We start from the raw sequence: 43,850 nt of genomic DNA, 5'->3' as shown, positions 1-43,850 counted from the left end.
GGCCGCACCGAGACCACCACACACCCCTGGTCTTCATCGAACTCGACCGCTTCTACGACCGTCTTTTCGACACCGAGAATCCGGCCCCATATCCTGTTGTTGCGCACGCCGTTTGTCCATATCTGTAGCGGACTTGCCCTTCACAAGCCAGAACGCTACGGGGACAACGGCGTGCGCCTCGCTACAGTCCCTCAACCACCCACAGATCAGTCAGTAGAGCCCTATGTCCGGAGTCCTGAACACAAAACAACGAATCCCCAGCCCAACTGGAGATTCGCTCATCTCTACCGCCGTAACTTCGGGCTCGGTGGGCGGGTGTGTCCACGTCGAGTGCGGGTCGGGGTCGGAGGTTGAGTTTGTCTTGAATGTCTTCGAGGTCGGCTTCAGACCCGACCCGGGCGGCCAGTTCGGGGTGGATCCGCCGCCATTGGGCCATTTCGCTGCCGCGGTCCCAGGTGATGCTGCGCCGCAGATGCTCGGTAGTTCAACCATGGCTTCGATCATCGCGGTGGCAACGGTGGCTGCGGCGCGATCGCCGGACAGGTGCAGCAGCACGGTGAAACGGGTGCTGCGTTCGACCGGGGTGCCGATCGCGCTGTTGTGGGGTCCGATGATCAGATCGAGTTCGCCCTGACAACCGACGATCGGATCGCATCGAGTTGCTGACGGACTAATTGCGAAGGGAAGGGTTTATTGGTGACTGCAACTATCGGTGCGTGGAACGCATAATGGCTCGGCATTGCGACTTCATTGCCTGTTCAGAAATTGGTGTGGACAAATGTGGCGCCGCCCGTCGGCCATACGGATAACATGCTGCAGGCAGTGCCACGTTTTGCGGAACGAACCGCAGGATGACGAAACCCGATTCGCTGCGTTCTGTGCTGCAAATTAATGCACGGAACTCGAGCTGCGATATTCGCACTTACATTTCCCATAGCCGCAATATTTCCTGATCAAGGTGCGACGATTCGCACATGGATCGGCCGGACACACTCATCGAGCTTCATCGCGAAAGAGTTCAGGTTCAGGCGGCTGCCATTTACAACGGCGGCCACTACGAGCAGCCGGTCATCATCACCGACCCGGTCAGGGTGAATGGCACCGCAACGCTCAACTTAACGCTGAGCCGGGTATGGTTCCTATTCGATTCTCACGCCCGGTTGTGGCAGGAAGAGCTCGGTGGACTATCGCGGGATCCGCTACGTCACTTCGCATTCGACCTCTCCCTGAGTGATTCGAAGATCGTAATCCAGTCGATCGCCGGCATTCCGTTGGTTCCGTTGCCGCCCGGCACCGTCACGGTTCCCAACGGTCCACGAGGCGGCGAATCGAAGCAGATCGCGTACAACGAGATCCCGCTCTTCGGACGCCTCACCCTTCATGACCAACTCGAGCGGCGTCAGATCGGTCCTGGCACGGACACGATCTCGCTCGACTTCCACCGCCAGGACGCGCCGGTGCTCGTCGCGGATCCGCCTGTCGACGAATTCGTCTCGCATTTGTTTGGGCGCAACGCTGAACACCGGGCAAGCGGTGCGACCGCTTTCCCGGATCAAGACCCGCGACTGACATGGGACATGGACTACGCCGAGGTGTTTTGGACAACACATTCGTTGGCAGGTGAACTCCTCGTCGCCCAGGCCAGGTTGAAGTGTCCGACGGTATCCGACGCAGAAGCGCGTATCGCGGTGCTCGATTCCATTGCGGCCAAGATCGCCGACGCGGTCGGCGGCATCACGGCAACCTTGGGAGCCGGCGGAGTCGTCGACCTCCTACCCACGCCGATGGCTGTCGATCCAGCGTCGGATGACGACAGCACCACGAAGGAGATCGACGCGGTGGTGCAACGCTTCCAGGCCGCCGGAGCCACCGGGGAGTCAATGGTCGTGCAGGTGCGCAGAGTACGCGACCTGCCGATTGGCGAGGAACTGCCTCGATCGGTGCTAGCCGAGAATCCCGTCGAACAGACGGTATTGGCAACATCCGGCTTCGGCATCCTGCGCGGTGTGCGCGAAACGATCATGCACAGTTTTTGCCTCGCCGAGAGCGACTTCACGGATGCACCCTGCAAGCTGGACGGGTCCAAGAGCGTGAACATCGGCGGGGAGAACCGCAACCTCGACGCCTTCGAGGGGCACATCGAGCCGGCGACCGACACCGAGCCGGGTCGTCTGATCGTCGAGGGCGCGGTCAGCGATTCGACGACGTTGTATGACTTCGACGCCACCTTCACCATCACCTACGAGTTCGACCTCGATGACATTCCGCGCGAGGTCGCTTCCGGCGAGATCGGAACCTCGACGGGGGAGACCAAGGCCCAACTAGACGCGAGCGTTCGGGAGGCCGGCGAGGCGAGATGCCGAGGCGACATCAGCGCGACGGAGTACGAGGCAGAGGTCAAACGCGTCAGCGAGCTGGTGAAGGAACTGCCGCGAACCGTTGGCGTCCGGCCGACGCTGCGCCCCGCGGAGCCGGACGTCCACCCCGACTTCAGTCTGACGGCGGCCGGCTACGCCCTGGCGGCTCTGGGCGTCATTCTCCTCGTCATAGCCGTGTCACTGCCGGTGACGGCTCCCGCTGCGGCCGCGGGCGGAATAGCTGCGCTGTCCGCCGAGGCAGTAATCGGGCTGCTGATTCTGGCCATCGTCGAGTACGTGGTCATCTTGATCACCATCGACTGGGTTGGCACTGGAATCGTCAGCAGCGAAGTGGAGGACGCCCTTGGCGACCGACCAGGAGGCACCCTGCTGCCGACGGTCGGCGTGCCGATCGAGGCGACGTTGACAACCCATCTTGCCGTCTTCTTCCGGCAACTGCCGCCACGACTCGGCATCAGCTGCGTCAAGAAGGACACCGTCGAGGACATCGACGAGATCATCCAACTCGTCGGGGGCCGGTGGCCGACCGACGGCAAGCCCTGGCGCATCTCCGACAACGACGGTGCGCTGTTGATCGACGAGGGCAAGTTGGAACTGTTCATCGACGCAGGCGCCGGCGTCGAACAACCCATTCACGTCTCGACGAGTTCCCGGGGGCGACGCTTCCTGCGCACGAATCCGAACGAGGGACCCGTCGACAATCTCGGCAAGCTGTCGGACTGTTCGACGCCCTGAACCCCCAAAGCGGCTTCAGAGCTACCGCGAGCCCTACCGGCGAAGGCAGTCAGTGCGGCGGCCCGCGGGCTGATCACGTGCGGCAGTTGCGCGAATTGGGCTGGCGCACCATGCGAAGGCGCAGTCTCGACTGCAGGACGCGGTGGGACGGGCCGTCAGGTTTCCCACCCAATCTGATCACCGCAACCAAGCCCGCTCAGCCGGCAACCCTCTGAATCCGGGACCAGCGGTATCGGCTAGCCTGACCTTCACTCAACACGCGTCGAACAACAGGAGTGTGCCAATGGAGGGCTTCGCCGGGAAAGTCGCCGTCGTCACGGGAGCCGGATCCGGGATCGGGCAGGCACTGGCCGTCGAACTGGCACGCTCGGGTGCGAAGGTCGCCATCAGCGACGTCGACACCGAAGGACTCGCCGACACCGAGGCGCGCCTGAAGGCCATCGGCGCGCCGGTCAAGGCCGATCGACTGGACGTCACCGAGCGCGAGGCGTTCGAGCTCTACGCCGACGCGGTCAAGGCTCACTTCGGCAAGGTCAACCAGATCTACAACAACGCGGGCATCGCGTACACGGGTGACATCGAGGTCAGCTCCTACAAGGACATCGAACGTGTGATGGACGTCGACTTCTGGGGCGTCGTCAATGGCACCAAGGCGTTCCTCCCGCACCTCATCGAGTCCGGCGATGGCCACGTCGTCAACATCTCCAGCGTGTTCGGACTGTTCTCCGTCCCGGGCCAGGCCGCCTACAACGCGGCCAAGTTCGCGGTGCGCGGGTTCACCGAGGCCCTCCGGCAGGAGATGGCGGCGGCCAAGCGCCCGATCAAGGTCACGACGGTGCACCCTGGCGGCATCAAGACCGCGATCGCGCGCAACATGACCGCGGCGGAGGGCATCGACAAGACTGAGCTGGCCCAGACGTTCGACAAGAAGCTGGCCAACACGTCCCCCGAGAAGGCGGCGAAGATCATTCTCGAGGCCGTCCGCAAGAACAAGGCCCGCGTGCTCGTCGGACCCGACGCGAAGGCCCTCGATCTCATCGTCCGGATCACCGGATCGGGTTACCAGCGGCTGTTCTCGTCGGTCATCGCACGGGCGATGCCGGGAACGCGCTGAGTTTCAGCCCGCGCGAGCGTGCGTGGACTCCCGTTTTCCAACGGCGTGTCGCCCGCAGACACGCACGCTCGCGGCAAGGGGGGTGCGGCAAGTGGGGGTGCGGCAAGTGGGTTATTTGCCGAGCGGGTGAGCCGCCAGCCACTCGTCGGCCACGGCGCCGGGGTCGGTCCCCGAGGCCACCTTGCCGAGCATGTCGGCCAGTGACCCGGTGTCCAGTTCGCCCGCGATCTCGTTGAGCGCCAACATCTCACGCTCGTTCAACTCGTTGCGGCGGTACAGCGGCACGGCGTTCTCCGCACGGATGGCCGAGGTCCGATCACTGAGTACGACGACGTCGTCGGGCGTCTCGGGGACGGCGGTCGACGTCCACGCCGCATCCACCCGGCCCGACCGCAGTGCGCCCACCAGCGTCGCGGCGTCCGGGAATTCGACGGCCGCGGGAAGTCGGCACGTCGCGACGGCCGCCGGTGAGCGCTCGCCGACGACCTTGCCCACCGTCAGCCCGGGGCAGTGCTGCACCAGCGCCGCCACGTCGCGCCGGCCCCACTTCTGGGCCGTCGCCTCCGTCACGGCCAGCGCTGGCTTGTCCTCCGCGGACTGCGCGTAGTCACCCGCACCGATGCCCTCCGGCAACGCCGAGATCATCGACCGATAGACCTGCTCGGCCGCGCGAGCCGTCGCGTCGGGATCGAAGCGGACGAGCAGTCGCCCCGTGAACCCGGGCACCACCTCAACGTCGCCGATATCGAGGTCGGCCAGCGGATCGGGGCTCTGCTCGACGTGCGCAGGACTCCCGTAGGACCGCAGCGCCGCCGCGTACACGTGGGCCAGCAGCGTCGACTCGGCGTCCGGACCGGCGCCGACGGCGATGGACGGCGCCGGGGGCGCACCACCGCAGCCGGACATCAGCAGGACGGCAAGGAGCACCGCCAGCCGCCGGAGGGCCACTGCGCGGCTCAGAGCTTCGACGCCGCCGCCACCGCCGCAGCCACGGCCGGGGCCACCCGCGGGTCGAGCGCGCTCGGCACGATGTGGTCGATGGCCAGTTCGTCACCGACGACGGAGAAGATCGCCTCGGCGGCGGCTACCTTCATCGCCTCGGTGATACGGCGGGCACCCGCGTCGAGAGCGCCGCGGAACACCCCCGGAAACGCCAGCACGTTGTTGATCTGGTTGGGGAAGTCGCTGCGGCCGGTGGCCACGACGGCCGCGTACTTGCGCGCCGCGTCGGGGTGGATCTCGGGGTCGGGATTGGACAGCGCGAAGACGATGCCGCCCGGGGCCATCGTCGCGATGATCTCCTCGGGCACGACGCCCGCCGACAGTCCGAGGAACATGTCCGCGCCGTCGATCGCCTCGGCGGTGCCGCCCGTGCGGCCGCCCGGGTTGGTCTTCGCCGCCAGTTCGGCCTTGAACGGGTTGAGGTCGTCGCGGCCGGTGTGCACGATGCCCTTGCTGTCCAGCAGCGTGATGTCGCGAATGCCCGCGGCAACCAGGATGTTGGCGCAGGCGACGCCGGCGGCACCGGAGCCCGAGATGACGACCCGCAGCGTTTGCATGTCGCGATCGAGCACGGTGGTGGCGCCCCGCAGCGCAGCGAGCACGACGATCGCCGTACCGTGCTGGTCGTCGTGCATGACGGGGCAGTCCAGCGCCTCGATGACGCGGCGCTCGATCTCGAAGCAGCGCGGTGCCGAGATGTCCTCGAGGTTCACCGCGCCGAAGGTCGGGCGCAGCCGAATGATCGTCTCGACGATCTCGTCGGGATCGTTGGTGTCCAGCACGATCGGAATCGAGTCGAGGCCGCCGAAGGTCTTGAACAGGGCGCTCTTGCCCTCCATCACGGGAAGCGACGCCACGGGGCCGATGTCGCCGAGGCCGAGGACGGCGCTGCCGTCGCTGATGACCGCGACCAGACGGTTTGCCCAGGTGTACTTCGCCGCAAGGGTGTGGTCGGAGGCGATGGCCCGACTGACCTGCGCCACGCCCGGCGTGTAGGCGATCGACAGGGCGCGCTGGCTGTCCAGCGGCGACTTCAACGCGACCGAAAGCTTGCCCCCCTCGTGAGCGTCGAAGATTGCGGCGTCATCAATGACGACCTGGGGCGTGCGCACCGCTTCAGTCATCGCGCCAGGTTACTTCACGGAGAGGTCTCGCTTGGCCGGGTTCACCCTCGCGTGCCGAGCACTCCCAGGCTTTGGGCGTAGCATCTGCAACGGTCGTTTCGGGGCCAAAGGGGCTGCTCTGCCCGCTGAGGGGAGGTCGATGTGCCGTCATTCCGCGCCTTGCAGCCGTCGATGCTGCGGCCGGCGAACCGTCGCCTGCCCGGGCCGGATGCCCATTCGATCCACGTGCCCGTCGCCAGGGCGATGGTCGACTGCGGCGTCTACGCCGACGGCAAACGACTGCCTGGCAAGTACACCCACGCCGCCGCGCTGGCCAAGGTCCGCGAGCTCGAACTCGACGGCGTCTCGGCATTCGTCTGGATCGGCCTGCACGAACCCGACGAGCATCAGATGCAGGCCGTCGCCGACGTCTTCGGCCTGCACGAGTTGGCCGTCGAGGACGCGGTGCACGCTCATCAGCGACCGAAGCTGGAGCGCTACGACAACACCCTGTTCCTGGTGCTCAAGACGATCACCTACGTCGAGCACGAGTCGGTCGCCAAGCCCCGTGAAATCGTCGAGACCGGCGAGATCATGATCTTCGTCGGGCCGAACTTCGTGGTCACGGTTCGGCACGGCGATCATGGCGGGCTAGCCGGGGTGCGTCGCCGGATGGACAACGCGCCCGCCCACTGCGCGCTCGGCCCGTACGCCGTGATGCACGCGATCTCCGACCACGTCGTCGACTCCTACCTCGAGGTCACCGATCTCGTCGAGAACGACATCGACGCGATGGAGGAGAACGTGTTCTCCCCGAACAGCTCCACCGACATCGAGCACATTTACCTGCTCAAGCGGGAGGTCGTCGAGATGCGCCGGGCAGTCAGCCCGCTGACGTTGGCGCTGCAGCGGATCGGTTCAGACCACAACGACCTGATCTCAAAGGAGGTCCGGCGGTACATGCGTGACGTCCTGGACCACAACACGCAGGCTTCCGACCGGATCGCCAGCTACGACGAGGTGCTGAGCTCGCTGGTTCAGGCCGCGGTGGGCAAGGTGTCGATGCAGCAGAACATCGACATGCGCAAGATCTCGGCGTGGGTCGCCATCGCGGCGGTGCCGACGGCGCTGGCCGGCATCTACGGAATGAACTTCGACCACATGCCCGAACTGCATCAGGTGTGGGGTTACCCGGCGGTGCTGACGGTGATGGCGATGGTCTGTACGGCGCTGTACGTGACCTTCCGCCGCAACCATTGGTTGTAGTCACCGCGGCTGTTGCGACCGCCAAGCCCCGGGCGAACTGCCGTGACGGCGCCGAAACGCCCGACTGAAAGCCTCCTCGGATTCGTACCCCACGCGCCGAGAGACCGCAGCGACACTCAGATCGGTGGTGCGCAGCAAGTCGTCCGCGAGGTGCATTCGCCACTCGGCCAGGTACCTGATGGGCGAACGGCCGAGAACGTCGCGGAAGCGTTGGTCGAGAACTGATCTGGAAACCGTTGCGACGCCGGCGAGTTCGGCGACGGTCCACTTGCGTTCCGGCTCGGCGTGCAACGCCGCCATCGCCGGCGCCAGCACACGGTCGTGCAGCGCAGCGATCCAGCCATGTTCGGCCATCGGAGCCGTTGCGAGGTGAATGCGGAGCACTTCGGTGAGCAGTAGCTCGGGAAGTCGCGTCGACGCCGGCGGTGCAGGCAACGACTCCGTCGTGACGGCCAGCGCGTAGGTGATGCTCGAGGCGACCCAGCGCGCGGCGGGCCCCTCCGGCACGCGCACGACGAAGACCGGCGGAAACGCGCGCATGGCCGGGTCGAATAGCGGTTCGTCGCAATACATGTGGCCACAGACGATGTCGGTGCGACTGCCACCTGCACCGTGTTCGAGCACCGGCATGGAAAGCCAAGGCGGTCCGCTCATCAGGTTGAGTATCGGGACGACGGTGGCGTCCTCCTCCCCGCCCATCAGGTAGTCGCTTCCGTAGGGCAACACGATCACGTCGCCCGCATTCGCCCAGTGCCTTTCGCCGCCGGAAATCGAGATCCAGCATCGCCCCGCCGCGACGATGTGGAACAGGATCATGCTTCTCGCCCCGGGGCGCAGCGCCTGCGTGAGGTCCTTCAACGGCGACTCGAATGCCCAGTTCTCGGTGAACTCGGCGCGGAAGAAGATGGCGCCGTCCAGCCGAAGCTTCTCCAACGCGACGCGAAGTGGGCTAGGGGTCGGCGGTTCCAAGTCGGTCACGGAGCCGGGCCGACAGAACTCGGTGTTTCGGCAAGGAGCGGCGGTTGCCCGGTCATTGGCGGCGCCCCCTTCCTCCGTGAGGCTGATGGTGTCACACATCAAGTCCCCGTCAACGACGGAGCCAAGAGAAAGTCGCCAACTCACTGCCCGGGTGAACCGCATACGGACGCGAGCCGTATCACTCACCGGGTGGGTGAACTACCAAAACGAAAGGGCACGAACCCATGTCGAAGTATGTCATCGAGCGCACCATGCCAGGGGCGGGCAAACTGTCCGCAGACGAGCTCCGCGCGGCGTCGGCCATGTCGAACGAAGTCATCGCCGCGATGTCACCCCGGGTGACGTGGCAGCAGAGCTACGTGACCGACGACAAGATCTTCTGCGTCTACATCGCCGAGGACGTCGAGGCCGTCCGAGAACACGCGCGGCTAGCCGGCCTGCCCGCCGATGCGATACACGCGGTCGGTGCCGTCATCGATCCGTCCACCGGTCAAGCGTAGGCCGCTACCCACCGAAGACGTTGCGCGCGTTGCCCCGTCATCGGCTCTCGAGGACGTCGCGCCCTGATTCGCATTCCCCTTTCGAACACCACACGAGGAACACCATCATGTCCAGAAACGCCCGCATGTCCAGACGCTTGGCGATTGCCGCCGCGACGGGCGTCCTACTTTCGGGCCCCGTCGTCATCGGCTCGGTGCTGGTGCCCGCCACAGCAAGCGCCGCAGTGGATTCCGACGGTGACGGGCTCACCGACGAGTTCGAGCTGCGCGGCCTCACCGACCCGCAGAACCCCGACTCCGACCGCGACTTCCTCAACGACGGTGACGAGCTACATAAGTACTACACGGGTCCGACGAACCAGGCCCAACGCCAAGCCGTCGGCCCCCGCGCCGGCCCCCGCGCCGCCAGCAGAGAAGCCCAAGCCGGTCGACACCGACGGTGACGGACTGTCCGAGGACGACGAGAAGAACACCTACCGCACCGATCCCGACCGCAAGGACACCGATCACGACGGACGCGACGACGGCACCGAGGTCAAGAACGGGACCAACCCGCGCATTCCGATCATCTGAGCGAATCGTCCGCTTCGCACTCCATCAAGACGAAGGAACACCCATGTCGAACACATCCATGACGGCCACCGCTGCCGTCGCCGCGCTAGCCCTCGGCGTTGGCACCATCCTGGCAGCGTCGCCTGCCGAGGCGGAGCCTGCGTACCTGTCGATGTCGACCTCGATCCGCATGGCCGTGAGCGACTCGTCACGTTCTCCAGGCGGCAATTTCATGGAGCAGGTGATCTACGTCGACGGCCTGGTCTCGATGTCCCAGGCCGCCGCGCAGGACACGATCAACCACCACGACGACCTCTTCGCGCTGCGGTACTGGGGTGACGACACCAACGACGACGACCTGCTCCTCGGGCCCCTCACTCCCACCACCACCTTCGCCGCGCCCGACGGCCTGCACTTCGAACGCGCTACCGCGCTGACACATGCACAGCTGGACGAGGACAGCGGGACGTTGGAGAACATCGGCGACGCCGGCCACGACGAGATCTACGTCGGTGCACGCTTCCTCGACCGCAACGGCAGCACCATCTCGAAGGTGGAAAGCAACCGCATCAACGGCGACTTCTGACCGTCGACTCCCGCCGGTCAGGTTGGGCTGGCGGCCGGCCGCCGCGGATCGCGCACGTCGACGCCGTCTGTGCGCCAGGCTTCCCGCATTGCCTCGGCACCCTTGAGCCGCACCCAGGCCGCCTCGGTCGGGGTGATCGGCGTCGCCGACAACAGCGTGACCGGATCGTATGGCGCGGGAAGCACGACGTCGTCGATGTCGCTGGGCCCCAACAACATCGCAGTGAACGGCGCCGCCTCCCACAGTGGCGTCTCGAGATCGACGAGAGCGTCGGGCGCGAGCACCAGACCCTCGACCGCAGGCGCTGCCGCCACCACCGCGATCGACCGTGCCAGACCCGTCGGCGTCGGCCCCCGCAGCGGTACCACGACCTCCGCTCGCGGACCACTCACCGAGTCGACCACCATCGCGGTCGGATCGAGCATCGGATACCGCGAACATCCCAGCGACACATGGTGATGAGTGTCGTTCGCGTCGGGCCCGAAGCGCAGCACGTCGATCGACTCGGCACCGAGGAACGTCACGCTGGCGACGGACGGCTCACCGGTGGCGCCGATCCGGTCGAAGTACTCGCGCAGTCGTGCGCGGACCTCGCCCAGAACGTCCGTCACTCGGCGGGTGGGATCGACAGGTTGGCACCCGTGTCCGCGTCGAAGAGCGTCAGCTTGGAGGTGTCGAAGGCCAACTCGGCCGTCTGCCCCGCCAGCGCCTTCGACTCGGCCGGAACCCTTGCCACGAACTGGTTCTCACGCGCTCCGGACTCAACGGCCAACTCGGCGAGCTGAGCCGCCTGGGCGCCCTCGCCCTCGGTGTGAAAGTGAATGTACTTGTCCGAGCCGAGTGACTCGACCAGGTCCACCGACACGGGGAAGGTCAACGCCCGGATCCGGGCGTAGGTGTCGATCAGCGCCGCATCCTGGAGCCGCTCCGGCCGAACCCCGACGATCACGTTGGTGGGCTTGGGATGTCGGGCCAACATCTCGTGGACCTCGGTCATCAGCGTGATGTCGCCGAACGGCAGCCGCACGCCGACGTCGGTCAATGTGGCGGGAAAGAAGTTCATCGACGGCGATCCGATGAAGCCGGCGACGAACAGGTTGGCCGGACGGTGGTAGAGCTCGTCGGGCGTGCCGATCTGTTGCGCCACACCGGCCAGCATGACGACGACGCGGTCCCCGAGCGTCATGGCCTCGGTCTGATCGTGCGTGACGTAGACGGTCGTGGTGCCGAGACGGTTCTGCAGCCACGCGATCTCGGCCCTCATCTGTACGCGGAGTTTCGCGTCCAGGTTGGACAGGGGCTCATCCATCAGGAAGGCCTTGGGCTTGCGGACGATTGCCCTACCCATCGCGACGCGCTGGCGCTGGCCACCGGACAGTTGGGCCGGCCTGCGGTCCAAGAGCTCCGTCAGATCGAGGATCTTGGCCGTCTCGTCGACCTTCGTGGCGATGTCCGCCTTGCCCATCTTCGCCAAGGTGAGCGGGAAGGCGATGTTCTGCCGGACGGTCATGTGCGGATAGAGCGCGTACGACTGGAACACCATGGCGATGTCGCGGTCCTTGGCCGCCTTCTCGTTGACCCGGTCCCCGCCGATCCGCAATTCGCCCGAGCTGATGTCCTCGAGGCCAGCGATCATGTTCAGCGTGGTCGACTTACCGCAGCCCGACGGCCCGACGAGGATGACGAACTCACCGTCGGCGATGGTGATCGACAGATCCTTCACCGCCGCCGCGCCTCCTGCGTAACTCTTCGTTACGTGGTCCAACACGATTTCGGCCATGAACTACCCCTTCACCGCACCGGACGTCAGACCGGCAACGATCCGTCGTTGGAAGATTAGTACGAAGACGACGATCGGCACCGTGATCACCATCGCGCCCGCCGCGATCGATCCGGTCGGCTCTTCGAATTGCGAACTGCCCGTGAAGTTTGCGATGGCTACGGGCGCCGTGATGGCCCGCTGGGTCGCCGTCAGGGACAGCGCGAGCAGCAGGTCGTTCCACGCGAAGATGAACACCAGGATGGCCGCGGTGACGATGCCGGGCGCCGCCAGTGGAGCGATCACCTTGCGGAACGCCTGCCCCGGCGTCGCACCATCCATCTTGGCCGCCTTCTCCAAATCCCAGGGGATCTCCTTGAAGAACGCCGACATGGTGTAGATCGCCAGCGGCAGCGCGAACGTGATGTAGGGAATGATGAGGCCGGGCCAGGTGTCGAACAGGCCGATCCTGCGCTCGATGTTGAAAAGTGGCGTCACGAGCGAGATCTGGGGGAACATGGCGATCAGCAACGCGACGCCCACCAGCGTACGCTTGCCGGGGAATGCCAGCCTGGCGATCGCGTAGGCGGCCATCCCTCCGACGACGACGGCGATCACCGTGGTGATCAGGCCGATGCCGATCGAGTTGACCAACGCCGAGGTGAAGATGTTGCCCCGAAAGATCGCCTTGTAGTTGTCGAACGTCACCTGCGACGGAATCAGCTTGCCGTCCTTGACCGTTGACGTCGGCTTCAGAGACAGCGACAGAATCCACAGCACGGGGAACACGGCGTAGAGCACCACCAGCACGTTGACGACGGTCCAGCCCGTAGCGCGGCCAGGACTCACCCGCTCGCTCATCTAGCGACCCTCCTCGTCCGCACCGGGTGCCGATGCGCCGAAGATCTTGATGTAGATGAACGCGATCACGGCGACGGTCAGGAAGATCAGGACGCTGATCGCCGAACCCAGGCCGAGGTTGAAGGCCTTGAACAGGTTGTCATAGCCCAAGATCGACACCGACCCGGTGTCGTTCGCACCGCCCGTCAACACGTAGATGTTGTCGAAGATGCGGAACGCGTCCAGCGTGCGGAACAAGAGCGCCACCAGGATCGCCGGCTTGATGAGCGGCAGGATGATCTTCGTCAACCGCTTCCACGCGCCGGCACCGTCGATCTGGGCCGCGTTCAGCAGATCCTGCGGTACGAGCGCCAGCCCCGCCAGGAGGAGCAGGGCCATGAACGGCGTCGTCTTCCACACCTCGGCGAGCACCACGACGGCCAACGACGGGAGCTGCTCCGTCAGCGGCGCAGTGCCCACGGGTAGCAGGTTGGCCAGATAGCCGGTGCCAGGCGTCCAGGCGTAGTACCAGCTGTACGATGCCGCCACGGTGACGATGCCGTACGGGATCAGGATGGCCGTGCGCACGACGCCCTTGCCGAAGATCGTCCGGTGCATGACGAGCGCGAGCGCCATCCCCAGGACGAACTCGATGGCGACCGACACGACGGTGATGCCGAGCGTCACGACGAAGGCCGTCCACCAGTAGCGGTCACCGAGAATGGTCGCGTAGTTGTCGAACCAGATGAACTTGGTGTCGTCGGGCGCCGCGAGGTTGTAGCGCTGCAGGCTGAGCCACACGGCGTAGACGATCGGATACGCAGTCACCGCCAGCATCAGGAGCACGGCGGGGCTGATCAGCCAGAACGCCAGACGGCGCTCCGACTTTCGGTCGTCGGTGGCGTCCGCGGCCGGTGCGGTCACGGGATGAGACCCTTGCCGTCGATGGCCTTCTGCACCTGATCGGCAAGCACGTCGGCGGTGCGCTCCGGATCGATGGCCGTGATCGGAGCCAGCGTCGCCGAGATCCGGGTTGAGACCGCCTGGTAGACCGGCGTTGCCGGGCGCACGGCGGCGTTGGTGAGCTGCTCGCGGATGATCGCGTACTGCGGGTACTTCTGCTGGAACGCCGGGTCGTCGTACAGCGACGCTCGGACCGCGGGCAGGCCGCCCTCGACGGAGGTGTAGCGCTGATTCTCGACGCTGCGCAAACAACGGATGGCCTCGAACGCCTCGGCCCGGTGCTGGCTGTTCTTGCCCACCGCGAGGTTGAGGCCGCCGATCGTCACCCTCGCCTGCTCACCGGGGACGACGCCCGGATAGTTCGCGAAACCGAAGACTTCCTTGCTGGCGTCGTAGGCCGAATCGAACTGCTCGTCCGTGGGTTTGAACGTCCCCAGGTCGTCGATGCTGCCCTTGAGATCCTCGCGTTCGTTGAGTGGCAGATAGGGCACACCACCCTTGACGGCGTTCTCCAGCATGGACGGCAACACGAACGGCCAGTTGACCTCCAGCGCGGCTTTGCCTTGTTCGAGCGCCAGTCGCGCGGTGCCCTCGTCGGTTTGGGTGATCGACGGATCCGCGCCCGGTGCGGTGGCCACCGACTTGATGATCTGCAAGGCCTTCACCGTCGCGGCGCGGTGCTCGGCCGTGTCGGTCAGCGTGACCGTCTTGCCGTCATCGGAGAGCACTTGGCCACCCGCACTGACCAGCAACGTGTTGAACCACACCACCAGGCCTTCGTACTGCTTGGCCTGAAGGGCGATCCAGCTGGGCTTGCCCTCATCGTGCAACCGGGTCGCCTCGGTGACCATCGCATCCCAGGTCTCTGGTGGTTTCTCCATCAGATCAGCCCGGTACCAGAGCAATTGGGTGTTCGTGGTGATCGGTGCGGCGTACAACCGGTCCTGCCATTCGGCGGTCTTCAGCGGACCGGGAAGCGTGTTCTCCCGCGCGTCGGCCTCGGCTTCACCGGCCGGATCGTCGGACAGCGGCAATGCCCAACCGGCTTCGGCGAACTCGGCGGTCCACACCACGTCGAGCGCCATCACGTCGAGGGACTTGTCGTTTCCGGTGAGCCTGCGCGCAAGTTGCAGCCGTTGATCGTCGGCGCCCTTCGGCAGGCTGATCTGCTTGATGGTGAAGCGGCCGCCGAGTTGTTCGTTGCAACGCTTGGCTACCGCGGTGAAGGTGGCCATCTCGTTGGCCGGCGTGTAGTAGTTGATGACGGTGCCGTCATTCTGGTTACCGCATGCCGACACCATCGACGCCGTCGTCAGCCCAGCCAACGCCGCAGCGCATAGCCGCCCAACGCGCACCAACGCCTCCTGTCCGCGCGAGTTCCTCCCGCGGGGCAAACCGTAGAGCGAGTTATGCGTGATGTGCAACACTTCCGCGCCCGCGCGTCGAAATCGTGATGCTGCAGCAACCTTGGCGCGTCGCACCGAGCACTCGTGCGCAAACTCCCGGCGCGCACCGTAATGTCGGCTGCGAACCGCCCGGTACCGGTCGTCCGCTCTTAGATAGTCAAGCGCGCCAGTATGTCTCGGCCCTGCTCGGCGCTCTGCGGGTCGCACAGCACGTCGTAGCGTCCGGCAACCAGTTGCATCGTCGAGCTGAAATCTCTTGTGCCCCGAGCCATCGCGTACTGGAGTCCAGAGGTGATGAGGCCGAAGAACACGCCGGCCACCAGTCCGGCGATGAGCGCGCCCCACGGGCTCGGACCGAAGAACCCGAGGACGAGTCCGATGAACAGGCCCAGCCACGCGCCGGTCAGCGCGCCGCCTCCGAGCACCCGCGGCCACGTGAGCCGACCGGTGACCCGCTCGACCTGCATGAGGTCGACACCGACGATCGTCACCTGCTGCACGGGAAACTCTTGGTCCGACAGGTGATCGACGGCACGCTGCGCCCCGGCGTAGGTGGGGTACGAGCCGATGGGCCAACCCTTCGGCGGGGTCGGCAGCGCAGCGAAACCACCACGTCCGGGATTCTGTCGAGCCCGCCCTGGATTCTGAAGTGGGTTCGTCATCTTCTGGTCCCCGTCATGTCGTGTTCGAGTGGTGCCGCATCTTCATTGTCAACGCTCGACGTCCGCGATAGGTGCCGATTGCCCGACGAACGCTGGAAGAACTTGGCTGCGGTAGGTTGACCCCATGAGTCACCCGGGAAGCTTCCCCGGCGATCCGGCGGGTCAGCAGCCGAGCGGGCAGCCGTACCCGCCACCTGGCTTCTTCGAGTACCCGCCCGTCTATTACGGGACGCTCCCGCCTGCGGTCTACCCAGCGCCGCCAGCTGCATATTCGCCTCCGTCACAGATGCCTCAGGGCGCCTACCCGCCGCCTCCGCCGTACCTCCCCCACAACTCGTACCAGGCCCCGCATCCCAGTCCCTACGGCTACCCGTACGGCAATCCGTACCCGCCGGCGTACTGCGGTCAGCCGGCCACGAACGGCATGGCGATCGGTTCGCTGGTGAGCTCACTGGTCGGCATCCCGGCGTACTTCATGTGTCTGCCCTTCGTCGGTTCGATCGTCGGCGTCATCCTGGGGATCGTGGCGCTGAACCCGATTGGCAGCTGCCACCAGAGGGGCAGGGAGATGGCGATCGCCGGCATTGCGATCGGAGGCGTCTGCTTGATCGGTGGGCTGGTCGTCGTGCTGCTCTACTCGGCGACGTTCTTCTCGTACTGACGGGATCGGCAGATGTGCGTGAGCGCTAGGTTGGACACCATGACACCGCCCGACGGGACGGCAGAGCAGGCCGGCGCAACCGAGGCCGTCGAACTTCCCGCACCGGCGAGGCGGACGAACCGAACGGCCATCGCCTCGTTGGTGTCGTCGGTGGTCACTCTGTTCGGGCTCGGTTCGATCATCGGCATCGGACTCGGCGTCTACGCCCTCAACCAGGTTGCCGTGACAGGCGAGAACCGCGGCCTGGCACTCGCCGGAATCTTCGTCGGCGCCCTCACCCTGCTATTGAGCATGATCGGAATCGTGATGGGACTGAGCACGTTATGAGTACCGGATCCGACGAACCGGAGCACGGCCGCGAATATCCGCCATTGGAGGACTCCCCTCCGCGAGTCGATCCCCATGCGCCAGTGGACTATCCGTCCGACACGGTGGTGCCGCCGCCGAACTACGGCGCCGCAGCCGGATTCCAGCAACCCGATTTCCAGCAGCCCGGCTATCCGCCGCCGGGCTACCCACAACCCGGCTACCCCCAGATGGGTTACCCGCCGCCCGGCATGCCGGCGCCCGGTTATCCGCCGCAGTACGCGGGCGGATACGGCTACGCCTACGACCCCTACGCCCAGGTTCGGCCGCAAGGCACCAACGGCAAGGCCATCGGGGCGCTCGTCACCTCCCTCGCCGGACTGTTCTTCTGCGGTGTGCCCTCGATCGTCGGCCTGATCCTCGGCATCATCGCGATGCGCGAAACGAAGCGAACCGGCCAGGAGGGCCATGGCATGGCCTTGGCGGGAGTCATCGTCGGTGCGCTCGCCGTCGCGGGTTGGTTGCTCTACGCGGTCGTCATCATCTTCGCGATCGCCGTCACGTCCACCTCGCCGTACGGTTACTGATTCGGCGGCTCGAACGGGGCCGCGGTGCGGTCCATCCCGGCGGCCCGACCCTTGCCGGCGACGACCAGAGCCATCTTGCGACTCGCCTCGTCGATCATCTCGTCACCGAGCATCGCGGCGCCCCTGGCCCCACCGACTCGCGACGTGTGCCACTCGTAGGCTTCCAGGATCAGCTCGGCGTGGTCGTAGTCGTCCCGGCGGGGACTGAAGATCTCGTTGCCCGCCGCGATCTGATCGGGGTGCAGAACCCACTTGCCGTCGTATCCGAGCGCCGCTGCCCGGCCCGCCACCCGCCGGAACGCCTCGACGTCACGCACCTTCAGGAACGGACCGTCGATCGCATTGATGCCCTGCGCGCGCGCAGCCACCAGAATCCGCATGAACACGTGATGGTACGCGTCGCCTACGTCGTACCCCTCGGGTTGTTCGCCGACCACCAGGGTGCGCATGTTCAGGCTCGCCATCATGTCGGCGGGGCCGAGCACGAGGGCCTGCACCCGCGGTCCCCCCGCGATCGCGTCGACGTTGGTCAAACCCTGGGCGTTCTCGATCTGCGCCTCGATGCCGATCCGCCCCACCGGCAATCCGTGGGTGATCTCCAGTTGGGTCAGCAGGAGGTCGAGGGCCTGTACGTGAGCGACGTCGGTCACCTTCGGCAGCACCACGACGTCGAGATGGGCACCTGCGGCCGCGACTACGTCGATGACGTCGGCGTGCGTCCACGGTGTCGTCCAGTCGTTGACGCGCACCCCGCGCAGTTGTCCCGCCCAGCCTGCCTCCGCCAGACCGGCCGCCACCTGAACACGGGCTTGCGCCTTGGCATCTGGCGCTACCGAGTCCTCGAGATCCAAGAACACCTGATCGGCGGGCAGTCCCTTGGCCTTCTGGATCATCTTCGGGCTACTGCCAGGAACCGAAAGGCAGGTTCTACGGGGGCGATATCGATTCTCCACGAGATCACTCTCTACTCTTTGTTCCATGGTGGCGGTGAACAGGGTCTATGCGGCCCGACTCGCGGGGATGTTGGTACTCGGCCCCGACGGTGAGTCGATCGGCCGCGTCCGCGATGTGGTGATCAGCATCGGCATCGGCCGCCAACAACCGCGCGTCCTTGGGCTCGTCGTCGAATTGCTCACTCGCAGAAGAATTTTCGTAGGTCTGCTGCGAGTCACGGCGATCGAGCCCAATGCCGTCACGCTCACCACCGCCAACGTGTCACTGCGCCGCTTCGCGCAGCGGCCCGGCGAGGTTCTGGTCTTCGGCCAGGTGCTCGACACCCGCGTGCGCGTGCAGGATCCCGAACTCGAGCAGCTCGCCGACGTCGACCTCGTCGTGGTCGACCTCGCGATCGAGCAGATCCGCACCAGGGACTGGGTGGTGACCAGGGTGGCGGTGCGCAGCCACCGCAGGCTCGGCCGCCGTACGGCAGTCCACATCGTCGACTGGCAGAACGTGACCGGCCTCACCCATTCGGCGATGTCGTTGCCCGGCCAGGGTGTCGCCTACCTGCTGGCGCAGTTCGAGGGGCAGCGGCCCATCGTCGTCGCGGACGCCATCCGCGACCTGCCCGCCAAGCGTCGCTACGAGGTCGTCAACGCCCTCGACGACGAACGTCTCGCCGACGTGCTGCAGGAGCTTCCCGAAAGCGAACAGGCCGACCTGCTGGAGCGGCTGGACGCCGAGCGCGCCGCCGACGTTCTGGAGGCCATGGACCCCGACGACGCGGCCGACCTGCTCGGCGAGCTCGGCGCTTCGGCGGCCGAGGCGCTGTTGGCGCGCATGGATCCCGAGGACTCCGAGCCGGTGCGACGACTGCTGAAGCACTCCCCCGACACCGCGGGTGGCCTGATGACCCCGGAGCCCGTCGTGCTCGGTCCCGGCACCACCGTGGCCGAGGCGCTGGCCCGGGTGCGGGATCCCGACCTCACCCCGGCCCTTGCCTCGCTGGTATTCGTCGTGCGGCCGCCGACCGCTACTCCCACGGGTCGCTACCTGGGCTGCGTGCACCTGCAACGCCTGCTGCGGGAACCTCCGGCGGCCCTGGTCAGCGGGATCATCGACTCCGATCTGCCCAGCCTGGATCCCGAGACGACGCTGGCATCGGTGACGCGCTACTTCGCCGCCTACAACCTGGTGTGCGGGCCCGTGGTCGACGACGAGAAGCATCTGCTCGGCGCCGTCACCGTCGACGACGTGCTCGACCACTTGCTACCGCACGACTGGCGGGCACGGCCCGAGGATCCCGAGTTGCCCGACCCGGGTGAACTGACCGACGTCGCGATGCCGACGCCCGGAGGTCCGTCGTGAGCGACCTGTCGTCGCGGCAACGGCTGGACACCCCTCGTACGCGGCGCAGGCGGTTCACGCCGCGGGTGGACATCGAGGCGGTCGGTCAGGTCAGCGAGTCGATTGCGCGGTTCCTCGGCACGGGTCGCTACCTCGCCATGCAGACCATGTTGGTCATCGTGTGGATCGCGCTGAACCTGTTCGCCGTCAAGCTGCAGTGGGACCCATACCCATTCATCCTGCTCAATCTCGCGTTCTCCACGCAGGCGGCGTACGCCGCGCCCCTGATCCTGCTGGCGCAGAACCGTCAGGAGAACCGCGACCGGGTGTCACTGCAGGAGGACCGACGCCGGGCCGAGCAGACGAAGGCCGACACCGAGTACCTCGCGCGCGAACTCGCTGCGCTGCGCATCGCGGTCGGCGAGGTAGTCACGCGCGATTACCTCCGCCGCGAACTCGAGGAAGTGCGCGAACTCCTCGACGAATTGAGGTCGCAGAAGCCCAAGAAGCAGTCGGGTTCGAAGAGCCCACGCAACTGGGATGAACCCGTCTAGACCATTGCTGCAACACGCGCAACACGAATCGGTATGGTGACTTGATTCACAACGTTTGACGGTGTGTTTGCCAGCGCATCGTTTGGTCATCGCGGATCTAGGACGGTCGAGTGCACATAGGGGGCGAGTCCGCCTACGCAGCAATGCGACGTCAGGCGCGTCGCATCATGCGCACGCCAGCCTTCGGCGTCGCGGTAATCGCTCCGTTGGTCCTCGTGCTGGCGGTGGGCGCGTCCGCGCCGTCGCCGAGGCACGCCGTAGCCGATGACGGCATCACGCCACTGGCGGCGGTGGCACGAACCGGTGACGACGCCGGCGTCGTCGTCGTCGTCGCGGCCTCCAGACCGCCGACCCCGTTCCGCTTCGCCATGGCGACCCTGTCGGCTCCCCCGCCGCCGATCGTCGTGAGCTCGCCTGGCAACCTCCGCATTCCGGCGATCGCACTCAGCGCCTACCGCAACGCCGAACGCATGATGGCGTCGGCGTATCCGGGATGCGGGGTGAGCTGGAACCTGCTGGCGGGAATCGGCCGCATCGAGTCGCTACACGCCAACGGCGGCGCCACCGATCCTCGGGGCACGCCGGTCCAGGGCATCTTCGGTCCCGCGCTCGACGGCACTCTCGCGGGCAACGAGGTCATCGTGCAGAACGTCCAGGCGGGCCGGGTGACCTACGCGAGAGCGATGGGCCCGATGCAGTTCCTGCCGGGCACCTGGGCGCGGTATGCGTCCGACGCCAACGGAGACGGCAAGGCCGACATCCAGAATCTGTACGACGCCTCGCTGGGAGCTGCCCGGTACCTGTGCAGCGGCAACCTGAACCTGCGCGATCGGTCTCAGGTGCTGTCGGCGATCCTGCGCTACAACAACTCGATGGCCTACGCCCAGAACGTGCTCGGCTGGGCGGCCGCCTACGCCACGGGTGTGGCACCGATCGATCTGCCGCCGATCGGAGTCGCTCCGCCGATCGGTGACGCACACCTCGACTCCAACCCCGAGGGCCTCGGTCCGGGCATCGGGTTGCCTGCCAACGACCCCCTCGCCTCGCTGGCACTCGTGGACGTGAGCGGCGCCAACCGATTGGGCATCCCGCCTGGCCCCGGCGCGGGCGTTCCTCCTGCGCCGCAACAGAATTGCCAGGTCTTCTGCCTCACCCCGCAAGCTCCGGCACCCCAGCAGAACTGCCAGGTCTTCTGCCTGACCCCGCAGGCCGTGGCCGCGCCCCTTCCCGAGGCACCTCCCCTCCCGCAGTTCCCACCCCCGTTGTTCCCGCCGCCGGCTCCGCCACCGCCGTTGCCGTTCGACGCGCCGCCGCCACCGCCACCGGCGGGCCCGGTGCCCGGTCCAGCCAACTGACGGCTGCGCATACACTCGCGGATGATGTCTCCGCCACCAGTAAATGACTCCGAAGACCTGGAATCGGCCGTGCGATCGGCACTGTCCAAGGTCATCGACCCCGAACTCCGCCGGCCGATCACCGAGATCGGCATGGTCAAGGACGTCACCGTCGACGCCGACCACGCCGTCCACGTGGAGATCTACCTGACCACGTCGGCGTGCCCGAAGAAAACCGAGATCTCCGACCGCGTCAAGCAGGCCGTCGTCGACGTGCCGGGCACCGGCGCCGTCAAGGTCACCCTGGACGTCATGAACGACGAGCAGCGCACCGAGCTCCGCAAACTGTTGCGGGGTGACGCCCGGGAGCCGGTGATCCCCTTCGCGCAACCCGGATCGCTGACCCGCGTGTACGCGGTCGCCTCCGGCAAGGGTGGCGTCGGCAAGTCCAGCGTCACGGTCAACCTCGCGGCTGCGTTGGCCGCACGCGGACTGTCGGTCGGCGTGCTCGACGCCGACATCTACGGACACTCGGTGCCGCGCATGATGGGCACCGCGGACCGGCCCACCCAGGTCGAATCGATGATCCTGCCGCCGATCGCCCATGACGTGAAGGTCATCTCGATCGCGATGTTCACTCAGGGCAACACCCCCGTGGTGTGGCGCGGGCCGATGCTGCACCGGGCGCTTCAACAGTTCCTCGCCGACGTGTACTGGGGCGACCTCGACGTGCTGCTGCTCGACCTTCCCCCGGGTACCGGTGACATCGCCATCTCCGTGTCACAGCTGATTCCCGGCGCCGAGATCCTGGTGGTGACGACGCCTCAGGTGGCGGCCGCCGAGGTCGCCGAGCGCGCGGGCGCCATTGCCCTGCAGACGCGTCAGCGCATCGTCGGCGTTGTGGAGAACATGTCGGGCCTGACGCTTCCCGACGGCACCGTGATGAACCTGTTCGGGGAGGGCGGCGGCAAGCAGGTGGCCGAGAACCTCACGAGATCCATGGGCGCCGACGTGCCGCTGCTGGGCCAGGTTCCGTTGGACCCCGCACTGGTGGCGGCGGGCGACACGGGCGTGCCGCTGGTCATCAGTGCGCCGGACTCCGCAGCGGGCAGGGAGTTGCGCTCCATCGCCGATGCGCTCACGTCACGCAAGCGCAGCCTGGCGGGAATGTCGCTCGGCCTGAACCCGGTCGGCCGTTAGGTCGCGTCGCTGTCGAACGGCGTCGCCCCGGGCGAACGTGGTTCCGTCTCCGCCTGCGGCTGACTCGGCGCCTGCGGTGGTTGCGGTTGCGGCTGCCCCGGCGACACGGGCTTCTCCGGCTTGTCGAAGTTCCCGGTGAGGAACGAGTCGTCGCCGTCGAGCAGATGCTTGGTCAGGGCGGCTCGTGGCGTCATCCCCCGCAGCTTCTGCAACTCGCTCAGCGGTTGGCGCAGATCCTCGAACTCCGGGCCCAGATCCTGGCGTAGTTGACTGGTCGCGCCGCTCAGATACTCACGGACCTGGCGCAGGGTGCCGGTCGTCCATCGAATGGCGCCCGGAAGCCGCTCCGGGCCCAGGATCACCAGGCCGGCCACGACGAGCACCAACATCTCGCCCCAGCCGACGTTGCCGAACATCGGTTATGCGGCAGGGTTGTCGGAGCCGGGGTTCACCGTCAGCGTGACGGGCCGCCCGTCGCGGATCACCTCGATGGGCGCATCCTGACCGATCTTCAGCTGGCGCACCGCGACGACCATCTCATCGGCGTCGGCCACCGAACGGGTGCCCACCTTGACGACGACGTCGTTCTCCTTGACGCCCGCTCGGTCTGCAGGACCACCTGCCACGACGTTCTTGATCAAGGCACCGGAGGCCACGTCGTTGCTCACCGACACGGCATTGAGGCCGAGCGTCGGGTGCGACATCTTGCCGTCCTTGATCAGTCCCTCGACGACTTCCTTGACCTCGTTGACCGGGATGGCGAAGCCGAGACCACTTGCGCTGTCCGACAACGACTTTCCAGCCGTATTGATACCGACGATCTCAGAGTTCATGTTGATCAGAGGGCCACCTGAGTTGCCGTGGTTGATCGACGCGTCAGTCTGCACGCCGTCGATCACGGTGTCCGTGTCCGATCCGTCGCCGGACAGGGGGACGGGGCGGTGCAGTGCGCTGATGATGCCGTGGGTGACGGTGCTGCGCAGGCCCAGCGGGGCGCCCGCGGCGATCACCTCTTCACCCACCCGGAGCTTCTCGGAATCACCGAACCGGGCGACCACCAGATTGTCGACGTTGTCGACCTTCAGCACGGCGAGGTCGGTCTTCTGATCGCGACCCACCAGGTTGGCCGGGGCCTCGTGGCCGTCGTTGAACACCACCGAGATCTGGTAGTCGGCGGGGTTCTTCGCAGCGTCGGAGATGACGTGGTTGTTGGTCACGATGTAGCCGCGACCGTCGACGACGACGCCTGAGCCCTGCGAACCCTCGCCCTTGCTGGTGGCCTCGATCGTGACGACCGAATCGGCGACGGCGGACGCCACCTCGGCAAACCTGCTGGTCGGCTCCTCGGCACTGCCGTCGGTCTGCAACGTCACCTTCGACGTGGTGAAGGCGGGGACTATCTCGGCGGTCTTGTTGCCGATCACGCCGCCGATGCCACCGATGACCAGCGCGACGATCACGATGATCCCCAACGCGGCCCAGGAGACGCGGCCGCCGAACAGCACGTCGCGGACCCCGAGCTTGCCCATCGGAACCTCGTTGGCCGCGGCGGGCGCCGGCTTGGGCTGTGCGGGCACACCGAGCGTGGGGGCGGCCGACGGGTCGCGCCACGGGTCGGCGGGCTCCTCGGGGAAGTCGCGGTCGTGTTCGGCCTTCAGTGCGCCCGCGTCGGCCGGATGGCGCTGCAGGGTGTCCGAGACTCCGTCGGGACGGCCGAACGCGTCGGCGAGGACGGAATCCGGCGCCTGATCCCTGGGGGTGTACTCCCCCTGGTCGCGGTGTTCGTCCGCACCGAGGAAGGAACCGGTGACGCCGCTGGGCCGTCCGAACGCCCGGGTCTGCGCCGGATCGACGGGCGGGCGGGAGACGGGCTTCGGCTCCATGCGGGGACGATTTCCGGACTGGTCCTGATTGGTCACCCGTGTTCACTCTCCGTCAGAGCACGCGCCATCACCGACGCACGCCGTTGCCTTTGGCCCAACATTCACCCTACCGGCGTTTGCGGCGAGTGCGCGGCGCGTCAGCAGCCAACTGGGAAGCCACATCCTGCACCGGCGGGTCCAGTGGCGCATGGTACGGGATCTCGGACAACGCCCCGAGCAACGACGTCGGTACGACGATCGGGCAGGAGTCCCGCAACGCTGCGCGAGCTTGCCCCTGGGCGTCCACCTCGGCCGAGCACTGCGGGCATTGCGACATGTGGTGCGCCGCCCGCAAGTGGGCGCCCATCCTCAGCTCGCCGTCGACGAACGCGGCGATGGCCTCAGTGGAGAGGTGCTCGGTGGAGCCGAACCTGCGGGGACCCACCGGCTGGTCACTCTGCGACGCGAAATGAGCGGGCAGCCAAGAGAATGCACGGCGGAACACGTGTCCCGGGTCGGCCATCGACCAGCTCCTCTCCGGACTCATTCAGTCCAGTTCACCACACGGTGACGCTTCCACGTTCGAATGTAGCGCGGCTGGCGGCTTCGAACATCCAATAGACACCACCAATGAGTCAGGCCGTTCTCGCGACGCCCTCGGCGTACGCATCCGGGTGGTTTGCCAGATACTCGCGCAGCGCTTGCCGACCACGGTGGATGCGGCTGCGCACGGTGCCGAGCTTCACCCCGAGGGTGGCGCCGATCTCCTCGTAGGACAGGCCTTCGATGTCGCACAGGACGACCGCGGCACGGAACTCCGGGGGCAGCGAGTCCAACGCCGCCTGCAGGTCGGGACCCAGTCGGGCGTCGTGGTAGATCTGCTCGGGATTCGGGTCCTCGGCGGGGACGCGGTCGTAATCGTCCGGCAGTGCTTCCATGCGGATGCGGCTGCGGCGCCGGACCATGTCCAGGAATAGGTTGGTCGTGATGCGGTGAAGCCAGCCCTCGAACGTGCCGGGCTGGTAGTTCTGCACCGATCGGAAGACCCGGATGAAGGTCTCCTGGGTCAGATCCTCCGCGTCGTGCTGGTTGCCGGACAGCCGGTAGGCCAAGCGGTACACCCGGTCTGCGTGCTGACGAACCAACTCGTCCCACGAGGGCATGGTGGCCTTGTCGCCGGTGGCGTCGAACACCGCAGTGCCAGACATCTCCTCTGACGGCTCCACCCAGTCACTGTCGCCGGCCTGCTCGAAGTGCGCCATGAATACGGGTGACGTGCTTGCGGTGGTCGTCGGATCCTCCAGGTCACTAGCGCGGGTGCCGAGAGTTGTTCCCTTTCCCATACCCGCGGAAACCGATTCGCCGCCGTGGATATTCCCGGGTCCCCAGCTTCCGCCGTTTTCCATGCGCCTACCGTCCCCGACCGTGGTGAGCCCCGCATATGAGCGAACTGAACTTTTCCTAAGAATGTCGATGGCCCACCGTGCGAACTGCGGAAACCAGCCGAATCACGTTGGAATCTTCCGTTCGGCCGCGGGCGTGTCGGGGCGCGGACCGCTCCGCGTTCGCTCTACGCTGCGGGCATGGCCAGCAGTGACGATCCGACGGGTCAGGCCGGGGGCACGGAAGCACGACCAAGCCGCGCGGAGGCGATCGTGGCCCACGCCGAACACTCGATCTCCGAGGACGCGCTGACCGCGGCGGCCAGAGAGCGCGCAGACGACAGCGGCGCCGGGGCCGTCACTCCCGCGGTGGGCGCGTTCTTGAGCGTGCTGGCCAAGGTCGCGCGCGCCAAGGCGGTCGTCGAAGTCGGGACGGGTGTGGGCGTCAGCGGACTGTGGCTGCTGTCGGGCATGCGGGACGACGGAGTGTTGACCACGATCGACGTCGAACCCGAGCATCAGCGCCTGGCCAAGCAGGCGTTCGCCGAGGCGGGCATCGGAGCCTCGCGGACCAGGCTGATCAGCGGCCGGGCGCAAGACGTGTTGACGAGGCTTGCCGACGAGTCCTACGACCTGGTGTTCATCGACGCCGATCCGGCCGACCAGCCTCAGTTCGTCGTCGAAGGGGTGCGTCTGCTGCGCTCCGGTGGCGCGATCGTGATCCACCGCGCCGCCCTTGGTGGCCGGGCCGGCGACGCGAGCGCCAGCGACAGGGACGTCATCGCGGTGCGCGAAGCCGCGCGGATCATCGCCGAGGACGAACGGCTGACGCCGGTGCTGGTGCCTCTGGGTGACGGCTTGCTGGCCGCCGCCCGCGACTGACAGCTCTGCCGCCCCAGCCTGCGCGCCCACTCTGCGCCCTTGGCGCAAGACTTCGAGTAGCGAGCACCCTCACCGCAGACCGTGGCATCGACTCTTGACAGCCGACTAAACGCTCGTTTAGCGTACTAAACATGCGTTCAGTCGATGACCTGACAGCGACCGCCCGCATCCGCGACGCGGCCATCGAACAGTTCGGCGAACACGGCTTCGACGTCGGCCTGCGCGTCATCGCCAAGGCCGCGGGCGTCAGCGCCGCCCTGGTGATTCACCACTTCGGCTCGAAGGACGGCTTGCGGCGGTCGTGCGACGACTTCGTCGCCGAATCCATCCGCGCCGCCAAGAGCGAGTACATTCAGTCGGCCGACCCCGCCGCGTGGTTCGCGCAGATGGCAGAGATCGAGTCATTCGCACCGTTGATGGCCTACCTGGTCCGCAGCATGCAGTCCGGTGGCGAACTCGCAAAGTCTCTGTGGCACAACATGATCGATGACGCCGAGCAGTACATCGAGGAGGGTGTGCGGGCCGGCACCATCAAGCCCAGCCGCGACCCCAAGGGCAGAGCCAAGTTCCTGGCAATGGTCGGCGGTGGCGGCTTCCTGCTGTATCTGCAGATGCACGACCGTCCCACCGACATTCGAGCAGTGCTGCACGACTACGCCCAGGAGATGGTGCTACCAGCCCTCGAGCTCCATACCCACGGCCTGCTGACCGATTCGACGATGTACGACGCGTTCACGGCGCAACAGGCCGCAGGCATCCCCATCGCTACGTCCACGGAGGAGTGATCGATGACGACGACTCAAGGCGGCACCGCCGCGATCGAAGTCCACGGCCTGACCAAGAACTTCGGCTCGGTGCGGGCACTCGACGGGCTCGAGCTGACGGTGGCCGAGGGCGAGGTGCACGGCTTCCTCGGCCCGAACGGCGCGGGAAAGTCGACGACCATCCGCGTCCTGCTCGGCCTGGTGCGCGCCGACTTCGGCATCGTTCGGCTGCTCGGCGGCGACCCGTGGACCGACGCCGTCGCGCTGCACCGCCAAATCGCCTACGTGCCAGGCGATGTGACCCTATGGCCGTCACTCACCGGTGGCGAGACCATCGACCTGCTGGCCCGCATGCGGGGTGGCATCGACGAGAAGAAGCGAGCGGAGCTCATCGAACGTTTCGACCTCGACCCGTCGAAGAAGGCCCGTACGTACTCGAAGGGCAACCGGCAGAAGGTCTCGCTCGTCTCCGCGTTCGCATCGAATGCCCGGTTGCTCCTGCTCGACGAACCCAGCAGTGGCCTGGACCCCCTGATGGAGAACGTCTTTCAGCAATGCGTCACCGAGGCTCGAGAGCGCGGCACGACCGTGCTGTTGTCCAGCCACATCCTGGCCGAGACCGAAGCGCTGTGCCAACGGGTCACCATCATCCGCGCGGGCAGCACCGTCGAGAGCGGCACGTTGGAGTCCATGCGGCACCTTTCCCGCACGTCCATCAAGGCTGAAATGATCGGCGATCCGGGCAACATCGAGTCGCTCAAGGGCATGAAGGGGTTGGCGGACGTCAGCGTGGAGGGACACACCCTGCGCGCACAGGTCGACGGCGAGAGTCTTGGCGAGGTCATCAAGGCGCTGGGCGACGCAGGTGTGCGAAGCCTGGTCAGCCAACCCCCCACCTTGGAAGACCTCTTCCTACGCCACTACGACGTTGGCGAGCCGGTAGAGCGGGTGACGGCATGACCGTCCTGGAGCGCCCACACCACCCCTCACACCAGGCCCCACCGCGCGGGTCGGCCTTCTCGGGCACCTTCGGCCTGCTTCGCCTCTTCCTCCGGCGAGACCGGATCGTGCTGCCGGCGTGGATGCTGCTGCTGTCCATTCCGCTCGGCACGGTGTACGTCGGCAGCATCGAGGCCGTCTACCCCACCGAGGCCGGCCGTGCGTCATTCGCCGCCACCATCATGGCCAGCCCGGCACAGCGCGCGCTGTACGGAAACGTCTACGGCGACAGTCTCGGCGCCACCGGGATCTGGAAGGCGGGCATGTTCCACGTACTGATCGCCGTGGCGGTGATCCTGACCGTGGTCCGTCACACCCGCGCCGACGAGGAATCCGGCCGAACGGAGCTCATCGACTCGACCGCGGTCGGCCGCTACGCCAGCCTGACGGCCGCACTGATGCTCGCGGGCGGTGCATCGATTGCGACCGGACTCATCGGTACGGCCAGCCTCCTCCCGTTGGACGTGCCTGCCTCCGGATCACTGGCCTTCGGCCTGGCGCTCGCATGCACGGGTCTGGTGTTCACCGCCGTCGCCGCGGTCGCGGCACAGCTGTCGCCGAGCGCGCGGTTCGTCCGCGGCGTCGCATTCGGTGCGTTGGCAGCGGCATTCACCGTGCGTGCCGTCGGTGACGCCGGTTCGCGGACCGCGTACCTGTCCTGGTTCTCACCGTTGGGGTGGTCATTGCAAGTGCGCCCGTACGCGGGCGACAGGTTCTGGGTGCTACTGCTGCACCTTGCGTTGACGGCAGTGCTGATCCTGGTCGCCTATCAGTTGCTGGCCCGGCGCGACGTCGGCGCGGGAATGATCGCCGAGCGACCAGGCCCGCCGCGAGCGGGATTGGGTCTGCGCGGGGTCACGACGTTGGCGTGGCGGCTCAATCGCGGCTCGCTGGTGCTGTGGACGGTCGGCCTGTGCCTCTACGGCCTGCTCATCGGCAGCGTCGTCAATGGCGTCGGAGGCCAGATCGGCGACAGCCAGTCGGCCCAGGAATTCGTGGCGCGCCTCGGCGGTACCGATCAGTTGGAACGGGCCTTCATCGCGATCGCGTTCGGCATGCTGGGCATGGTGGCCGCCGCCTTCGCCATCTCGTTGACGCTGCGGTTGCACCAGGAGGAGTCGAGTCAGCGAGCCGAGACCCTACTGGCCGGGGCGGTGGGCCGGACTCGTTGGCTGACAAGCCATCTGGTGTTTGCAATCGTCGGCACCGCCGTCGCGATGATGATCGCCGGGCTGGTGGCCGGGCTGACCTACGGCGCCACTGCAGGTGACCCGACGGGCAAGCTACCGGTCGTGCTCGGCACGGCGGCCGTGCAGTTGCCAGCCGTCTGGCTGTTGGTGGCGGTCACGGTGTTGCTCTTCGGCCTCGTCCCCCGCTTCACGCCGGCGGCGTGGGGGGTTCTCGTCGCGTTCATTGCCGTGTATCTGCTGGGGTCATTGTCGAATTCACCTCAATGGTTGGTGGACCTCGAGCCGTTCGCACACGTTCCGCACGTCGGCCTCGGCGACTTCGATGCCACTCCGATCTGGTGGCTCCTCGGCATTGACGCCGCCTTGATCACGTTGGGCACCATCGCCTTCCGTCGCCGCGACCTGCGCTGAGGCAAGCCATGAAACTCGCTCTCCAAACCGTCGCGTCGATACTGTTCGGCGTGCTGTTCTTCGGACTCGCGCTGTTCCTGCCCGCGTGGACCTTCGACTACTGGCAGGCGTGGGTGTTCATCGCGGTGTTCACGGTGGCCACGATGATTCCGAGCCTCTATCTCGCCATGCAGCATCCGGCTGTGCTGCAGCGCAGGTTGAAGGCAGGCCCGACGGCGGAAACCCGCCCGGTCCAACGCATCGTGATGTCGGCGACGCTCCTGTTGGTCGTGGCTCTGCTGGTGCTCAGCGCCGTCGACCACCGCTTCGGCTGGTCGTCGGTTCCCGTATCCGTCGTCATCCTGGGCGACGTGCTGGTTGGGGTTGGTTTGTCCGTCGCGCAATACGTCGTCTTTCAGAACGGCTATGCCGCAGCGACGATCACCGTCGAAGCGGGACAGCACCTCGTCTCTACCGGGCTGTACGGGTTGGTGCGGCACCCGATGTACCTCGGTGCGCTCATCATGATGCTTGGCACGCCATTGGCGCTGGGTTCCTACTGGGGCGTCGTCATTCTGATTCCCGCAATCTTCGTGTTGGCCGCCAGGATCGCGGACGAGGAGAAGATGCTGGCCGAGGAGTTGGACGGATATGGCGACTACACGCGGCAGGTGCGCTCCCGGTTGGTGCCCGGTGTGTGGTGACGCCGGTCGCGCATCACTACATCATGATGCGAGGGTCTTGAGCTGAGGTGTGCGAACGACCATCGACCTCCCAGAAGACCTGCACAAACAGGCTCAGGCAATTGCACGCGACACGCGACGCACGTTGAGCGAAACCGTCGCAGACCTCATCCGGCGCGGCCTGGGGTCGGGCAAGACTGTCGGCTTGTCAACCGACGCGAGAACCGGGCTGCCCGTCGTGAGCGTCGGGACGGTCGTGACCTCTGAGGACGTGCGGTCCCTGGAAGACGACGAGTGACGTCGCTCCTCGACGCGAACGTGCTCGTCGCATTGGTCGTCGCCGAGCACGTACATCACGACGCCTCCGCGGAGTGGTTGGCGACGTACGACTCCGGCTTCGCGCCGTGCCCCATCACTCAAGGATGCCTGATGCGCTTCCTGTTGCGATCGGGGCAAATGGCGTCCGCTGCGCGCGACGTCGTCGCCGCCGTCGCCGGCGCAAAGCGGCACGAGTTCTGGCCCGATGAAATCTCCCTCGATGACGTGGCGTTGGCAGGCGTTGTCGGGCACCGCCAGGTCACCGATGCCCACCTCGCGCAACTCGCATGCAACCGCCAGGCGCAACTGGTCACGCTCGACGTAGGTCTAGCGGAGCTACATGCAGACGTTGCAGTACTGATCTCGCCGAAACCGTGACGGCGAACGCCATGCCAACGTGGGGAGCAGCATGACCGACAAGCCCTGCCCTGGCGGCGGCAAGAGTTGGACCGTCGACATCACCGGTAAGCCGATTTGTCCACGGTGTCGTCGAGCACTCAGCACCGTGGCGGGAAAGGGGCGGTCGCTGCGGGACGTACCGAAGGTCCCGCCGCACGAACGCCCGGGCAGCGGCGGCCAGAAACGGCGGCGCGACTGAGCGCCAGGTGGCGTCAGCGATCGAGGTCGATGACGCCGCTCGCATCGCCGGTCAGCAGCTTCCGGTACCGGTGACGACTGTCGATGATGCTCCGACGCCGGTCCGCCACCCGATAGTCGGGCGAGCCGAGCGTCAAATCATTTGTCGCGCTGTCGAACTCGGCCTCTTGGAGCATGACGTTCGCCCGCTGTGACGCACTTCCCCACACTCCGAAGTGACGCATGAACTCCTTCACTCGACGTTCGTTGCGGTACAGGTTGAAGACGTCATTGACCTTGCCGATCATCCACACCACTGCCGCTGCGGAGTTCTCCGCCTTGGCCTTGCGGCGGAACGCTTCCGGCCCCCTCGAGGCAACACGGGCGAGCAACCGTCGGCATGCGGTGCGATGCTCGACGTCGAGCAACACGTCACAGCAACGATCGACGAGCTCCAGTACTTCCTGAACGCGATCCACGATGTCGTCGGGCACTCCGGCCCACTGAAATGCCTCATCGGGTAGGGGGGCGCCGTCGAGCCCCCGTCCTTCGGTTCGCCGAGCGTTGGTGCTTGCCTGACTTGCCGCGTCGCTTACCACCGGCCATCCCGCACTCCTGCCTGATTTCGCGCGTTACCGTCCCATACTGAAGTCATGGAGCTGCTGACCGGCGTGGGACTTGCGAGTGCCGCCGGGCTGAACGCCTACATTCCACTGTTGGCCATGGGTCTTCTCGGTCGCTTCACCGACTTGGTGAGCCTGCCGTCCAGCTGGGCCTGGCTGGAGAATGGTTGGGTGCTGGCGATCGTCGCCGCGCTGCTGGCCGTCGAGGTCGTCGCCGACAAGATCCCCGCCCTGGACAGCATCAACGACGTGATCCAGACCGTCGTACGGCCGACCTCGGGTGGCATCGTCTTCGGCGCGGGCACTGCCTCGCAGACCGCCGCCGTCGCCGATCCGGGAGCCTTCGTGTCGTCGGGCCAGTGGGTCCCGATCGCGATCGGAGTCGTCGTGGCACTGGTCATGCATTTGACCAAGACGGCGGTGCGGCCCGTGGCCAATGTCGCGACGGCGGGGGTGGCGGCACCCGTGCTGAGCACCTTCGAGGACATCACCAGCATCGGGTTGGTGTTCGCGGCGATCCTGCTCCCCGTGCTGGTGCTGGTGGCGCTGGTGTTGATCGCCTGGGCGGCGTTCACGCTGTGGCGCCGGAGACGGCGACGCTCGAACACGACCCCTGCCGCGGTGTAGCGCGAGCGTGCGCGAACTTCGATCGCCGACCGACGTGTTGCCCGCAAACACGCACGCTCGCGGGGAAAGGGGAAGGGGAAGGGGAAGGGGAAGGGCTAGATCCAGATGCCCTTGCCGACCGCGACCACGCCACCAGCGCTGATCGCGAACCGCTCGCGGTCCCGCTCCAGATCCACCCCGACGTGTTCACCCGGGCCGACGACGACGTTCTTGTCGAGAATGGCGTGACGCACCACCGCACCCCTGCCGATGCGCACACCCGGCATGACGACGCTTCCCTCGACGATCGCACCGTCGTCGATGACCACGTTGGAGGACAGCACCGAGTTGCGCACGGACGCGGCGGAGACGATGCTGCCTGCGCCGACGACCGACTCCTGCGCCGACCCGCCGTTGACGAACTTCGCAGGGGCGAGGTTCTCCGGCTCGCCCCTGATGGGCCAACGCCGGTTGTACAGGTTGAAGACCGGGTGGACCGATACCAGGTCCATGTGTGCGTCGTAGAACGCATCGAGCGTCCCGACGTCGCGCCAGTATCCGTGGTCGCGCTCAGTCGAACCGGGAACCTCGTTGTCCTTGAAGTCGTAGACGGCAGCCATCCCGTCGGTGACCAGACGCGGGATGATGTCGCCACCCATGTCGTGGTCCGAGTGGTCGTCGTCGGCATCGGCGCGGATGGCGTCGATGAGCACCTTGGTGGAGAAGATGTAGTTGCCCATCGACGCGTAGGTCTGCTCGGGGTCGTCGGGAGTACCCGGTGGGTCGGCCGGCTTCTCGATGAATTCCCGGATGAGGCCAGATTCGTCGGCGTCGATGCAACCGAAGGCCGTCGCTTCGGCCCGCGGCACCCTGATACCGGCCACCGTCGCCCCGGCTCCACTCTCGATGTGGAATTGGAGCATCTGCTCGGGATCCATCCGATAGATGTGATCGGCACCGAACACGACGACGTAGTCGGGGTCCTCGTCGTAAATGAGGTTGAGCGACTGCAGAATCGCGTCGCCGGATCCTGTGTACCACCGCGGCCCGAGGCGCTGCTGTGCAGGCACCGGGGTGATGTACTCGCCGGCAAGCCCCGATAACCGCCAGTTCTGCGAAATGTGGCGGTCCAGCGAATGCGACTTGTATTGCGTGAGAACGCAGATCTTCAAATAGCGGGCGTTGACCAGATTCGACAGCACGAAGTCGATTAGCCGGTAGGCACCGCCGAAGGGAACCGCGGGTTTGGCGCGGTCCGCGGTCAACGGGTACAACCGCTTGCCCTCACCGCCCGCCAGGACGATGCCCAAAACTGTTGGCAGTTCCCTCATGGTTCAAACCTATCGGCCCTCAGGAGCCGCGGCTAGCCATTGCCACGATTGGACAACGATTGACCGAGACTTCCTGTCGGACTGTCGGTCAAGACAATTGGGTGCGGCGATACCGGTTGGCAACTACCGTCTTATCCATGCGAGTGGCGATGATGACACGGGAATACCCACCGGAGGTCTACGGCGGCGCGGGCGTCCACGTCACCGAACTCATCGCGCAGCTGAAGACCATGTGCGACGTGGACGTGCACTGCATGGGCGCCCCGCGGCCGGGCGAGCCGGACGTCTACGTCGCGCAAGCCGACCCTGCGCTGGGCGGCGCCAACGCTGCGCTGACGACGCTGTCCGCCGACCTGGTCATGGTGAACGCCGCCGCGGGCGCGACCGTCGCACACTCCCACACCTGGTACGCCGGACTGGCGGGGCACCTTGCCTCGATGCTGTACGGAATACCTCACGTGCTGACGGCGCACTCCCTCGAACCGATGCGGCCCTGGAAGGCAGAGCAACTCGGCGGCGGGTACCGGGTGTCGTCATGGGTGGAACGCACCGCGGTCGAGGCGGCCGACGCAGTGATCGCCGTCAGCTCCGGCATGCGCGATGACGTGCTGGCCACCTACCCCGCGCTGGACCCCAGCCGCGTGCACGTGGTCCGCAACGGGATCGACACCGAGAAGTGGTACCCCATCGAGGCCGGCGGATCGACGCTGGCCCGCATCGGCGTCGACCCGAACCGGCCCGTCGTGGCGTTCGTCGGACGCATCACCCGCCAGAAGGGCGTCGCCCACCTGGTCGCCGCCGCACACCAATTCGCGCCGGAAGTGCAGTTGGTGCTGTGCGCGGGCGCGCCGGACACGCCCGAGATCGCCGCCGAGGTGGGCGGCGCAGTGCAGGAGCTCGCGAGCTCACGCAGTGGCATCTTCTGGGTGCAGGAGATGCTGCCCGGCGATCAGATCCGCGAGATACTTTCGGCCGCAACCGTTTTCGTCTGCCCATCGGTCTACGAACCGCTCGGCATCGTGAATCTCGAGGCGATGGCGTGTTCGACGGCGGTGGTCGCCTCCGATGTCGGTGGCATTCCCGAGGTCGTCGCGGATGGCGAGACCGGCGTGCTGGTGCACTACGACCCCGCCGACGCGGTGGGTTTCGAAACGCGGCTTGCCAATGCGGTCAACGCGTTGGTGGCCGATCCCGATCGTGCGGAGCGGTACGGCCGCGCCGGACGCCAACGGTGTATCGACGAGTTCTCATGGGCCCGCATTGCCGAGCAGACCCTGGAGATCTACCAGAAAGTCTGCAGCTAGCGGAGAACCGGACCAGCAATCAACTGCTAGGCGCAGTGACGTTCTTCAGTTCGTCGCCGAGCGCGGCGGCCTCATCGGGTGTGAGTTCGACGACGAGGCGACCACCACCTTCCAGTGGTACTCGCATCACGATGCCCCGCCCCTCTTTGGTTGCTTCCAGTGGACCGTCACCAGTCCGGGGCTTCATCGCCGCCATCAAGCGCTCCCTTCCGCGTGCTCCGGTCCGCGCAAGCGGAACGGGTCGGGGCCGAGACTGCCCACCCGGCGACAGCACTCGGCACTGAACTGTTCTTTCGACCATTGTTCCCTATCCGCGCCCCTCGGTGTGCAAAGACCCGACTTAGACGCCCCGCAGAACGGTCGGAACCCAACACGAAGCGACATGGTCATCCACCATTCCCGTTGCCTGCATCAGCGCATATGCCGTCGTCGGGCCGACGAATGAGAACCCCCGCCGCTTGAGTTCCCGTGCCATCGACTTGGACTCGGGTGAGGCCGCAGGCACCTGCGACATCTCGGACGGCCGCGGACGCGGCTCCGGGGCGAAGGACCACAGCAACTCGCTCAGTTCCACGTCGAGGTCGGCGACTGCCCGCGCGTTGGCGATGGTCGCGTCGATCTTGGCGCGGTTGCGCACGATCCCCGCGTCGGCCATCAGTCGCGCGACGTCGCCGTCGTCGTAGCGCGCGATCTTGGCAACGTCGAAGCGGTCGAATGCGCGCCGGAAGTTGTCCCGCTTGCGCAGGATGATGAGCCACGACAGCCCGCTCTGAAACGCCTCGAGCGTCATCCGTTCGAACAGCTCGCGGCTGCCCCTCAGCGGTTGGCCCCACTCGGTGTCGTGGTAGTCGCGGTAGAGCACCGAGTCGTCCGTCGCCCAGCGCTCTCCGCTGAAATCTGCCCAGCCGCAACGAGTTCGACCGTCGTCGTCAAGGCCGGCGGTCACTGCTCGTCGCGTCCTTCCGCCGGCACCGCGTGCGCACCGCGTCGGTGGGCGGCGTCGGTCGGCACGTCGTCCACATCGTCGTCCACCTCGGTGGCGTACTCGGAGTCCAGCCCGGAGTCGGAGTCGGGGATGAAGTCGTCGACACCGTAGGCGGCGCGAAGCGCGGCGACCTGGCCTCGCAACTGGTCGAGTTCCTGACCCAGTCGCTCGAGCGCCCAGTCGACTTCGCTGGCCTTGTAGCCGCGCAGCGTCTGACTGAACTTGAGGGCGTCGACGTCGGCACCCGCGACCTCCGACGCGGGCAGCACGGTGGCGGTGGTGGCCCGCGGCAGCGGTGGCAATCGTTCACCGCGGCCGAACAGCACGCTGCCGACGCCGAACAGCACGATCGCCACCAGAATCAGCACGACCAGGTAAAGAAGGATCAACGTCACGACGTCGATACTGCCGGAGACGTACGACGCGGCGCCTGGGGGGCGGCTAGCGAGGTCGCAGGGTCACCATCGGCGGCCGGTCGGCTAACGACACCATCGACGTACGGGCGGTGTAGTCCTCGCCGTCGGCGAAGAACTGCGTCAGGCCCACGCCCGAGTCGGGCACACCGCAGCGGGACAGCAATGTGGCGATCACCTGACGGCTCATCGCGGCCAGCTCCGTCACGGACCGGTTGCGGTGCGTCCGGACGCCGAGGTTCACCTGGGCGATGGCGTCCAGACCCAGACGGTCGTAGGTGTCGATCAGCAACCCGATCTCGACGCCGTACGCCGGCGCGAAGGGCAGCGCCGTCAACAGTTCGCGGGTGCCTGCGTACTCGCCGCCCAGCGGCTGCAGCAAGCACGTCAACTCGGGGCGCAGGGCGGCCAGCAGCGGCCGCGCGACCAACTCGGTGACCCTGCCACCGCCGTTGGCGTCCTCGCTGCCGCTGACCTTCAGCGGGCGGCGGTAGAAGCCCTTGACCAGGTGCACGCCGTCCATCGTCAGCAGGGGCCCGAGGAGCTTGGGCACGAACATCGGATCCGGGTCGATGAGGTCGGAGTCGACGAAGACCACGAGGTCACCGGTGGTCGCGGCGAGCGAACGCCACAGCACCTCACCCTTGCCGGGCTGAGGCTCGACCTCCGGCAGCGCAGCTTCTCGGCTGACCACCCTGGCACCGGCGGCGACCGCGCGGATCTCGGTGTCGTCGGTCGACCCGGAGTCCAGGACGACGATCTCGTCGACGAGCCCGCCTAGCAGTGGAGTGATGGTGTCGACCACCGAGGCGACGGTCTCCTCCTCGTTGAGCGCGGGCAGCACCACGGAGATGGTCCGCCCGGCCTTCGCGGCCTCGAGTTCGGCGATCGTCCACATGGGTTTGCGCCACGTGCGGTCGGTCAACCAACGGTGTCCCGCGATGGCCTCAGCGGCGTCGAGTTCGGGTGTCATGCTCATGCCAGTCCCCTTACGGTCCGCGCCGGTGGACGCACGCCCTGGATCGACGCGACCATTTCGAGCACGCGTCGTGTGGACCCCACCTCGTGGACCCGGAACATGGCTGCACCCGCCTGCGCCGCGAGCGCGGTGGCGGCCAGGGTTCCCTCGAGGCGTTCGGTCAAGCCCACACCCAGAGTCTCCCCGACGAAATCCTTGTTGCTGAGGGCCATCAGGACTGGCCATCCAGTGTTTACAAGGTCTTTTACGTGGCGCAACAAACTAAGACCATGGTGAGTGTTCTTACCAAAATCATGGGTCGGATCGATCAGCACGGCGTCCCGTGCGACGCCGGCAGCGACGGCGCGTTCGGCCGCTGACGTCACCTCGGCGATGACGTCGTCGACGACTCCCCGCTCGGACAGCCCGTAGTTGACCCGGAACGGTCGCGTGCGCGGAATGGCGCCACCCGTGTGCGAACACACCAACCCGGCGCCGAACTCCGCAGCGACGTCGGCAAGTCCCGGATCGGACCCGCCCCACGTGTCGTTGATGATGTCGGCGCCTGCCGCGCACGCGCGCTTGGCCACCGACGCACGCCAGGTGTCGACGCTGATCAGCTGATCGGGATAGGCGTCGCGGAGCCATTCGATGAAGGGCACGACGCGGGCGATCTCCTCCTCGGCGTCGACGACGTCGCCCGGCCCGGCCTTGACGCCGCCGACGTCGACGACGTCGGCGCCGTCGGCGACGACCCGGTGCGCTGCCGCCTTGGCCGCCTCATCGGTGAACGTGGCACCGCGGTCGTAGAACGAGTCGGGCGTCCGGTTGACGATCGCCATGATCAGGGCGCGATCGCCTGCCACGGGACGGCCCACGAACGTCGCCTGCATGCTTCCCAGGCTAGCCGCGTGCGAGTTGGGCGTGATTCGTCGCGCTGAGCGCGACCGAACACGCCGAGATCGCTAGGACTTGGGGCGTTTGCCGTCGACGACCTCGGCGACGTAGTCGTCGTAGAAGGGCACGTAGCCCTCCTCCCGGCCGGCCAGCACGTACACGGGGTCATCGACGTTCTCGTCGTCCTGCCCGCCATACCCCTGCTTGCGCAGTTCGACCTTCTGGCTCTTGAACGTCGACGTGTACTCCAGCGCCTCGGTGATCCGGACGAAGAGCGGCACCGCGTAACCGGGCAGATGCTCGTAGGCGGACTTGGCCAACGCCATGCCGTCGAACTCCTGGCCGTCCTTGAGCTGGAGGGCGACCATGCCCGCCCTGCCGCCGGCGCCCTCGACCTCGACGCCGAACACCGTGCACTCCTCCACCTGTGAGTCCGTCGCCACGGCAGCCTCGACCTCGGTGGTGGCGACGTTCTCGCCCTTCCACCGGAACGTGTCGCCGAGACGGTCGGTGAACGCGGCGTGCCCGAACCCCTGCGACCTCATCAGATCGCCGGTATTGAACCAGACGTCGCCGTCCTTGAAGGCGTCGCGGACGAGCTTCTTCTCGCTAGCGGACTTGTCGGTGTAGCCGTCGAACGGTTGAAAACTGCTGACCTTGGACAGCAGCAGGCCCGGCTGACCGCTCTTGACCTTGCGGACGCGGCCACCGTCGTCGCGCTTCGGCTCTCCGGTCTCCTCGTCGTACTCGACGAACGCGATGGGCGACGGGCAGATACCCGTCGTCTTGTCGACGTTGAACACGTTGAGGAAGGCGGTGTTGCCCTCGCTGGCGGCGTAGAACTCGCAGACCCGCGGGATGCCGAACCTCTTGGTGAACTCGTCCCAGATGGCCGGCCGCAAACCGTTGCCCGCGATGACGCGCACGCGGTGCTTGAGGTCGGTCGGCTTGGCCGGTTGATTGAGCAGGTAGGCGCAGATCTCGCCGATGTAGACGAAGGCCGTCGCGTCGTAGCCGATGACCTCGTCCCAGAACTTCGAGGCCGAGAACGACTTGCCGAGCGCCAGCGCCGAGCCCGAGTTCAGCACTGAGGACAGCGCCACCGTCAGCGCGTTGTTGTGATAGAGCGGCAGTGCGCAGTACAGGGTGTCGTCGCTGCTCAGTCGCATCCCGAGACCGCCGAACCCGGCCAGTGCACGCAACCACCGGTAGTGGGTCATGACGCTGGCCTTCGGCATCCCCGTGGTACCCGAGGTGAAGATGTAGAACGCCTTGTCCTTGGCGAGGACGGCCCCGGTCGTGGCCGGGTTGGTGGCGGGCGCCGTGGCGGCCAGTTGAATCAGCTCGTCGAGCGTCATCAGTCCGTCGGTGTCGGCGCCACTCTCACTGATCGGCTCGATGAAGTCGGTCTCCGCCACGATGGCCTTCGCGCCGAGCAGATCGAGGCTGTGGGCCAGCACCTTGCCGCGCTGGTGGAAGTTGAGCATTCCGGCGACGGCCCCGCACTTGACCACGGCGAGCATCAGCAATATCGAGTGCGGCGAGTTGCGCAGCATGACGCCGACGACGTCACCGTGACCGACGCCCCGTGAGGCGAGCACCGCCGCGTAGCGGTTGACCATCTCGTTGGCCTCGCGGTAGGTCAGCTTCTGGTCGTCGAACTTGATGAACAGCTTGTCGCCGTAGCGGGCAGCACGTTCCTGGAACACCTTGCCGATGGACGTCTTCGCCGTCGGGCGGGCCAAGAAGCCGGTGACCACACCACGGGCGATGACTGGCACGTCCTTCAGCAGTCCTGGCAACCGCGGGGCGATGTCCAGAAGGCCGACACTGCTGCGGGTACCCGATTTCTCGTCGCTCACGAGCCAACCCTATCTGTGAGGGTGGCGACCATCACGCAAGCGGTGCGCATGCCGCCAACGCAGCGTCCACGTCCGCGACGACGATCAACCGATCGAGCGCACCGGTGCCGACGTATCCGGTGTCGACGAGTCCGCGCAGCCACGCCAGCAGCCCGTCGTAGTGGCCGACGGGATCGAGCATGACGAGCGGCTTTTCGTGCATGCCGAGATAGCCGGCGGTCCAGGCCTCGAAGAACTCCTCCAGCGTGCCGATGCCCCCGGGCAGCACGAGGAACGCGTCGGCCCGATCCTCCATGACCTGCTTGCGCTCCCGCATGGTGTCGGTGACGATCAGCTCGTCGGCGTCGACGTCGGCGAGTTCGCGGTGGACCAACGCCTTGGGGATGACGCCGACGGTGCGGCCGCTGTGCGCCCGCGCTGCTCCTGCCAGCGCACCCATCGCCGAGACGTTCCCGCCGCCGGACACCAGCGTCCAGCCGCGGTCGGCGATGGCGGCTCCCACGTCGGACGCCAACTTCAGCAACTCCCGGTGTGTCGGGACGGAGGCGCAGTACACGCAGAGCGCCCACGGGCCGCGGAGTTCTTGGGCTTCTGGAGTTTCAGCGGACACGGGTGCAAGGTACCCGGCGCAGGCGCGGGTGCTCGAACCGACGAGTTCGCCAGTGGATGCGGGTTCTACCGCCATACACTGCGGCGGTGCCTGAGGGAATTGCCGCCGCCGAAGAGGCATTGGGACGGGGCGACCTCGCCGCCGCCGAGAAGTTGGGCCGTGCGGCGCTGCGCGACGGGGAATCCCTCACGGCCCGCCTGACCCTCGCTCAGGCGTTGGCATGGCAGGGCCGAGGCCGTGACGCGGACGCGGTGATGTCGGAGGTCGACGAGTCAGCGCTCAGCGAATCCGAGTTGATGGCTTGGGCGCTGCCGCGGGCGGCCAACCAGTTCTGGATGCTGGATCAGCCGGAGCGTGCCACCGCGTTTCTGCACACGGTCAGAGGCAGGGTGACATCGGAGAACGCGGGTGCCACGCTCGACGCGCTTCTCGGCACGTTCACGATGAACGCGGGCAGCCCCGAACGTGCGATGCAGATCGCGCAGGACGTCCTCCACTCGCCGAATGCCGATCAGCAGGCCATCGGCTGGGCTGCGGCCGCGGCGGCGCTGTGTCACGCCAGGATGGGCAGTTTCGGTGATGTCGACGACCTGGCCGCGCGGGCCATGGCCGCCGGACACCCCGGGCTGTTGCGCTTCACCAGCGCGTTCGGGCAGACGACCGCCCTGGTGATGTCGGGGGAACTCGATCGTGCACAGGACTTGGCGCAGGAACTCGTCGACGGCTCGCCGCCGCAGCAGCCGAGCCACGCGATCGGCCAACTGCTGGTCGCCGACGTGTTGATCGCGCGTGGCGACGCCTCCGCTTCCGTCGGTCTACTGGAGTCCGCGGCCGCTGCGCTGGCTCCGACGGGTTACTCGTGGGGTCCGTTGGCGTGGATGTTGTTGGCGCAGGCGCTCGGTCAGTCGGGTCGGATCGCCGACGCGGGCCGGATGCTCGCGAAGGCCGAAGCACGGCATGGCCTCAAGTCGATGCTCTTTGCGCCGGAGCTTTCACTGGCGCGGGCCTGGACGGCGGCGGCGCGCCGCGACGGACCCGGGGCGATCAACGCCGCGCGCGAGTCCGCCCGCGCCGCTGAACGCGGCGGCCAGTCGGCCGTTGCCTTGCGCGCGCTCATCGACGCGGTGCGCCTGGGCGACATGCGCGCAGTCGACGCCATCGAGCGACTGACCGTGGACTGCCTCGTCGGCCCGCTGGCGCTGTCCTACGCGCGGGCGTTCACCGCTGGCGACGCCGACGCGCTGGACGAGGCTGCAGCGGCCTTCGACGGAATCGGCATGCGCGGTGTCGCCTTGGACGCGGCGAAGCAGGCGGCAGCGGCGCGCGCCTGAGATCGGCGGCATTGCACCACCAGGGCAATTTCACCGCGCGCATGTAGCTACGCTATCGGTTGGCCAGGCGAGTGCCGGTCTGCTGCCACGACACCCACGACCGCAGGATCATTCACCCGCGAATTGCCGCCCGCGCATCGCTCTGAGCGGCCATAGAATCGTTGCAGCAGTTGACTACAGGCGCGGCGGTCGAAGCGAACGCCACAGGACGCGAGGAGGATCGACATGGGGGGCGAGTTCTCTCTCGACGGTGCAGGCCTGACACCACTTGCCGACATCCACGCGCAGGTCGCTGCCGAGTTGTCGCAGTTGGCTGGAGACGGCGGGCCACAGGCGGCCGACGTGGCCACGTCATTCGGCAACATCGCGTTCGCGGTCAACAAGGCACTCGACGGCGTGACGCAGAGCCGCATCAACACCATCCAGACCACGAAGGGTTCCAGCGACACCATCAAGGAGTTGCTCAACACGGCCGACCGGATGTACGCGCAGGGCGACGAGCAGGGCGCGGCGAAACTCAGGGCCGCGGCCGAGGCGCTCGAGGGCTCCGGGGCCGCAGGCGGAGCAGGTTCGGCGGGCGGCACTGGTGGCGCCACGGGCGCCGGAACGGCAGGCGCGGGTGCGGCCGGCGGCAGCGGCGCCGAGATGGCGGGCCAGATGGCCAGCCAGGTCGGGCAGCAGGTCGGCCAGTTCGCCCAGGGCATGGCTCAGTCGGTGCAGGGCCTCGCACAGGGCCTCACTCAGCTGCCCCAGCAGATCATGCAGGGCGTCCAAGGCATCGTGGAGTCAGCCACCAAGGGAGCGGGATCCGACGCGGCCAAGACCGACGAAGAAGAGGGCGGCGATCCCGAGGAGCGCAAGCGCGAGGAAGCCGAGTCGGCCGAGAAGCGCGCTGAAGAACGGCGAGCGCAGCAGCAAGCACCGCCCACCCGGACCGAGGGCGCACAGCCGGGTCACACCGCAGACGGTGGTGGCAGGGCTCCCGTGCCGCCACCCGCAGCGGAACGTCCACAGCCCGCACAGACCCGCCCGCAGCAGTTCCCGCTCTAAACCAGCACCCCGTCGGCCAGCCGGAGCCGGCGCACGCCAATCGCTTCCAGAAAGCTCTCGTC

General features: G+C 66.8%; 46 protein-coding genes and 2 pseudogenes. 24 read left to right on the top strand and 24 right to left on the bottom strand.

The genetic code is table 11. From position 1 onward, the window contains the following. Nucleotides 1-181: 181 nt before the first annotated feature. Nucleotides 182-627, bottom strand: a pseudogene (locus tag VET27_RS20060) (transposase); the annotation flags it as partial. Between the two features lie 347 nt (nucleotides 628-974). Between VET27_RS20060 and VET27_RS20055 the strand changes: the two are divergent. Together VET27_RS20055 and VET27_RS20050 are read left to right on the top strand one after the other, a co-directional pair. Beyond that, nucleotides 975-3,113 carry a DUF3892 domain-containing protein gene (locus VET27_RS20055; protein ID WP_526521294.1) on the top strand — a complete coding sequence of 713 codons (2,139 nt, stop codon included), beginning with the start codon at nucleotides 975-977 and terminating at the stop codon, nucleotides 3,111-3,113. A 283-nt stretch (nucleotides 3,114-3,396) separates the two neighbouring features. Beyond that, on the top strand, nucleotides 3,397-4,227 hold the full coding sequence (locus tag VET27_RS20050; protein WP_526521292.1) for an SDR family NAD(P)-dependent oxidoreductase: 831 nt from the start codon (nucleotides 3,397-3,399) through the stop codon (nucleotides 4,225-4,227). A 111-nt stretch (nucleotides 4,228-4,338) separates the two neighbouring features. On the opposite strand, the gene VET27_RS20045 is transcribed toward VET27_RS20050, so the two are convergent. Together VET27_RS20045 and VET27_RS20040 are read right to left on the bottom strand one after the other, a co-directional pair. Next, entirely contained in the window at nucleotides 4,339-5,175 is an 837-nt protein-coding gene (locus VET27_RS20045) for a glycine betaine ABC transporter substrate-binding protein (RefSeq protein WP_526521290.1), read from the bottom strand. 8 nt (nucleotides 5,176-5,183) lie between these two features. Further along, nucleotides 5,184-6,353, bottom strand: a complete 1,170-nt coding sequence (locus VET27_RS20040) for an NAD(P)-dependent malic enzyme (protein ID WP_526521288.1) — start codon at nucleotides 6,351-6,353, stop codon at nucleotides 5,184-5,186. Nucleotides 6,354-6,494: 141 nt separating this feature from the next. Between VET27_RS20040 and corA the strand changes: the two genes are divergently transcribed. Continuing rightward, a complete protein-coding gene (corA, locus tag VET27_RS20035) occupies nucleotides 6,495-7,598 on the top strand; it encodes a magnesium/cobalt transporter CorA (RefSeq protein ID WP_526521286.1) in 1,104 nt (367 codons plus the stop codon). Here corA and VET27_RS20030 read toward each other — a convergent pair whose 3' ends face one another. Next, on the bottom strand, nucleotides 7,599-8,576 hold the full coding sequence (locus VET27_RS20030; RefSeq protein WP_526521284.1) for an AraC family transcriptional regulator: 978 nt from the start codon (nucleotides 8,574-8,576) through the stop codon (nucleotides 7,599-7,601). A gap of 224 nt (nucleotides 8,577-8,800) precedes the next feature. Here VET27_RS20030 and VET27_RS20025 point away from each other — a divergent pair, with 224 nt between their 5' ends. The 3 genes from VET27_RS20025 to VET27_RS20015 all read left to right on the top strand — a co-directional run bounded on the left by VET27_RS20025 (nucleotide 8,801) and on the right by VET27_RS20015 (nucleotide 10,214). Further along, nucleotides 8,801-9,076 carry a nickel-binding protein gene (locus tag VET27_RS20025; protein WP_526521282.1) on the top strand — a complete coding sequence of 92 codons (276 nt, stop codon included), beginning with the start codon at nucleotides 8,801-8,803 and terminating at the stop codon, nucleotides 9,074-9,076. 107 nt (nucleotides 9,077-9,183) lie between these two features. Then, the gene (locus VET27_RS20020) at nucleotides 9,184-9,519 is read left to right on the top strand and encodes a hypothetical protein (protein ID WP_526521280.1); all 336 of its coding nucleotides are present in this window, start codon (nucleotides 9,184-9,186) and stop codon (nucleotides 9,517-9,519) included. A gap of 173 nt (nucleotides 9,520-9,692) precedes the next feature. Beyond that, on the top strand, nucleotides 9,693-10,214 hold the full coding sequence (locus VET27_RS20015) for a hypothetical protein (RefSeq protein WP_526521278.1): 522 nt from the start codon (nucleotides 9,693-9,695) through the stop codon (nucleotides 10,212-10,214). Between the two features lie 17 nt (nucleotides 10,215-10,231). Here the strand turns inward: VET27_RS20015 and VET27_RS20010 are convergent, their stop codons facing one another. The 6 genes from VET27_RS20010 to VET27_RS19985 form a co-directional block, all read right to left on the bottom strand. Further along, nucleotides 10,232-10,825: a suppressor of fused domain protein gene (locus VET27_RS20010; RefSeq protein WP_526521276.1), complete on the bottom strand. Its 594-nt coding sequence runs from the start codon at nucleotides 10,823-10,825 to the stop codon at nucleotides 10,232-10,234. Next, a complete protein-coding gene (locus VET27_RS20005; protein WP_526521274.1) occupies nucleotides 10,822-11,994 on the bottom strand; it encodes an ABC transporter ATP-binding protein in 1,173 nt (390 codons plus the stop codon). The genes VET27_RS20010 and VET27_RS20005 overlap by 4 nt, the downstream gene beginning before the upstream one ends. Before the next feature lie 3 nt (nucleotides 11,995-11,997). After that, a complete protein-coding gene (locus VET27_RS20000) occupies nucleotides 11,998-12,822 on the bottom strand; it encodes a carbohydrate ABC transporter permease (protein WP_526521296.1) in 825 nt (274 codons plus the stop codon). A 12-nt stretch (nucleotides 12,823-12,834) separates the two neighbouring features. Next, entirely contained in the window at nucleotides 12,835-13,737 is a 903-nt protein-coding gene (locus VET27_RS19995; RefSeq protein ID WP_526521272.1) for a carbohydrate ABC transporter permease, read from the bottom strand. Beyond that, a complete protein-coding gene (locus VET27_RS19990) occupies nucleotides 13,734-15,131 on the bottom strand; it encodes an ABC transporter substrate-binding protein (RefSeq protein WP_526521270.1) in 1,398 nt (465 codons plus the stop codon). Before VET27_RS19990 ends, VET27_RS19995 begins: the two co-directional genes overlap by 4 nt. A gap of 200 nt (nucleotides 15,132-15,331) precedes the next feature. Continuing rightward, nucleotides 15,332-15,844 carry a general stress protein gene (locus VET27_RS19985; protein ID WP_526521268.1) on the bottom strand — a complete coding sequence of 171 codons (513 nt, stop codon included), beginning with the start codon at nucleotides 15,842-15,844 and terminating at the stop codon, nucleotides 15,332-15,334. A gap of 124 nt (nucleotides 15,845-15,968) precedes the next feature. Between VET27_RS19985 and VET27_RS19980 the strand changes: the two genes are divergently transcribed. The 3 genes from VET27_RS19980 to VET27_RS19970 are packed head-to-tail and all read left to right on the top strand — an operon-like array spanning nucleotide 15,969 to nucleotide 17,398. After that, a complete protein-coding gene (locus tag VET27_RS19980) occupies nucleotides 15,969-16,505 on the top strand; it encodes a DUF4190 domain-containing protein (RefSeq protein ID WP_526521266.1) in 537 nt (178 codons plus the stop codon). A gap of 39 nt (nucleotides 16,506-16,544) precedes the next feature. Beyond that, entirely contained in the window at nucleotides 16,545-16,832 is a 288-nt protein-coding gene (locus VET27_RS19975) for a DUF4190 domain-containing protein (RefSeq protein ID WP_526521264.1), read from the top strand. Further along, on the top strand, nucleotides 16,829-17,398 hold the full coding sequence (locus tag VET27_RS19970) for a DUF4190 domain-containing protein (RefSeq protein WP_526521263.1): 570 nt from the start codon (nucleotides 16,829-16,831) through the stop codon (nucleotides 17,396-17,398). The genes VET27_RS19975 and VET27_RS19970 overlap by 4 nt, the downstream gene beginning before the upstream one ends. Here VET27_RS19970 and VET27_RS19965 read toward each other — a convergent pair. Then, nucleotides 17,392-18,351 carry an HpcH/HpaI aldolase/citrate lyase family protein gene (locus VET27_RS19965; RefSeq protein ID WP_526521261.1) on the bottom strand — a complete coding sequence of 320 codons (960 nt, stop codon included), beginning with the start codon at nucleotides 18,349-18,351 and terminating at the stop codon, nucleotides 17,392-17,394. The genes VET27_RS19970 and VET27_RS19965 overlap by 7 nt on opposite strands. Nucleotides 18,352-18,376: 25 nt before the next feature. Here VET27_RS19965 and VET27_RS19960 point away from each other — a divergent pair, with 25 nt between their 5' ends. From VET27_RS19960 to VET27_RS19945, 4 genes are all read left to right on the top strand, one after another. Then, nucleotides 18,377-19,705 carry a magnesium transporter MgtE N-terminal domain-containing protein gene (locus VET27_RS19960; RefSeq protein ID WP_526521259.1) on the top strand — a complete coding sequence of 443 codons (1,329 nt, stop codon included), beginning with the start codon at nucleotides 18,377-18,379 and terminating at the stop codon, nucleotides 19,703-19,705. Further along, nucleotides 19,702-20,238: a DUF1003 domain-containing protein gene (locus tag VET27_RS19955; RefSeq protein WP_526521257.1), complete on the top strand. Its 537-nt coding sequence runs from the start codon at nucleotides 19,702-19,704 to the stop codon at nucleotides 20,236-20,238. Before VET27_RS19960 ends, VET27_RS19955 begins: the two co-directional genes overlap by 4 nt. 110 nt (nucleotides 20,239-20,348) lie before the next feature. Continuing rightward, nucleotides 20,349-21,593, top strand: coding sequence for a lytic transglycosylase domain-containing protein (locus tag VET27_RS19950; protein ID WP_526521255.1), 1,245 nt, complete (start codon nucleotides 20,349-20,351; stop codon nucleotides 21,591-21,593). Nucleotides 21,594-21,614: 21 nt separating this feature from the next. Further along, a complete protein-coding gene (locus VET27_RS19945; RefSeq protein WP_526521253.1) occupies nucleotides 21,615-22,772 on the top strand; it encodes a P-loop NTPase in 1,158 nt (385 codons plus the stop codon). Here the strand turns inward: VET27_RS19945 and tatB are convergent. The 4 genes from tatB to sigE all read right to left on the bottom strand — a co-directional run bounded on the left by tatB (nucleotide 22,769) and on the right by sigE (nucleotide 26,040). Beyond that, a complete protein-coding gene (gene tatB, locus VET27_RS19940; RefSeq protein WP_526521251.1) occupies nucleotides 22,769-23,188 on the bottom strand; it encodes a Sec-independent protein translocase protein TatB in 420 nt (139 codons plus the stop codon). The genes VET27_RS19945 and tatB overlap by 4 nt on opposite strands. A 3-nt stretch (nucleotides 23,189-23,191) precedes the next feature. Next, entirely contained in the window at nucleotides 23,192-24,691 is a 1,500-nt protein-coding gene (htrA, locus tag VET27_RS19935) for a serine protease HtrA (protein ID WP_526521249.1), read from the bottom strand. A gap of 70 nt (nucleotides 24,692-24,761) precedes the next feature. Beyond that, a complete protein-coding gene (rseA, locus tag VET27_RS19930) occupies nucleotides 24,762-25,157 on the bottom strand; it encodes an anti-sigma E factor RseA (RefSeq protein ID WP_526521247.1) in 396 nt (131 codons plus the stop codon). A 112-nt stretch (nucleotides 25,158-25,269) separates the two neighbouring features. Then, the gene (sigE, locus tag VET27_RS19925; RefSeq protein WP_526521245.1) at nucleotides 25,270-26,040 is read right to left on the bottom strand and encodes an RNA polymerase sigma factor SigE; all 771 of its coding nucleotides are present in this window, start codon (nucleotides 26,038-26,040) and stop codon (nucleotides 25,270-25,272) included. A gap of 177 nt (nucleotides 26,041-26,217) precedes the next feature. Here sigE and VET27_RS19920 point away from each other — a divergent pair, with 177 nt between their 5' ends. The 7 genes from VET27_RS19920 (at nucleotide 26,218) to VET27_RS19890 (ending at nucleotide 31,620) form a co-directional block, all read left to right on the top strand. Continuing rightward, nucleotides 26,218-26,898 (top strand): O-methyltransferase, encoded by a 681-nt coding sequence (locus VET27_RS19920; protein ID WP_526521243.1) that lies wholly within the window; start codon nucleotides 26,218-26,220, stop codon nucleotides 26,896-26,898. Nucleotides 26,899-27,029: 131 nt separating this feature from the next. After that, nucleotides 27,030-27,683, top strand: coding sequence for a TetR/AcrR family transcriptional regulator (locus tag VET27_RS19915; protein WP_526521241.1), 654 nt, complete (start codon nucleotides 27,030-27,032; stop codon nucleotides 27,681-27,683). 3 nt (nucleotides 27,684-27,686) lie between these two features. Further along, nucleotides 27,687-28,622: an ABC transporter ATP-binding protein gene (locus tag VET27_RS19910; protein ID WP_526521239.1), complete on the top strand. Its 936-nt coding sequence runs from the start codon at nucleotides 27,687-27,689 to the stop codon at nucleotides 28,620-28,622. Next, entirely contained in the window at nucleotides 28,619-30,262 is a 1,644-nt protein-coding gene (locus VET27_RS19905; protein WP_526521237.1) for an ABC transporter permease, read from the top strand. Before VET27_RS19910 ends, VET27_RS19905 begins: the two co-directional genes overlap by 4 nt. An 8-nt stretch (nucleotides 30,263-30,270) precedes the next feature. Next, a complete protein-coding gene (locus VET27_RS19900) occupies nucleotides 30,271-30,945 on the top strand; it encodes a methyltransferase family protein (protein WP_526521235.1) in 675 nt (224 codons plus the stop codon). A 49-nt stretch (nucleotides 30,946-30,994) separates the two neighbouring features. After that, nucleotides 30,995-31,222: an antitoxin gene (locus VET27_RS19895; protein ID WP_526521233.1), complete on the top strand. Its 228-nt coding sequence runs from the start codon at nucleotides 30,995-30,997 to the stop codon at nucleotides 31,220-31,222. Then, a complete protein-coding gene (locus VET27_RS19890; RefSeq protein WP_526521231.1) occupies nucleotides 31,219-31,620 on the top strand; it encodes a TA system VapC family ribonuclease toxin in 402 nt (133 codons plus the stop codon). The genes VET27_RS19895 and VET27_RS19890 overlap by 4 nt, the downstream gene beginning before the upstream one ends. A 233-nt stretch (nucleotides 31,621-31,853) precedes the next feature. On the opposite strand, the gene VET27_RS19885 is transcribed toward VET27_RS19890, so the two are convergent. Beyond that, the gene (locus tag VET27_RS19885; protein WP_526521229.1) at nucleotides 31,854-32,312 is read right to left on the bottom strand and encodes a DUF6398 domain-containing protein; all 459 of its coding nucleotides are present in this window, start codon (nucleotides 32,310-32,312) and stop codon (nucleotides 31,854-31,856) included. A gap of 159 nt (nucleotides 32,313-32,471) precedes the next feature. Between VET27_RS19885 and VET27_RS19880 the strand changes: the two genes are divergently transcribed. Beyond that, the gene (locus VET27_RS19880; protein ID WP_526521227.1) at nucleotides 32,472-33,068 is read left to right on the top strand and encodes a DUF4126 family protein; all 597 of its coding nucleotides are present in this window, start codon (nucleotides 32,472-32,474) and stop codon (nucleotides 33,066-33,068) included. Between the two features lie 95 nt (nucleotides 33,069-33,163). Here VET27_RS19880 and glgC read toward each other — a convergent pair whose 3' ends face one another. Further along, nucleotides 33,164-34,378, bottom strand: a complete 1,215-nt coding sequence (gene glgC / locus VET27_RS19875; RefSeq protein WP_526521225.1) for a glucose-1-phosphate adenylyltransferase — start codon at nucleotides 34,376-34,378, stop codon at nucleotides 33,164-33,166. Nucleotides 34,379-34,515: 137 nt separating this feature from the next. Here glgC and glgA point away from each other — a divergent pair, with 137 nt between their 5' ends. Continuing rightward, nucleotides 34,516-35,682 (top strand): glycogen synthase, encoded by a 1,167-nt coding sequence (gene glgA, locus VET27_RS19870; RefSeq protein ID WP_526521223.1) that lies wholly within the window; start codon nucleotides 34,516-34,518, stop codon nucleotides 35,680-35,682. Nucleotides 35,683-35,701: 19 nt separating this feature from the next. Here glgA and VET27_RS19865 read toward each other — a convergent pair whose 3' ends face one another. The 7 genes from VET27_RS19865 to log all read right to left on the bottom strand — a co-directional run bounded on the left by VET27_RS19865 (nucleotide 35,702) and on the right by log (nucleotide 41,407). After that, on the bottom strand, nucleotides 35,702-35,878 hold the full coding sequence (locus tag VET27_RS19865; RefSeq protein WP_284233273.1) for a DUF3117 domain-containing protein: 177 nt from the start codon (nucleotides 35,876-35,878) through the stop codon (nucleotides 35,702-35,704). A 144-nt stretch (nucleotides 35,879-36,022) separates the two neighbouring features. Further along, entirely contained in the window at nucleotides 36,023-36,628 is a 606-nt protein-coding gene (locus tag VET27_RS19860; protein WP_526521220.1) for a DNA-3-methyladenine glycosylase I, read from the bottom strand. Then, nucleotides 36,625-37,062, bottom strand: coding sequence for a DivIVA domain-containing protein (locus VET27_RS19855; protein ID WP_526521218.1), 438 nt, complete (start codon nucleotides 37,060-37,062; stop codon nucleotides 36,625-36,627). Before VET27_RS19855 ends, VET27_RS19860 begins: the two co-directional genes overlap by 4 nt. 46 nt (nucleotides 37,063-37,108) lie before the next feature. Continuing rightward, a complete protein-coding gene (locus VET27_RS19850; protein WP_526521216.1) occupies nucleotides 37,109-38,059 on the bottom strand; it encodes a glucosyl-3-phosphoglycerate synthase in 951 nt (316 codons plus the stop codon). Then, complete coding sequence (folP, locus tag VET27_RS19845; RefSeq protein WP_526521214.1) at nucleotides 38,056-38,931, bottom strand: dihydropteroate synthase; 876 nt, start codon at nucleotides 38,929-38,931, stop codon at nucleotides 38,056-38,058. Before folP ends, VET27_RS19850 begins: the two co-directional genes overlap by 4 nt. Nucleotides 38,932-39,003: 72 nt before the next feature. After that, nucleotides 39,004-40,797: a long-chain-acyl-CoA synthetase FadD6 gene (fadD6, locus tag VET27_RS19840; protein WP_526521212.1), complete on the bottom strand. Its 1,794-nt coding sequence runs from the start codon at nucleotides 40,795-40,797 to the stop codon at nucleotides 39,004-39,006. A 31-nt stretch (nucleotides 40,798-40,828) separates the two neighbouring features. Next, nucleotides 40,829-41,407, bottom strand: a complete 579-nt coding sequence (gene log / locus VET27_RS19835) for a cytokinin riboside 5'-monophosphate phosphoribohydrolase (RefSeq protein ID WP_526521210.1) — start codon at nucleotides 41,405-41,407, stop codon at nucleotides 40,829-40,831. 101 nt (nucleotides 41,408-41,508) lie between these two features. Here log and VET27_RS19830 point away from each other — a divergent pair. Continuing rightward, nucleotides 41,509-42,738, top strand: a pseudogene (locus VET27_RS19830) (tetratricopeptide repeat protein); the annotation flags it as partial. Nucleotides 42,739-42,963: 225 nt separating this feature from the next. Continuing rightward, on the top strand, nucleotides 42,964-43,788 hold the full coding sequence (locus tag VET27_RS19825; RefSeq protein ID WP_526521208.1) for a type VII secretion target: 825 nt from the start codon (nucleotides 42,964-42,966) through the stop codon (nucleotides 43,786-43,788). Nucleotides 43,789-43,850: the final 62 nt, after the last annotated feature.

Origin of the sequence: Mycobacterium sp., assembly GCF_035633495.1 — a bacterium.
In the GTDB taxonomy this organism is placed as follows: Bacteria; Actinomycetota; Actinomycetes; order Mycobacteriales; family Mycobacteriaceae; genus Mycobacterium.
Note: the sequence above shows the minus strand (reverse complement) of the source record. Positions and strands in the feature narration are given on the sequence as shown.

Bases quoted from the DNA above. Each gene is read 5' to 3' on its own strand.
- VET27_RS19880 (WP_526521227.1), top strand. From the start codon at position 32,472: ATGGAGCTGCTGACCGGCGTGGGACTTGCGAGTGCCGCCGGGCTGAAC.
- glgC (WP_526521225.1), bottom strand. From the start codon at position 34,378: ATGAGGGAACTGCCAACAGTTTTGGGCATCGTCCTGGCGGGCGGTGAG.
- VET27_RS19915 (WP_526521241.1), top strand. From the start codon at position 27,030: ATGCGTTCAGTCGATGACCTGACAGCGACCGCCCGCATCCGCGACGCG.
- VET27_RS20015 (WP_526521278.1), top strand. From the start codon at position 9,693: ATGTCGAACACATCCATGACGGCCACCGCTGCCGTCGCCGCGCTAGCC.
- folP (WP_526521214.1), bottom strand. From the start codon at position 38,931: ATGCAGGCGACGTTCGTGGGCCGTCCCGTGGCAGGCGATCGCGCCCTG.
- VET27_RS20055 (WP_526521294.1), top strand. From the start codon at position 975: ATGGATCGGCCGGACACACTCATCGAGCTTCATCGCGAAAGAGTTCAG.
- VET27_RS19910 (WP_526521239.1), top strand. From the start codon at position 27,687: ATGACGACGACTCAAGGCGGCACCGCCGCGATCGAAGTCCACGGCCTG.
- VET27_RS20050 (WP_526521292.1), top strand. From the start codon at position 3,397: ATGGAGGGCTTCGCCGGGAAAGTCGCCGTCGTCACGGGAGCCGGATCC.
- VET27_RS19905 (WP_526521237.1), top strand. From the start codon at position 28,619: ATGACCGTCCTGGAGCGCCCACACCACCCCTCACACCAGGCCCCACCG.
- VET27_RS19865 (WP_284233273.1), bottom strand. From the start codon at position 35,878: ATGGCGGCGATGAAGCCCCGGACTGGTGACGGTCCACTGGAAGCAACC.
- VET27_RS19900 (WP_526521235.1), top strand. From the start codon at position 30,271: ATGAAACTCGCTCTCCAAACCGTCGCGTCGATACTGTTCGGCGTGCTG.
- VET27_RS20040 (WP_526521288.1), bottom strand. From the start codon at position 6,353: ATGACTGAAGCGGTGCGCACGCCCCAGGTCGTCATTGATGACGCCGCA.
- VET27_RS19985 (WP_526521268.1), bottom strand. From the start codon at position 15,844: ATGACGAACCCACTTCAGAATCCAGGGCGGGCTCGACAGAATCCCGGA.
- VET27_RS19960 (WP_526521259.1), top strand. From the start codon at position 18,377: ATGGTGGCGGTGAACAGGGTCTATGCGGCCCGACTCGCGGGGATGTTG.
- VET27_RS19850 (WP_526521216.1), bottom strand. From the start codon at position 38,059: ATGAGCATGACACCCGAACTCGACGCCGCTGAGGCCATCGCGGGACAC.
- VET27_RS19980 (WP_526521266.1), top strand. From the start codon at position 15,969: ATGAGTCACCCGGGAAGCTTCCCCGGCGATCCGGCGGGTCAGCAGCCG.
- glgA (WP_526521223.1), top strand. From the start codon at position 34,516: ATGCGAGTGGCGATGATGACACGGGAATACCCACCGGAGGTCTACGGC.
- VET27_RS20005 (WP_526521274.1), bottom strand. From the start codon at position 11,994: ATGGCCGAAATCGTGTTGGACCACGTAACGAAGAGTTACGCAGGAGGC.
- VET27_RS19945 (WP_526521253.1), top strand. From the start codon at position 21,615: ATGATGTCTCCGCCACCAGTAAATGACTCCGAAGACCTGGAATCGGCC.
- tatB (WP_526521251.1), bottom strand. From the start codon at position 23,188: ATGTTCGGCAACGTCGGCTGGGGCGAGATGTTGGTGCTCGTCGTGGCC.
- VET27_RS19970 (WP_526521263.1), top strand. From the start codon at position 16,829: ATGAGTACCGGATCCGACGAACCGGAGCACGGCCGCGAATATCCGCCA.
- sigE (WP_526521245.1), bottom strand. From the start codon at position 26,040: ATGGAAAACGGCGGAAGCTGGGGACCCGGGAATATCCACGGCGGCGAA.
- VET27_RS19825 (WP_526521208.1), top strand. From the start codon at position 42,964: ATGGGGGGCGAGTTCTCTCTCGACGGTGCAGGCCTGACACCACTTGCC.
- rseA (WP_526521247.1), bottom strand. From the start codon at position 25,157: ATGGCCGACCCGGGACACGTGTTCCGCCGTGCATTCTCTTGGCTGCCC.
- VET27_RS19920 (WP_526521243.1), top strand. From the start codon at position 26,218: ATGGCCAGCAGTGACGATCCGACGGGTCAGGCCGGGGGCACGGAAGCA.
- VET27_RS20020 (WP_526521280.1), top strand. From the start codon at position 9,184: ATGTCCAGAAACGCCCGCATGTCCAGACGCTTGGCGATTGCCGCCGCG.
- VET27_RS20025 (WP_526521282.1), top strand. From the start codon at position 8,801: ATGTCGAAGTATGTCATCGAGCGCACCATGCCAGGGGCGGGCAAACTG.
- VET27_RS19975 (WP_526521264.1), top strand. From the start codon at position 16,545: ATGACACCGCCCGACGGGACGGCAGAGCAGGCCGGCGCAACCGAGGCC.